This is a genomic window from Alteromonas sp. ABH4_456 (assembly GCF_056160645.1).
In genome coordinates this window covers 230686-288356 of sequence record NZ_JBSWXO010000004.1, presented here as the reverse complement: position 1 = coordinate 288356, position 57671 = coordinate 230686, and the positions used below count along the sequence as shown (strand labels likewise).

Below are 57671 nucleotides of genomic sequence, written 5' to 3'. Positions count from 1 at the left end.
CTCTGTACCCAAAAATCTTGAACAGGCAATCGGCCGGAATCTCGGGCTCGGCAATATCCGGAATCTTGCCGTAATTTTCGCGGCGCAGCAGTTGCTAACCTCTCAATGCCGGTTTGATAAAGTTAACCTGCTCACTGATGCGATGCTGCTGAGCCTGACTATCTTTCAGCGCCTGTTCGGTTTTAACCGCTTAAACGAGGACCAAACTGAGCAGGTCAAACAACTTTTACTGTTTGGCACGTTATCCCTGTTTCTAATTTTTCACGACGAATGTCTGTTTTCCGACGGCGCAGTCACTCACTGGGACGAAAGCCCTTCATTTGACGTTTTCCTTAACCGTATCAATGATGAATACGGCGTTTGCCTGTATGGCACCACATCGTTAATGTTACTGAGATGGGGTTTTAACAGTGCAGTGAATCAGCAATTGTGGAAACTGTGCAGCAACGACGAAAATGGAAACTCTGACAACCTGACGGGTCAGATCACACTGTGTCATACCATCGCATTCAATCTGCTGAATTCACAGGAAACACCTGAATACAGTCAGGATACGCTGACTAAGGTGCAAAGTGAGATGCTGGAAGAGATCGTGACGAGCTGGCGGGTTTCAGCGGCCTGATATCAATGATCAGTGCCGCTTACCCGCATCAAAGCATATGAGCAGGTTGTTTTAACAGCTTATTCTGCATTTAGGTTCAGGCTGCGGATTTCAGCCTCTGTTTGTGCTTTCAATATCTCCATCGTTTTACCATGGGGCGTCGGAGTACGGGAATCCGGATCGAGAGTTACAAAAACAATATCATCAGCGAGACATATGGTTTTCTTGGTCGCTTTATTTCTCACCAGACATGTTACCGTAATCGACGTACGCCCCACCGATTTAGTTTCCAGACCAAACTCAACGATATCGCCCTGTAACGCCGGGGATTCAAACGTAATTTCACCAATATGCTTTGTGACCAGACAATTTGTTTCCAGCTGACAAATAGCGAAAATTGCCGCTTCCTCATCAATCCATTCCATCGCCCGGCCACCAAATAAAGCATTGGCGTAGTTAAGATCATTGGGCATGACAAGCCGGCGGGATAAAAAGCGCATTCGAATTCCTCGTAAACAATAGATAAAATAGCGGCTGGATTATACGTGAAATGATATCAAATGGCTCAGACAACTGTGACTGACTGGCTTACAGTCCCCTTGTTTTGTAATACCAGCGATTATCACCGGCAAAGACTGGTGATCCATGGCGATAAGCATCACCTTGCCACCACAGTAGAAGGCATACTCTCATCACTGACTGAAGGTATTTCTGTTTGCATTGCCGGCGAACTTAATGTCAGGCCTGTTGATACAGCAAAATCCACGATAACGAAGATCACGCCACTCAATTTATACCGGCAGTGTTTAGGCAGTGAGTATGACATAGTCATCATCGACTTCTCGGAGCAATTCAGGCCATCTGTACTGACGGCTTTGGCCGGCACAGTAAAAGTATCCGGAGCACTAATACTCCTGACACCGCCATCAGATACCTGGCACAATCATCCGTCGGTTACCCGCCCCTATTTTTTAAGCTACGGAGAAACACTGGATAGCAGTGTGTATATCGATAAGATTCTGCGCCCTTTAACAGACACTCCGGAGACGGGCGTGATCAGCCGTGACAGCGTGTACTTACCCTCCCCGCAGCCTGTGGAAGTTTCCCGCATTTCAGAGTCTGACAGACTGACAGTTGCCCAGCAGAAGGTGTTTGACGAGATCACGCAGAATGACTGCAGCACTTACAAGTGTGTTTGTATTGAGGCAGCCAGAGGCAGAGGGAAGTCTTTTTTATCCGGTAAAATTATCGCCCACTTTCTGAAATTGGGGTTAAATGTAGCTGTTACAGCGTATTCGCAAGCCTCTGTCTCAGGATTACTCGCGTCCTTAGAATGCGAAAGCGGAAACAGAGCGCAGTGGATGGCTACGGACAACCCGCTGTTATCCGAAGATAACATTGATGTTCTCGTCATAGACGAAGCAGCAGCGCTGCCACTGCCGCTGCTACAGCGCTTATTATCAACACCTGCGTTTGTTATCTTAAGCTCTACCATAGACGGTTATGAAGGCAGTGGACAAGGATTCAGAACCAAGTTTCTCCAGCCTCAAAATATTCCGGTGAGAAAGCTGACAGAGCCTGTACGATGGCGCGGTGGCGACCAGCTGGAAACTCTGGTATCGAACCTGACATTCAGACAACCGCTGAGCCGTGAAGAACCGGGCGAGCCGCGGGAACCTGTTTCACCGGAGCACCTTGTCCTGCCGGCAAGAGAAATGGAACCATCAACACTCCGTCAGGTTCTGGAAATGCTTACTGCTGCGCATTACCAGAGTAGTCCCGATGACATGTTAAGACTGACAGACTCTCCTCAAAACAACTTCCACCTTCTTACTGTGAAAGGCAAGATTATTGCTGCCGCAGTAGTAGAGCATGAAGGCAGCATTGCGCCGGTAGCCCTCACGGAGCATATTGCAGAAGGAAAACGTCGTGTAAAGGGTCATCTGACGGCACAGAGTCTGGCTTTAATGAGCACTGATGTTAATTTTGCATCCATGAAAATAAGGCGGATTAACCGCATTGCGGTGAGTCCTGGCTGGCAGTCAAAAGGTCTCGGGTCAAAGTTACTCAAGCAAATTATTTTCACCTGCCAGACTGAAGGTGCTGATTTGATCACCTCATCGTTTGGCGCTGAAGACCAGTTACTGAGATTCTGGGTAACTAATGGTTTTACCATTGTAAAACGGGGCAATAAACCGGACAAAGCATCAGGATTGATCAGTGCTCTGGTCGTCAATCCGGTCTCTAAGAGGGCAGAAGAAGCCATTGACCAGCTTTTGGCACTGGAAGAAAACGATGAGATCCCCCCGCTACTGCGTAGTCGCCATTTATTAAGGATCCGCCAGTTCGTTGAAGGCAGCCGGAGTATCGACCATTTATATTCCTCGCTGAATTATTTAACCCAAATGGCTGATAAAGCCCATTCCGGCACTGATATCGAATTAGCTGCAATACTTCGCAGATTATCTGCAGGTGACTCTTTGAAACAGTTAGCGGACCGCACGGGCCTGCAAGGTAAGAAAGAGATGGTTAATGATCTGAGACGCCGGTGTGAACAACTTCTGTCGTCGGTGCAAGACGGTGGTCAGGTGTGAAATCAGGTTCCGGGCCGGATACAAAAAATAAAATTAGAAGTACTGAAACAAAAAACCCTGCTGATGCAGGGTTTTTTAATTCTAATTAAGCATTAAATCTTAATGCCGCGGTTTTTAGCCTTATCTTTAATATAAGGTTCCCACGCCATCGCATTTCTGCGTAAAGACTTATCTTTCTTAGCAATCTGAATGTGATCGTAAGCTGCTTTGTAGTTACCGATATAGAAGTTCGCTTCCATTAATGAGAAGTGAATCTTAGCGGGATCTTCAGCACCACGTTCCAGAGCATTGTTCAGAGCTTTGATAGCACCTTTATAATCTTCAGCTACGAGTAACAAAGTACCCTGCTTACGATAATATTCAGGATCGCTATCTGCTTCTGCAGCTTTACCGTAATAACTGGCCGCATCTTTATAGTCCTTCGCCTGATGATAAGAGTTAGCGATGTTTGCATACATCTCCGCATCTTTCTTCAGCAGGCCGCTCTTAACATACTTAGACAGTAGTTCAGCAGACTTATGTGGATTACCCGCATTTGCATACAGGGAAGCAAGCTGTTTGATTTGACTGTCTTTCTCAAGATAACCCGCCGTGTAAGCGATATCCAGAGTTTGTACAGCTTTATCAAAACGCTCAACCATCATATAGAAGCTACCCAGTTGAACCCAGTAAGTTGGATTCTCAGGGAACATGTTAACAAGCACTTCAGCCACGCTTACTGTTTCAGGATACTTCTTGCTCTCGAAGAAAGCAGAAAGCTTCAACAGATAAGGGTTTTTGTCTGGCTTGCCAGCTTCAGAATTCAGTTTGATAGCTTTGTCAGCAGTTGCTGCAACCTGGCTAAACTTCTTCTGCTCATACAATGCTTGTGCTTTACGTGTGTAAACCTGTGCATCTTCTTTACAGGTAAAGTCCATCCACTTGTCATAATACGTGACAGCGTCGTTGAACTTCTGCTCCTGCATGCTTAAGTCACCAAGTAACTTCAACGTGCCTGCGTGCTCAAGGTCATTCAGTACTTTAGTTTGTACCGCTGACTGAAGGTAACCGAATGCTTCTGCACCCTTACCTTCCTGAGACGCAATCAGGTTACCCAGGAAGCGGTTTACGTATGCCTTATCGAAGTCGTCACTTGGATCTACTTCTTTAAGGATATCGATAGCTTCCTGAACACGGTCTTCATTGTAGGCTTCAAAAGCAGCCTGAACTTTCTTACCGGTACGCTCGCCAACAAGAGTAGTTTTACCCTTGACATAGCCAGGACACAGTACAGGGCCAGAAGGTTTAGCCGCTGCAGGCGCTGTTTGCGCTGCGGCCATTGGCGCTGCAATCGCAGCACCAATACCCATGACCAAAGCAACGGCGGACATTTTAAATGTACGTAGTTTCATGATCATTGCTCCAGTTTAAAGTCCAGTTGAACGAACATGCCTTCTTGCTTAACCGCTTTACCGTCAACAATTTTTGGCTTGTACTTCCACTTGCTCAGCGCGCGACGCGCTTCACGGTCGAAGATACGCTTGGGATCTGCATCGATAACACTGATGTCATCAACACCACCCTGTTCATTAATAGTGAACTGCAGTTTTACCCAACCTTCGCGACCATCACGGGCAGCATCAGGTGGGTACTTAGGATCGATACGCACGATTGGTGTAGCATCACCATCGCGTTGCATCGCACCAACACCGCCAATATCTACACCAACACCACCGGTATCAATAGCTGGAATAGCCAAGCTAAAGCCTGAGTTATCCGGCTCAGCAGCTTCAGGTTCAACAGGTTGAACTTTTGGTGGCTGCTGGGGTGGCGGCGGAGGCGGAGGCGGTTTACGATTACGTGTTTGTGTATCGTCGTTCGGCTTCTGCATTACAATATCGATAATAGGTGCAGGAGCAACCTCATCCGCTGGTCTGCCAGAGTTCTGGATGAGCTTTGCCATCACAACAAACAGACCAAAGGCAACTAACGCACCTAATAATATAGAGACAATTATCCTTACCATCTTAACCCCTCGCCGCAACCGATATACGATCGATGCCCGCAGCTTTAACCTGGTCCATAACCTTGACTACGACACCATGTTTGGCTTTGATGTCAGCCTGGATAAATACATAATCCGTAGGCTGTTCCGTAAGCAATCGTTCTAACGTAGCTCTGACCGAGTCCACAGCGACTTCACTTTTATTCATCCAAACAGTTCCATCCTCTGTAACAGCGATGAAAATATTTGCATTTTTGTGAAGAAACGCCTGGCTCGCCTCAGGCTTATTTACTTCTATGCCTGCTTCTTTAACGAAAACAGTAGTAACAATGAAGAAGATAAGCATGATAAACACGATGTCGAGCATCGGCGTCATGTCAATCGCAGCTTCTTCCTCTTCTGTTCTGACTTTTCGAGCCATAATCGTTCTCTCTAGTGATGTGGCAGGCTATCAACTAAGCCTTCTTTTGCCAACTTCGCTTTTGCTTCGAGACGAGAACTGATGAATAGTCCGGACAATGCCGCAACCATACCCGCCATTGTCGGGATTGTTGCCATTGAGATACCAGATGCCATCAAACGTGCATTACTGGTTCCCTGCGTTGCCATAGTCTCGAATACGCTAATCATACCTGTCACTGTTCCCAGCAGACCAATTAATGGACACATTGCCACTAATGTACGGATAATTAGCATCCTCGCGTTCAGATCATCTGACGCTTGAGAAATCCATGCCTCACGGATTCTATGCGCATACCAGGAGGTAGTATCACTACGAGCATCCCATTTTGCGATGATGTCTTTCTTCACCGTCGGAAATACTGAAGTGATATACCAGTAGCGCTCAATCATAAGTACCCACATGAGAAAGAGCGCGAGGGCGACGAAATAAAGTACGTCACCACCGGTAGCGATAAAATCCCTGACTGATTCCCATAATCCAATCAGGTATAACATATTACGCCTTCTCCGACTCTGAGTGAGCAGCGATGATACCCGCTGTTTGCTCGTCCAGGATGTGAACAATTGACTTGCTGCGTGAAGCTACAATGCTGTGAGTAAGGATCAGAGGCAGAGCCGCGATAATACCCTGAGCAGTAGTTACAAGTGCCATTGAAATACTTCCCGCCATCATTTTCGGGTCACCTGTACCAAACAGAGTAATTGTTTGGAAGGTTTCGATCATACCGATAACTGTACCTAACAGACCCAACAGAGGTGCGATTGCAGCGAAAATCTTGATAACGTTAATACCGCTTTCGATAGTCGGTAATTCTTTCAGGATGGCTTCATCCAGTTTCAGTTCAAGGCTTTCTGCATCAACAGTTTTGTTTTCTTTGTAAACTGTCAGGATACGGCCCAGTGGGTTGCTGGTAGAAGGATTACTTGGATTCTTCTGTTGCGACTTAATTTTCGCACCAACTGCACCCAACTGAATCATTTTGAATACGCCGATTAACAGACCAATCGCCAGCATACCAGTGATTACATAACCTACTACACCACCTGCATGGTAACGCTCAGCCATGGTCGCCTTTTGCTTAAGCAAACCAAGGATTGCGCCTTGAGACGGGTCAGCATAGAAAGATACCAAACCTGAATTTGCATCTGTCAGGTCCTGAGCAGACGCAACATAGTGACTGTCTGGTTGACGGCCCAGAGGTTGTACAACTTTATTTTCAACGTCATACGTTAAGTAACCTTGATCACCGATCAAGTTAAAGGTACCGACACGAACAACTTCCTGTTCAGATGAACCACCTTCAAGGCTAACAACTTCAGTGTTAAAACGAACAACTTCGCCAGACTGAGTCATTTCAGTTTGCAGTGCAAACCACAGGTCTTCCAATTCGTTAATGCTAGGCAGACCGCTTGCTTCTTCAGACATTTTAGCCAGGAAAGCATCGCGGCCAGGATACTGTGCACTTACGATTGAAGTAGAAACACGGCCATAAGCTTCAGAGGATGCCTGACGAACAACACCGAACATTTCACCCAGCGTACCAGTTGCCTGGTCCAGCTCAGCAGCCTTTTCGTTCAACGTTGTTTCGTTGTCAGAGAATTGCTTTGCTAAACGATCGCCACGATTCTGCTCGGCAGTCAGGTCAGATTGGGCTTTTTTCAGCAATGCTTGCTTGTCAGCACGTGCAGATTGGAACTCTGCTTCACGCTGCTGGTTAATACGAGCTTCAGAGACACGGTTTTGCTTAACCTGCTCCAGTAGGTCCTGCAGACTCACTGCTTCTTGTGCCTGCGCACCGGAAGCTACCACTGCTAATGTTGCAGCGGCTACAAGAGATTTGAATACTGGTTTCATTAATGCTTACTCCGCTGCTTTAATTGGTAACTTGATCAGGGCTGGTGGGATTACACCGTTAGCCATCTTCACAGCATCAATGGTCGATGACATAAATTCATCACCCAATACTTCCCAAGCACGTGCGTCGTTGTTCCATACCCAGGCGTGAGTCTGGTCAAGAGACAGTGCTAAGAACGCTGTACGACCTAAGTTGAAGAAATCAACAGTCTGTTCTGAGCCATCAGCTTCAATTGTGCCCTGATAAGAAGACATTTTTGAGCCGTACTCAACTTCTACCAGATAGGCTTCGATTACCTGACGGAACTGCTCAGAAACCGTTACATTAGAGTTAGCCATCAGATCACGAAGACGTTGAACACGCTCACGACGTTCTTCAATATGAATTGGTTTATCCAATTCTATGAATTTTTCCAAGCTATCGATCATGCGGAACATTAATGGAACGATGCCTTGCTTAGTCGCTTCGATACCATCGATTTGACGTTGCAATGAATCGATACCACGTTGCTGATCAGCAACCAGGCTAGCGATGTAGTCATTATAGATTTTCAGGTTTTCTGTTTGATCTACAACTTGACGGTATTCAACAAGTAGTTCTTGAGACTGTTCGAACAGCGTGTTGATTTTTTCTTGAGATTTCGCTGCAGCAGCCTGAATCTTCGCGTCTTCTTTTTGAAGATCGGATAGCTCCACTGCAGAGACAGCTGCACTACCAGTTAGTGCGAAAGCACCGATCACAGTAGAAGCAATAAGAGTTCTCTTGCTCATCTTGGACATAGTTCCCAACCAAATTTCTTATTTGAATCCTCGCGCGATACATAAAATTATGTTCGAGCCAGGGGCGTAAAAACTTTATCAATGTTTTTAAGGAAGGTAGTGATTGTCGTAAAACGCCAACACTACGAACTCTAATACTCACACGGATTAATAGAATGAGTCAAGTAACACAGTCTTAACACCGCATTTTAAAATGACTGAACGATTACTGAATAACCAATTTTGCAATGGTCTTACCAGAATAACTTGTGAAAACCGGCATATTTTGCCCTACTTTATAGATAAAAAGGCGTAAAATTGCGATAAATGTTGTCGGATATCGCTTTTTCCTTAATGCAGCACCCCCGATCAAAATACCCGTGTTTAAGGCGTTTCAGGATTTGACGTTAATAAAACGTTATTCAGTTATTGTAACTTTGCTCTGTTTTCCTACTTTTCTGGAGAAAGAGGCCGTTTAGAGCAGTTTTTTTGCTTTAACTCCGGCATTTTTTCTCAAGTGTTACAAATAAGCTACAAGCAAACTTCGGTTATTCATGGCCAATTATCAACCACTCACCGCACATAAATAGCAGGTTTACCAATTCGGATTCCCGTGGAAAAATGTTACCCTGCTTAATGCATTTACCCGCATTCATTGAGAGTGCGCTTCAGTAAAAGAGAACCCGATGAATATAGCTGTACTTCTTTCCAGTTTCCGTCAATTGCTTGATAAGCAACAATTTGATGAAGCACGGCGTATGGTAGATGAGCAGCACTCTCTTGCAGAACGTGAAAAGCTTCCCTTTTATTTTGAACTGGCAAAAGCACAACCGGGCTCCGTTTTTTCAATACGTTTCTATGAACAACAATCTGAGCGTGAAAATGACAATCCTCTGTGGAGCGAAAAACTGGCTGAAACCTATGCTTCCAATAACGAGATTTTTAAGGCCGTTGAACTGCTGGAAACTTTCAATCAACGCCATCCCGATAACCATAATATTTTGTTTAATATTGCGTGGTATGCAGAAGGCTGCGGGGATTACGGGAAAGCCATTCGCTTCTACAAACTGTGTCTTGAAAAAAATATTGAGCAACCGGAAGAAGTGCATCTTAAGCTCGCGGTTATCTATACAGACCATTACCTTGATAAACTCACGGCACTCAAACATTACCGTAAGGCGCTGTCTTTATCCCCCGGTTACAAAGCGGGGTTATTTGACTACGGTGGATATTTACAGAAAACCGGAGACTATCCTGCAGCAAAACGTGCGTTTGAGTCGTTGCTTTCAACTCAGGAATATAAAAAGCGTGCTCTTGCCAGATTAGTTGAATTTCCGGGCGATCATCAGTCTGCGGATATTACCCGGCTCGCAAGTCAGGTATCTTCGCATTTTGTGTCTCCGGGCGCATTTAAAGATAACGATGACGTTGATCTTGTTTATGCAGTTGCCCGCTGGTTTGACAGCAGACATGATTTCGACACAGCATCCCAGTTAATAGTACAAGCCAACAATGCCGACCTCGTTCAGTTACATTTGAATATTCAGTCTATAAAAGATTGTCACCGGAAACGGTTGTCTGACATACGGGCCTGGCACAAAATCTATTGCAAGATTCCGCAGAACCCTGTCTCAGAATCAGATGATGTGTCGCCTGTGTTTATTTGCGGCCCTTTCAGGAGTGGCTCAACACTCCTCGAAAAACAACTGTCAGCTCACCCTTTTCTCTGTTCAGGTGGAGAGATTGATCATTTCTTCAAATTCGCTCCCCTGATATGCGGAGGATTTCCACCTGCTGCTGAAATAACATCTGAATCTATTGACCGGATCAGACGAACCTACCTTGAGCGGCTCGATGCTTTACGAACAACCGGTGATGCTACCGTGCTTGATAAACGACCGGACAATTTTGAAAAAATCGGATTTATTAAAACCCTCTTTCCCCGCGCGCGGTTTATATGTACCGGGCGCAATCATAAAGACATTGCGACATCTTTATTGTTTAACCGTTTTGGTCCCGCAATGTCTTATTCATTGACTACAGAAACTGCGCTGGACTACCTCGACCGTCAACAGTCATTACTGTCTTACTGGCAAACACACTATGAAGAGGACATATTGACTGTGTCTTACGAAGACCTGGTTGCAAATCAGGCGGACACCGTTGATACCGTGCTCAAATGGCTTGGTCTTGACCCCGCTGCCCGCAACAGCGGGTCAGATGATAACGGGATTATTACCACGGCTTCTATGGAACAAGTCCGTCAGCCCCTTCATAACCGGTCCGTCGGACGCTGGAACCATTACAGCGAACTATTCGGCAACTAACCGTAAACCGGCTCTATATCAAAAATCACGGTTAACCGTGAAGCCCCCTGCTCTGCTTCTTCCACCTTAAACGGATTAGTGCCGTGCCAGAAATACGCAGGGAACAACATCAGATGGCCCGGCACCGGCGGGTACATGGCATCAGGCGCAACATCCGGCACAATGTCTGAGACACCGAATTTGATCCAGCCCGCTTTTTCTTCCATAACATGGCTATTTAATAATGACGATGGCACATCGACATACAGGCAACCTGAAAGCCAGCCTACCGGATGGACATGGTTGGTATGAAAGCCTTCACCCCGTAATCTTACTGACCAGCTTCCCGAACAACAAAAGCCGGAGCCTTTTCGTTTTAAAAACGGATGATTGGGATCATTTGGCAAGGATTTGAGATACTGATCAACAGCCCTTTCGAGAACCTGTCTGAGGTTGAGGACGAGTGGATCAGTTAACGAGAACAAATTGCCGGTTGTTTGTGACCCGCCATTAACACTCTGATCCAGAGGGTCATACTGATTGCTGTGTAACTGTTTGAGAAACCCGGTGAGTTGATGCCAGGCATCCTCTGATTGTACAAGCTGTTCGAAATCGCTTTTAACCGGTATGCACTTCACAAACTCGTGCTGATTGACCAGCCAGTTGCGGTGTTGTGCTTTATTCTGCTGCCAGCAAACACTGAGGTACCCCAATACTTCCTGATCAAATGGCGCAATATTGGCTGCCTTCATCAAAAACGACTCTGCAGCGGGAAAATCCCCTCTTCGCATGAGATAAAAAGACTTATCAATAAAGAGTCGCTTGTCAGGACCGCTGCCATTGATACAAATATCCAGTAATTGCTCGGCTTCAGCATACTTCTCCAGCCGGCAAGCAACCACAGATTTCAAATAACTCAGCCTGAGTTGCGAGGGATAGCGCTGGCTCAGAGATGCCAGGTATTTACCGGCTTCACTGAATGATTTGATGGTAATGAGTATTTCTGCTTTAAGAAAAGCCAGCGGTAGTACCTGCACACTATTTTGATTGAGACGGGCAATGTGCTCATCCAGTACCTCAAAAATATTCCCGTCAGGGTCGATGGTGCGTAATGTCTCTGCCAGCATCTTGTGCAAGGCAATACTTTGAGGATGACATTTCAATCCCTGATGCAGAACCTCTGTTGCTTTTGCGTTCTGTTGTTGATGGAGGTAACCGTGTGCGAGCTCCAGAAAGTAATGCTCTGAAGTCCCTGATTTTGCTTCTAACGCTTCGAAAGAGGGGGACGGGTGATTAGCCAGACGATGATAGAAAGCACTGGTAATCAAAAACAGTTCATCATGTTGAAATTTAACTGTAGCCGTTTTCAGATGCTTCAAAAGGTGCTCAGCCATGCCTGCTTCATGAAGCAACTGGCAATACAGTAATGCCAGGTTCAGAGACATGACCGCGAGATTATACTGCTGATACTGACTGATAGCTGTGTGTATTTTTTTTAGCTTTTTCAGAACAAAAAGAAAGTTATAGATCTCATTACATTTAATGAGCGCCGGGACCCCGATTATAAGGTAGCTTTTCTCTGCGTCAGCATACCTGTGGGTGTATAAACATATTCTGGCGCGAAACAATGTTGTATCAGTTGATGGCCCGAATGCCCGCTCGAGTTCATTTATAGCATGAAGCGCTTTGTCGTAGTGCTGCTGCTGCATCAGCAACTGAATTTCCTTCAGACCGCGATTGAGTGTTTCCACGTAACTACCTGCTTATATTTATTATTTTATTTTCCGGATTCTTCAACCTCTCTATTTTTGTAACAGCGGGACACACAAATCAAGTACTTTAAGCAAGTCAATTGCGACCAATAACACTTTTTTAACGATATAAAAACAAAAAAGCCCCGACTAAGTCGGGGCTTATACAAAGATAAACTTTATCTTAGTAGCGAACAGTTACGCTAGCGTGCAGGAAACGACCCAGTGTGTCGTAGAAACCAGCAACTGCGTTACCGTTGGAAGAGATTGTTCCGCCTACGAGAGGTGGCTCTTTATCCAGAACGTTGTTCACACCAATCAGTACACCAACGTGGTCATTCACATCAAAAGTACCTTTCAGATCAAGGTAGCTTTGTGCAGAGATACCATCAGCAAGCAGTGTATCGGTTGTTCCGTCGTAGTCGACTTCACCGTAGTAACGCCATTTTGCCTGTACAGACCAGAAATCACCTGTGGTATAGGTCATGGTTAGCGTATGACGCCATTCAGGTTGCGCAAAACACTGTGTGCTGATTACACCGGCACAGTCATACGGGTCAGTCAGACCAGGAAGAGTATCAGTCTCTTTTGTCAGGAAGTATGAACCAACAAGGCGAGTAGTAATAGTACCTTCTCCCACTTCCAGCTCATAATTACCGTCGATATCAATACCTTCCCAGGTACGGCCTGCAAGGTTGTAACTAGCGTTCAGAACATATCCAGCTTCACCCAACCACAGAGAACCTGCACCTGAACGAACCACATTGTCACAGAATTGAGCTGAACCAGTTTCAGCACACTGACGAACAGTTAACTCTGAGCCATATTCATCGATAACGTCTTCCATTTCGATTAACCAATAATCGATTGAGAAGTTAAGATTTTCAATTGGGTTAGCAACTACGCCTAAACCATAAGTATCAGCAATCTCAGGCTTTAATTCAATGTTACCACCAGTCAAGCTGTTATATTGGCTTGCCGGGCTAGCTACGATGTTTCCATATTGCTCTGCACTTACACCAGTATTCGCACACTGCTCAGCAGTATACTCAGGAGTCGCGCCGGAACATGGATCTTCACCGGACCATAGTCCAAGACCTAGAGGAGTGAAAAGATCACCCACGTTAGGTGCGCGAACCGCACGGTTGTAGTTAGCACGAATCATCCAGTCTTCGGCCACCTGGAACTCACCGGCAATTTTGTAAGTACTAGTGCTACCCTGTATGTCGTAGTCAGAATAGCGATAGCCTAAGTCAAGAGTAAGGGACTCAAGAACCGGAACACTTAACTCGGTGAACACCTCTTTCACGCTGTAAGAACCGGTAATACTAGGCGTTGGACCACCCTGACCAGCTAACGCACCAGTCGCAAATACTTCATCAGCAATACGAACGAACTCTTCTTTACGATATTCACCACCGAATACAGCCGCAATAGGCGCATCAGCACTTGGTAAAGTGTAATCAAATTCACCACTAATATAACCGTTTACGATTGTTTCAGCAGTTTCACCGTTTAATACACCAGTACCAACCATTGCATCCGCCGCTTCAGCTGTTACGCCTTGGTAGGTGAATACGTTGTAAGGTGTACAGTCTTCGTTAGTGGCACAATCTGAACCAATCAGACCATCATCAGTTAACTCTAAAGCGTTGATAGCTTCACCGATTCTCGCAGTCACAAAATCGTTTAAATATGCTGCAGATGAAGAAGTAGTTCCGTACTGTACTGAGAAATCGTATTCCCACATATCGTTTACAGCACCACGGGTACCGACAACCATGCGTAACGAATTATGCTCAAGATTTGAAGAACGGGGACTACCTTCAGTATTACGCTTACCAATGTAAGTTGCAAACTGGTCACCACTGGTTAAGCCCAGCTCAGACGTCAGGAAAGCGCGCTGAGAATCATTAATGTACTCACTGTCATAATCCAGCAGATAAGTTTCAGCGAAGAAAGTACCGGATTCTGCGATTTGCGCACGTGTTACGTCACGCATGAACATGGTTTCCATGTACGGATTGAAGTGCTCGTTAACTTCATAGTTTACGAACGCACCGATGCTGTAACGCTCATCCGGACGCATAAAGTGGTTAGGTGGCGCGTAGTTATATACGTTTCCTACTGAGTCAATGAAATTACTATCAGTGTCTAATGTGTAATAACCATAATTGCTCCAGTCAAACGAATCATTTAAAACTGGGTCTACAAACCAATCCGGATTAATTGATGAGATGTAGAAGTTTGGATTTACAGCGTTTCCGGAACCACCACAAGCAGTACCAGAGTTGTTCAGCGCACATGACGAATAATCACGAGCTGATTGACGAAGCTGGTTGTCACGACGGTATGTTGCATAAGCAACAGCGTGGCCTTTACCACCGTCGAAACTACCACCAATTGCGAGGTCGTAGTTGAAAGACGTGCCGTCAATACCAGAACTTCCTGTAGGATACTCGAAATCGCGCTGATCCATCAGTCCCTGGATGTAGGCGTTGTCGTTGTCGTGCTGATAACCTTGCGCACCGGCAGTGAATTCAAAACCTTCGAAATCAGTGTCCATCACGAAGTTAACAACACCCGCTACCGCGTCAGCACCGTAAGTGGTTGAAGCACCGCCGGTCAGTACTTCAACGCGCTTAACCAGACCAGCAGGAATCTGGTTGATGTCAGCAGACTGTGAGTAAACACCGCCCGGCTGCAAACGGCGACCGTTTACCAGTACCAGTGTACGTTCTGGACCAAGACCTCGAAGGTCAACTGACGCGGTACCTGAAGCGCCGTTCGCACGGAACGAAGTTTGACCAGCTTCGATTTGTGGCAAGCTGTTCAGAAGATCTTCAACACGGGTAAAACCAGACAGTTTAATTTCAACGTCTGATGTAATTTGCACCGGGCTGGAAGATTCGATGTCTGTACGACGAATACGAGAACCAGTTACCTGGATTTTCTCAACTTTTTCACCATCTGCCGTGGCTTCCTCTTGCGCGAATGCGCCATTGCTGGTCATTGAGGCAGCAGTTACTGCGCCGAAGGCACAAGCAAGCTTCACTGACTTCGCCAGTCTTGTATTTTCAAACATGTATTGTCTCCCTGGACCACTAAATAATTAGTGTGTGTGTTATTAAATCGTTTTTTCACGACTTATTATTAAAAGGTATAACACCTCAGCGATGATAATAACCACATACTTATCAGACGGTCAACTTACTTTGCGGGGGTCAGTTCCAAAAGTTCAAATTTTTTTTGAATTTTTACATTATTAGGAAATCAATCATCTTTAAGGACAGTAAAGCCGCTCTTAATGAAATAAAAACACTAAAAAATACAACTACGTAAAACATTCATCCTTGTAAAAGCAAAATTTGGAAATATTCTTCATTTCAGCGTTAAACAGAAGTCACGATCAAGTAACATTTTGATAACTTAATGCGACATATTTGATCATACCGTAAATTTATCTATACAAAAAAAGCAGCAAGCGCGCAGTTAATACGAATCAATGCTATTCGCTTAAATAAAAGCCACAGTACTTACGGATATTTTCCGGCAATGGAGGGAGCACTGCCTTAGGTAATAAAAAAGACGCCATGTTGAAAAAATCAGTAAAAATGCGATTCGACTCCGTAGTCCGCTTGAGATAATGGTGTCCGGACGAACCTCCGGTTCCTATTTTGCTGCCAATCATACGCTGAACCATCATTGCATGGCGGTATCGCCATATCGTCAGCTTCTCATCAATTTCCGTTAATGCGGTAATCACCTGGAACGGAAGATTAAATATAGGTTCCTGAGAATATTGCTTGATGAACAAGGCAGCCAGCATGCCGTCATGGCTAAGTCTGAATGTCCCCTTCTCTCTTAGTGCATTATATTTTTTATTGTCGAACAGCGCGGCGAAATTATCTCTTGTTGTTTGCCAGTCATGTAATTCCTGACGCCGTGATGCTTCATCGGGTGCTGTCGATTCAATGGTGGCTTTGTCTTGCAGTAACAGCGCTTCTGCAGTTTCCTGATAATGCTGCCAGAAGGTGAATTCATCTTTTTTGAGCAGCGGTAGCCTGCTTAGCCAGCGGTCAATCAGCTCAAACAGACTGTCCTTTGACTCCAGCGCTTCAAGCAACGCACGATCCTGATCTGTCAGACGGTTATAAAAGCTCTGTTTATCGAAGTCGATTCTGAACTCTCTCTTTAATCCAAGAGATATTTCCAGACGTTTGAACTGAATACTCTGAAAACCTGACGCAGGCACGAGGTAATCACGGAAAGACATGAAATCCTGTGGCGTCATGGTCTCCATTACTGAGATCTGATCATTCATCAGTTGCTGAATTTGAATTATACGGTGCAGACGGTGAACCACTTCGATAAGTTGTTCATCTTTTACCTTGTCCTGAGAGAAGGTATCTATGACCGCATTTAATTCATGCAGTACCTGTTTAAACCACAGTTCATAAACCTGATGGACAATGATGAATAGCATTTCATCGTGGGCCGCAGCATCATACTTTTCACTTTGCAGGCCCTGTGCGCCTAAAATTTTATCCAGTTGCAAATAATCGCCGTAATAAACCGGCGTGGTATTCCTTTTCATATTCCTGCCTTATTGGTAATGAGATTTCGACTGTCGTGAACATCAAACTGATAGCTGCACCACTAAACATGCTGATGTGGCGGATAATTCTCGACATTTAGACGAAACAAACTATAAACAGTAGAGGGAACTGTGCGCCAGACTCAGGGCATTTTTGTGCTGGCAGAACAGGTTTACACCCTGTTAAGGTAAGCATGGCAACATGGGTAAGTTTAGTAATTACCGGTAAAAAGGAAAAATTATGAAGTTAGATGATGATATCCATAACTATTATGAGCACCTTGTTTTGCAGCGGCTTAGCGAACTGGAGCTTGATAAAACTAAATCATCAGACTATCTGGCAGATATTTGCTGCCTTGCGCTGAATCAGGTACCGCCACGGTATATCCGCTTTGAAGTTGATATGGCGTTTTATCTTCCTCAGAGTGAAAGACAACAAATGGAAATGAATGTGGAACACGCCGTGGACAAGGCGATAAAATATCTGGACCAGGCAAAATCGAAACGAACAGATGAGTGAGGAGATTGGGTGGCGGGCCCCAGCCACATCCCGGCACATGAGTCGTCTGCTGCGGCTGCTCCCTTCCGGGCCTGACCGGGTTCACAGAGTATCATTGCGAGAGGACCAGGGCCCACCATTGAACTTTGCGTGCTCCTGAAAACGGATATTATGCCGTAACGGCGGTCCTCAGGAGCGGCGCATTATGACGATTTGAAGACGAAGTTTCAAGCCTTGTGATTAAATCGTTCTTCAGCGATAACATTTGCCACAATATTGGTGGCTTTTTCATCAGAATCAGCACGTTGATAGATTTCTTTCAGCGTCAGGCCAATCTGCTCAATATGCTCACGCATAGCTTCACTGGATGACTCCATACGCTGGTGATAAATATCAATCACACCACCGGCATTGATCACATAGTCAGGCGCATAAACAATGCCCTTTTGACGCAGAACTTCCCCCATAGATTCTCTGGCAAGCTGATTGTTCGCAGCACCGGCAATCACCTTGGCCTTTATCTCAGGCACCGTTTCATCATTAATGGATGCGCCGAGCGCACAGGGTGCAATCACATCCACGTCCAGTCCGTATAGTTCTTCCGGCTTCACCGCCGTCGCACCTAATTCAGAGACAGCCCGTTCTATGCCTTCCGGGAAAATATCGGTGACAAACAATTCAGCGCCGTGGGCATGAAGATGTTGCGCCAAACGATAACCCACGTGGCCAACACCCTGAATGGCCACCCGCACCCCTTTCAAATCTGATTTCAGCGCATATTCGACTGTTGCTTTCAAGCCGGTGAAGACACCATAGGCTGTTGAAGGAGCAGGATTGCCGTCAGGCTGCTCATTATTGTAATGATACTTAGCACTTACACCGGTGATGTATTCCGACTGCGTTGCCATGGTTTTCAAATCAGTCACTGCAATGCCGGAATCTTCAGCAGTGAAATACTTGCCGCCCAGAGAATCTACAAATCTTCCCATAGCCAGCATCATTTCTTCAGACTTGTGCTTACGGGGATCGCCGATAATCACTGACTTCCCGCCCCCCAGCTTCAGGTTGGCCATGGCAGACTTGTAGGTCATGCCTTTTGAAAGCCGGAGAACATCTGTCAGCGCTTCATGACTGTTGATATACGGCCACATTCTGCAACCGCCTAATGCCGGACCGAGATTCGTATTATGCACTGCAATAATCGCTTTTAAGCCCGAAGCTTCATCGTGGAAAAATGCCACATGTTCGTGACTGTCAAACTCTGGATGTTCAAAAACTGACATGGATTTTCTTCTTCTGATCGTGACTGATAACCCGGCTATCTTATCCGAACATCACGAGGACAGATTTTGCATTAATTTCAAGCTATGTTTACAAGAGGAAATATGGTTATTCACAAGAACTATAGACTAGGATATATATCCTAGTATTATGTGAGTGTTATAATAATTATCATACACCTGACGAGATGCCTGATTAATGAAATTAGATAAATTTGACCGCGAAATTCTTCGCGTGCTTCAACAGGATGCCACTGTCTCCATGGCCGACTTGAGTCAAAAGGTCGGATTGTCACATACGCCGTGCTGGCGCCGTGTTAAACGCATGGAATCAGAAGGAATTATTCTTCGTAAAGTGACGCTGCTGAACAGCAAAAAGCTGAATCTCGGCGTATCGGTTTTCATTTTCGTGACGTTGAAAAACCACGACGGAGATTCACTCACCGATTTCGAAGCGGCGGTACAGTCAATCGATGAAATCGTAGAATGTCATACCACCAGCGGAGAGAAGGATTATCTTCTTAAAGTGGTTGTTGAAAGTATTGAAGAGTATGAATATCTTTTGAAAACCAAGCTGACCCATCTGCCACTGGTCGATCACTTAAGCTCCACTTTTGCATTGAAGCAGGTGAAGAACACCACAGAGTTACCAATAAAAAGTCAGTAAGCGGTTATCAGAAACGAAAAAGCCCGTTGATACATGGCAGTATCAACGGGCTTTTTGTTTTTTATGTCATGGTTATTCAGGACAGTCCGGCTGATTCTCCGGTCTCGCTTTTTCAAACGCATCCAGCGCCAGACAGTTATCAACAATTTTGGAAATGAGCGGAAACGGTGTCATGTCCAGTTTAAACCGCTTAGCAATGTATACCTGCGGCACCAGGCAAACGTCAGCCATGGTGACATTAAAATCAAAGCAGTACTTTCCGGCTTGTGTCTGCAAACGACGTTCAATCGCCTGGAATCCTTTTTCTGACCACTTGCGCACCCATGCGGCAATGTCTTCATCATCCGCATTGAAATCATTCCGCAATGCATTGAGCACCCGTAAGTTTCCTAACGGCTGCATCTCCATGGCGATATCGTGGGCCAGTCCGCGAACCCGAGCTCTTTCAAGCGCGTGCTCGGGGATCAGACGGCATGTTTCTGGATACTTTTCATCCAGATATTCGATGATACTGAGAGACTGATTGAGTACGAAATCTTCGTCGTCATCCACCAGTGCAGGTACCAGTTGCGCCGGATTCAGACGCTTAAACACCTCATGAGTTTGTTCACCGCCTTCTTTTACCAGGTGAACCGGTACATATTCGTAATCCAACCCCTTCAGGTTCATTGCAATGCGCACCCGGTAGGTTGCCGAAGAACGCCAGTAACCATAAAGTTTCAGACTCATGTTTCGCCCTTTTTTGCTTGCCACTTCTTGTTAGCTGAGTGGTTTAATCTGTTGTTCGATCGCGCCGAAGATACTGTGTCCCTGCTCATCCAGCATCTCTATGCGGATCCTGTCGCCAAACTGCATAAAGGGAGTGGATGGCTTGCCGTCACGGATGGTTTCAATCATCCTGATTTCGGCAATACAGGAATAACCCACACCACCTTCTTTCACAGCGCTGCCATGGTCCGTACCCTGTTTATTCGATACGGTACCTGAGCCAATAATAGCTCCTGCTCCCAGATTACGCGATTTCGCGGCATGCGCAACCAGTTGCGCGAAGTTAAATGTCATGTCGGTGCCCGCATGGGGCATGCCGAATAACTCTCCGTTATAGGTTGAGCGTAATGGCAGGCAAACCTGTGCCTGGTTCCATGCACTACCCAGTTCGTCAGGTGTTACCGCCACCGGTGAAAAACTGCTGGCAGGCTTAGACTGAAAGAATCCGAATCCCTTAGCCAGTTCGCCGGGAATAAGCCCCCTGAGTGACACATCATTCACCAGCATAATCAACCTGATGCGTTCAGCCGCGACAGTTTCACAACATGCCATTGGCACATCGTCGGTGACAACCGCCACCTCCCCTTCAAAATCTATACCCCAGTCATCACTGGGTAGAATAACGTCATCCCGGGGGCCGGTGAAGTCATCAGACCCGCCCTGATACATCAGCGGATCTGTCCAGAAGCTCTCTGGCATCTCTGCACCGCGGGCTTTACGCACCAGTTCCACATGATTCACATAGGCACTGCCGTCAGCCCACTGATAAGCACGTGGCAGAGGCGACTTACAGCGCTCTTCTTTGAACGCCTCACTTTCAATTAATCCATCATTTAATTGCTCATATCGTGACTGCAATGCGCCGGCAACCTGCGCCCAGTTGTCCAGAGCGTGTTGCAACGTCAGTGCAATATCCGGTACCGCAACAGTACGGGTCAAATCCCGTGAAACCAGCATTAGTTGCCCGTCACGGCTGCCGTTTTTATAGGTCGCAAATTTCATTGTTCATTCTCCTTCACCGGTGTCTTCCAGCTATTCACATACTCCGGATTTTCTGTCGCCAGCGCGGCATCCCCCATCTCAAGCGCGTCACGGGTATCCAGCATCACGGCGACTTCATCAGTAAATGTCTTCTTATGGGCACGACCGGCTGCAAAGGCTTTTGGATGGGGGCCGTGAGTGAACCCCGCCGGATGAAAAGTCACCATGCCTTTTTCAATGTTGTCACGGCTGAAAAAGTCACCTTCGTGGTAGAACAGTACTTCATCATAATCGTCGTTATTGTGATAAAACGGCACCTTTAAAGCGCCGGGGTCACTTTCTATTGGCCGTGGTACAAACGTACAGACAACAAAACGCGGAGCTACAAAAGTGGTATGGGCTGACGGTGGTAAATGATAACGGTGACTCATTAAAGGTCTTATATCCCGCCAGTTCAGCTTAACCACACACACTTCACCATGCCAGCCAATGGCATCGAGAGGATTAAACGGATAAGTGATCACCGACACCTTGTTGCCCCGTTTCACCTCTACCTGCCAGTTATTCTCGTCTTGCTGGCCGATAAACCTGTCATTGATTTGCGGTATTTCCAGCACGGCGGGGTCGAAAATCGCCTGACCTCCCAGCATGCCTTTGTCCGGCAACTGATACGCTTCGTTAGTCGCTTCAATCATTAACATGGTCATGGGCTTTGCCGGCTCCAGCCGCCATAGCGAGGAGCGGGGAATAAGCACGTAATCACCGGCGGTTACCGGCAGATGTCCGTAATCACAAAACAGTTCACCTTCACCTTCATGAATGAACAATAAGTCGTCACCGTCAGCATTACGGGCCAGGCGCGGCATGGCAGTATGGCAATGCCATAAGCGGTATTTACAGTGAGCATTGCCGAGGATCATAGGAGCGGAAAAGGGCCCGAGCTCTGCATCACGGGGCAACTTATTCAGGTCGAAGGCGCGGGGTCGTAAATCCCCCTCCCAGTCAATCCAACCGGTCGGCGCATGTTTATGATGTAAATGACTCGCAGGGCCAAAAAAGCCACTGCGACCAATTTCACGTTCATAAATGCCCTCTTCCGGAAAATCGGCGTGTGCCTGCTTCGAGTGCGTCCCCTGCGCAGCCGGAAACCGGATCCAGTTACGCATTTTCTTTCTCGTCCTGCGCCTGGCCATCTAAAACGCCACGGCGGATCTGGTCGAGTTCTATGGACTCAAATAACGCTTTGAAATTCCCCTCACCGAAACCTTCGTTACCTTTGCGCTGGATAATTTCAAAAAATACAGGGCCAATGACTGTATCGGTAAAGATTTGCAGCAGGATGCCATCTTTCATTGGTGCACCATCGATTAAAATGCGCAATGCTTTGAGCATATTCAAATCTTCACCATGCCCCTGCACACGGGCATCCACGCCTTCATAGTAGGTATCCGGCGTGTCCATAAAGCGCATACCTCTGGCTTTCAAATCTCTGACGGTCTGATAGATATCGTCAGTGGCTAATGCGATATGCTGAATACCTTCTCCGTTATATTCACGGATAAACTCTTCAATCTGTGATTTATCGTCGGACGATTCATTAATAGGAATACGAATTTTACCGCAGGGAGACGTCATCGCTTTGCTCACCAGGCCGGTGAGTTTGCCTTCTATATCAAAGTAACGGATCTCGCGGAAGTTGCCGATGTTCTCGTAGAAATTGGCCCACAACGCCATGTTACCCCGGCGGACATTGTGAGTGAGATGATCGACAAAACTGAGGCCGGCTCCGGCTTTTTCCATTCTTGCCTGCCAATCGTCATAAAAGGTGAAATCTACGTCGTAAATGCTGTCATCACCGTAGCGGTCAACAAAGTAAAGCGTGCTCTCGCCGATACCATAAACGGCAGGAATATTCAGTTCCATGGGTCCCAGATTGCCCACAAATTGCTTCGCGCCGTTTGCCAGTGCGTGCTTCATTGCAATTCCTGCATCTTTAACACGGAACGCCATGCCGCAAACACTGGGGCCACGCAATTTGGCAAATTCTTCTGCCTGTGATGCCGGTTCAGCATTCACAATGAAATTGATATCCCCCTGACGATACAACCACACACGCTTGGAACGGTGGCTGGCTACCTCAGCAAAACCCAGCGATGAAAAAAGGTCTTTAAGGGCCGCAATACCTTTCTCATCAGCAGCGGTATATTCAACGAATTCGAAACCGTCTGAGCCCAGCGGGTTATAAGAGTAATCGACTTGTGACATGGTGTTTCCTCACACTTATAAAAGTTATGTGATCAATAAACACCAAATTTAACAATCAGAAAAGACAGGGCCTGCGGATAGCATTGGCGGTCTGACGGAGGAAAGCCGTAAATAAAACTGAACAACAGGCGGACACCATTAAAATGCCCGCCTGTGAAGCCCCCTGCCCCGGGATTTTTGTAAAGCGGGCAGTACAGAGCGTATCTATAACTTTACAGTACCTTTATTAATGCCATATTCACGCAACTTGTTGGCAATGGCTGTATGGCTCAGGCCTAATTTTTTCGCCAGCTGACGGGTACTCGGGTAGGACGGATACAAACGTTTCAGCAGATCCCGCTCAAATTTCTTCACCTCTTCATCCAGCGTGCCGTCAAAGTTTTCATCGATGTACGTGACACTGGGTGCACAGGAAGGCAACTGGATATCTTCTTTAGAGATTTCATTGCCATCAAGCAACGACAGTGCACGGAATAAGGCGTTCTGTAACTGCCTGACATTTCCGGGCCAGGGGTACTGCTGCAGGAAATCCACACTGGACTTGCTCAGCTTGGCCGGACGGCGTCCCAGTTTACTGCTGTGTTGCAAAATGAATGCTTCGGCCAGTGGCAATATGTCCGGTCTGCGTTCTTTTAATGACGGCATGACCAGGCTCAGTACATTCAGGCGATAGTATAAATCCTTTCGGAACACGCCCTCTTCCACCATCTGCCCGAAATCCCGACCGGTAGTGCAAATGAAACGTACGTTTACCGCTACGGGTTTATCATCACCAACGCGTCTGAATTCGTTGTGCTCCAGTACGCGAAGCAATTTAGCCTGCAATTGCGGAGACATATCAGCGATTTCATCCAGCAAAATTGTACCGCCTTCTGCCAGCTCTAGTAAGCCTGCTTTACCCTCCAGTTGATTATATGCACCGGCTGCATAACCGAATAACTCAGATTCTGCGACACTGTCGGGTAACGAAGCGCAATTCAGTACAAGGAACTCACCTTTGTTTCTCCGGCTTGCCTGGTGACAGGCTTTGGCAATCATTTCCTTTCCCGTACCGGTTTCGCCGAAGATAAGTACCGGCGCATCGAGATCGGCAATTTGTTTGGCATCGTTAACAACCTTTGCCATAGCCGGTGACCGGATGATGAAGTGGTCGAAAGAATCCGTTTCAGTTTGATGGAAAGCCGTAAATTGCTGACCCAGACGCATTTCTGATTTCAGGATCACCACCGCACCGGCAAAGATGGCACTGTTCTGACCATCCGGCACTATTACCGGCAAAATATCCGCCAGATAATCCTGCTGGATAAACTTCACCTTCACTGAAGTGGCCGCATTATCCTTGCTCTCCATCCAGCGGTTAAAGTTAAACCCTTTAACCAGCTCACTGATTTCTGTGGACTCAATATCGGAAAACGGCAATTCAAGACCACTGATCACCGCTTCATTGCACATAAGTACACGACAGCGGTTGTCGATGGAAAATACCGGGTCAGGTAAAGTACGCAAAATGGCCGAAAGCTGATTCCGCTCCCGCTCGCCGGGCATATACGGCGTGGTTTTCACGTCATCAATACCATTGATCCTCCGGATTTTTGGCATGAGATGCTGAAAATCTTCGAATTCAAGATTAGGGAAATTGAGGAAAATTTTGCCCGCTTCATCGATTTCGATGCCCCGCAAATCGATTTCATGAGCCACCAGGATATCCAGGATGTCCTGAGTGATCCCAAGACGGTCCTGACAACTGATTTCTAAGCGCATAGTATTCTGTCATTTTTTATTGTAAATATATATTTACAGGATATCACAAAATACTAACATTGGAACGCTTAAATTTGTTTAACTCACCCGTCTGGGCGCAGGTTCAAACAGGGGGTCATAGAGGCCAAGCCGCATGGCCTGACGCACTAAATGCATGATGTCGCTTTCTGCCAGAGTAAAAAGATCATCGAAATCAGACAGCTCATAATACAGCGGCTGCATAATATCGATGCGGTAAGGTGTACGCAGGGCATCCAGCGCATTCATAGGCACTTTCACAGGGACATCGCTTTCAAGCGCATAAAGGGTTTCACCCGGCGATGACAAAATACCGCCGCCATAAATACGCTGCCCTCCGGGCGTTTTAACCAGACCAAATTCAACGGTAAACCAGTACAGGCGGGCCAGATAGATACGTTCTTCTTTCGACGCATCCAGACCCAGCTTCCCGTAGGTATGGGTAAAATGCGCAAAAGAAGGATTGGTTAACAGCGGGCAATGGCCGAAGACTTCGTGAAAAATGTCCGGTTCCTGCAGATAATCAAATTCTTCCCGGCTTCTGATAAATGTTGCCACCGGAAATTGCTTATTTGCCAGCAGCGAGAAAAAGGATGAGAAGTTTATGAGTGCCGGTACCGGCGCGGTTTGCCAACCTGTTGTTGCTTGCAGGATCCGGTCAATCTCACCTAATTGTGGTATGCGGTGCGCTGGCAGGTCCAGTAGTGCCAGCCCGTCCATATACTGTTTACAGGCTCTGCCCTGTAATAACGAATCCTGACGTTGATAAAGCTCAGACCAAATCTTGTTTTCTTCTCCGGACCAGGAGATCACACCGTTTTCGTCCGGTTGCCCGGACTGATAAGCAGATGACTTCGCCATAAAAAACCTTAATTGCTGTTACTCATTTTAGTCTAAGGAATTTATGACACTGTGGAAGTCTCAGGCTGATTCAGCCTGAGATCTCCGATGTAACATTAATTTTACAATTCAATATAAGCCTCTGAATTATTGAAAGTAAATAAAAAGGCCGGTGACACTGATGTGTCACCGGCCCTCATTTGAGTTCTTTGACTAACGGTCTGCTTCACCCGTCATTTTATTCAGAGCTGGCTGATTTCACGGTTTAACTGAAACTCTCTGGAGGTTACATATTTTTCCATCTTGCGCAGACGCAATTCTGATTCCTTGAACCTCGAGGCGATATCGTGCACTGCCTGTTTTGGTGGCTCACCGGCCTGCCAGACTTTCGTCTTTACCGACACCTTGCCGGATGATTCATGCTGCTGTGCGCCGGTATTGCTGTTCGTCCAGCTTTTACCTTGGTGCCCTTTAAACTGGCTTAGCGGATCATCCTGCTGAGCAGAAATATTGGCAGGTTTCGGTTCCAGAATAAACCAGCAGGCGATGTAGCCGATGAACACGAAGGTACCGGCCAGCAAGAAAAAAGCAGACACAACCAGAATTCTGACCAGCCATCTTTCCAACCCGAAATAGTCTGCTATACCACTGCATACCCCTGCAATTCTGGCATTTTCGGTGTCACGATAGAATTGACGGTTCATGCTCTGTCTCTCCACTGAGGCGCTTCACTATCAAGAATGGCTTCCAATGTTTTGATGCGGTCAGACATTTTTTCAGCCTTTTCCGCGAGTTCATTAATCGTTGCGAACTCTTCTGCGCTTAATCCCTGACTGACTTGCTTCTTACTGCGATAGTGCAGAATAAGCCAGATGGGTGCGACAAATATCAAAAACAAAAATAAGGGTACCAATAGCAGTGCCAGTATTCCCTCGTCCATAACCATAACCTCCGATTTCTAGTGAGAACTGCCCACAAAGCCGATTGTCCGGCTTCCTGTGAGCAAGGAAACCGGCACCGGGCGCGCATTATTCTGCGCTTTTATTTTCTTTTATTTTAGCTTTTAACGCCGCTAATTCTTCGTCAATTTTATCGCCGGCTTCCAGCTCGGCAAATTCATCATTCAGCGTTTTCTTACCTAAGTCGTACGCTTCTACCTGAGACTCCAGGTCGTCGATTTTACGCTCATATTGCTCAAACCGGCCCATAGCAGCATCTACTTTACTGCTATCCAAAGTACGTTTCACTTCTAAACGTGAACTCGCCGTTTTCTGGCGCATGATAATCGCTTTCTGACGGGCTTTTGCATCGGCCAGCTTGTCCTGTAACTGCCCAACCTCGTCCTGCAGTTTCGAAATCTGCTCTTCCACTACTGCAAGCTCTTTACCCAGAGCAACGGCAGCTTCTGCAGCTTTCTTACGTTCCTGTAACGCTGCACGTGCCAGATCTTCTCTGTCCTTACTTAAAGCCAGTTCCGCTTTGGCCTGCCAGTCCTGTGCATCGGCTTCGTATTTACTGATTTGTGCAGTAATTTCCTTTTTACTGGCGATGGTTTTCGCAGATGCTGAACGCACCTCAACCAGTGTGTCTTCCATTTCCTGAATAATCAGACGAACCATTTTTTCCGGATCTTCAGCTTTATCCAGTAATGCATTAATATTTGAGTTCACTATGTCGGTGAAACGCGAGAAGATACCCATATTCATTACCTCCAGCTCGTATGGAATCATGCAAAAGTGCATGGATTTTAATGCTCGTAGTTAATACGCATCTCTGTCACAAGCTATTCAATATGCTTGCCAACTAGCTAAGACTTTTTAATTCACTGAATTTATTCATTTTTTCTGAATTAAATTAATGTTCGATTCTGTGAAGTTTTTCATCTACACTAATTATTGGTCTAAATGACTAACAATTGAGGGACTAAATGAGTAGATTTCGCCAACAGGATAACTTGCTGGGTCAGGCCAACAGCTTTCTGGAAACACTGGAACAAATTTCCCAAATCGCACCACTTAATAAGCCGGTGCTGGTTATCGGAGAACGGGGGACGGGTAAAGAGCTTATTGCCGCCCGTTTGCACTTTCTGTCTCAGCGCTGGGATCAAAATTACATCAAGCTGAATTGTGCCGCGCTGAATGAAAATCTGCTCGAAAGTGAACTCTTCGGTTATGAAGCGGGAGCATTTACCGGTGCAGCCAAACGCCGTGAGGGCCGCTTTGAAGTCGCCAACAACGGCACCCTGTTTCTGGATGAGTTAGCGAACACCTCAGGTCTGATTCAGGAGAAATTACTCCGGGTCATTGAATACGGTGAATTTGAACGTGTGGGCGGTACGAAAACACTGAAAACAGATGTTCGTCTGATAGCAGCAACCAACGAAGATTTGCCTGCACTGGCGGAAAGCGGCGAATTCCGCGCCGATTTACTCGACAGACTGGCATTTGACGTTATTACCATTCCACCGCTGAGAGAACGGAAAGAAGATATTCTGTTACTGGCCGAAAACTTTGCCATTAATATGGCGAGGGAACTGGATATGGAATTATTCAGTGGCTTTACAGAGAAGGCCCGCCGCACCTTACTCGATTATCACTGGCCGGGTAACATCCGTGAGCTCAAAAACGTGGTGGAAAGAGCCGTGTACCGCTGCAATAACCCTCACCTGCCTGTCCACGAAATCATTCTTGACCCGTTTGAATCCCCCTTCAGACCAAAAGGTCGCATTAAGACTCAGGACAGAATTACCGCTCCCCAGCCGGCATCTGAAATCAACGGCATTCAGCCTGATTTCCCCCCGCCTCCCAACGACGCTGTATTTACGCCGGTGCCCGAGGCTCCGCAAGCTCCGGTTTATCCGTTGGATCTGAAGGAGCGCTCCCAGCAATTTGAAATTGATATGATCAGGCAAGCACTTGAAGACAGTCAGTTTAATCAGAAAAAGACTGCAGAAAAGTTGAGTCTGACTTATCATCAGCTCAGAGGCTATTTAAAGAAATACAATTTACTGGATTCTTCAGCGGAATCTGTGGAGGCATAACGGTGCGACGGGGTTTTCGGTGGGCAACTATACTGGTCGCACTAACAGGGCTTCAGGCCTGCGATAAATCAGAGCAGGTTGCTTTTTACCAGTCAGGTATCATCTACTGTTCTGAAAGTAATCCGGTGAATTTTAACCCGCAAACCGATACATCAAGCACCACCGCAGACGCCACCGCCCACCAGGTTTACGACCGGCTGATGGATTTCGATCCTGAAACCGGTCAGATTGTGCCAAACCTGGCCAGCAGCTGGCTGGTATCGGATGACGGGCTTACCTATACATTTCAGTTAAATAAAGATGTGGAATTTCACACCACGCCTTACTTTACCCCGACCCGGAGCTTTAACGCCGACGACGTCATTTTCAGCATTAACCGCTGGCGGCTGGAGGCCAATCCTTATCACCGCGTGTCCGGTGGACGCTACCCTTATTTCGAAAGTCTCGGCATCGCTGCCAATATTGAAGATGTGAAGCGCATCAATGGCTACCGGATTGAGATCACCTTAAAACAGCGTGACAGCTCTTTCCTGGCGAACCTGGCGACAGACTTTTCCGTTATTTTATCAGCCGAATATGCTGATTTTCTGTTGAGCCGTGGCACGCCGGAGAGAATTGACTATTACCCTGTTGGTACAGGCCCGTTTAAATTTGAAAGCTACCGCAAAGACCACTATATCCGTTTTCTGCGCAACGAACATTACTGGGGTGAACAGTCGCTGCCGGAGGGCCAGACAAACACGGAACACCTGATTTACGACATCACGCCGAAGAGCTCAATCAGGCTTGCCAAACTGATCACCGGAGAGTGTGATGCTATCGCCTTCCCTGCCCAGACAGAATTGGAGGTAATCCGTAACCGTGAAGAGCTTGAGTTATCTGAAAAACCCGGTCTGAACATCGGTTTCTGGGCGTTCAATACCAACCGGCCTCCATTCGACAATCCGGACGTGCGTAAAGCGCTGGCACTGGCTATCGACAAAAACACCCTCCTTGAAGCTGTGTACTTTGACAGTGCCACACGGGCAAAAACCCTGCTTCCTACAGCCAGCTGGGCTTTCCAGAGTGATGCCGAAGACACCGCTTACAATCCGGTACTGGCGAAAAAATTACTCACTGAAGCCGGTATTGAACCGGGCTTTACCATGACAATTTGGGCAATGCCGGTGGAGCGCGCTTACAACCCGAATGCCACCAAAATGGCTGAGCTGATCCAGCGATATTTGTCAGCGGTGGATATTCAGGTGAATATTGTCACTTATGACTGGACCACGTTTCGCCGCCATCTGCGGGAAGGCTTACACGATAGCGTGCTGATTGGCTGGTCCGCAGACAACGGTGATCCGGACAACTTTTACCGGCCTTTGCTCAGTTGCGGCGCGATCCCGTCCGGCACCAATCGCGCAATGTGGTGTAACGAACGATACGATTCACTGATTAATGAAGCCCTGCAAACGCAAAATATGGAGCGGCGCAAAGCAATCTATGAAGAAGTGAACCGCTTGCTGTATGATGAATTACCCATCGTGCCTATTGCTCATGCATACCGGTATCAGGCTTACCGTAAAAATCTGAAGGGCATGAGTATTAATCCGTACGGTGGTGTACGTTTTGCCGGAGTGACGAAATCCCTGTGATACAAATTCTGATCCGCTATGCGACCCTGTTTATAACCACTATGCTCGTGCTGGCGGCATTGTCCTTCGCCCTTGCTTATTTGTTTCCCGGCGACGTACTGGTGAATCTGACAGGAATCACGCCGCAAAATGAGGCGCAGCGTGCTGCACTCATCCGCCAGTTTCAGCTCGATAAACCCTATCTGTTTCAATTTATCTATTATGTTCAGCAACTGCTTCAGGGGAACTGGGGGTACAGTTTTATATCCGGTCTGCCGTTAAGGCAGGAAATCGGTATCGCCATGCCCGCCACAATAGAGCTCAGTGCCTATGCGCTTTTTATCGCCATTTTTGTAGGTGTGCCTCTTGGCTGTTACGCGGGGTTACGCAGTTACACCAAACGGGATTACCTGATTAACTCAGCCAGTATGGTCAGTTACTCATTTCCGGTATTCTGGATAGCACTGGTTTTCATCTTGTTTTTCAGTCTGAATCTTGGTGTGGTACCGTTATCAGGGCGTGTGAGCCTGCTATTTGATGTGCCTCCGCAGACCGGCTTTATCCTCATCGACATCATCATTGCTGACAGTGTGGACAGCGGCCTGGCACTCAGCGATGCACTCATCCACCTACTCCTGCCCACGGTATCTATCGCGCTGGTTTCCACCGCCTCCATGGTCCGGCTGACAAGGCGTTCAGTGATCGACGTGCTGAAAAGCCCGTACATTGCAGCGGCAGAATCCCGCGGACTTTCCAAGCGGCAAATCTTTTTCCGCCATATACTGAGAAACGCTTTACTCCCCATTCTGCCACTGATGGCGATCCAGATTACGACGCTCATCACCAATGCCATGATTGTTGAAACCTTGTTTTCCTGGCCGGGTATTGGCAACTGGCTGATCCAAGCCATTTACCAGCGCGATTATCCGGCACTGCGTGTTGGTATGCTGGCAGTAGCTACAGTGGTGATCAGTTTTACAATTATGATTGATTTGTTTAACCGCTTTATCGATCCAAGCAGGGAAAAGTACGAACGTGGCACGGTTTAGTTTATATCAGGAAGAATCGCAGCCCTCTCCCTGGCAGCGCACCTGGGAAGAGTTCCGCAGCAGTCATGTGGCCTTTGCCGGCTTCATCGTGCTCGGACTGTTTTTTTTCGTGTCTCTGTTTGCGCCGCTGGTAGCGCCTTACGACCCGTTACAACAAAACATCGATGCCCTGCTGGTGCCGCCGAGCTGGGAACCGAACGGTACCATCTCTCACCTGTTCGGTACTGATGCACTGGGCAGAGATGTATTTTCACGCATTATGTACGGCTGCCGTGTTACCTTCGGTTCCAGCCTGATGCTGGTGCTTATCGCTATGCTGGCAGGTGTAACAATCGGCACCATCGCCGGCATGACCAGCGGTGTTCGCTCCAGTGTGATAAATCATACTCTGGATGCACTGATGGCCATCCCTACTCTGCTGATAGCCATTATTATCGTGGCCATTCTGGGTACTGGTCTCGTTAACAGTATGTGGGCAATTACGCTGGCACTTATCCCTCAGTTTATCCATCACACCCGCTCTTATGTGCGCAGTGAAATGAAAAAAGAATACATTCTGGCGTCCAGGCTGGATGGCGCCCGGCCTTTGCAGTTATTTTTTCACTCGGTGCTGCCGAATATGATTGAAATGCTGGTGGTACAGGGTTCACTCGCCTTATCCATTGCTGTCATCGACATTTCCGCACTGGGTTTTCTGAATCTCGGTGCACAGCCGCCCCTTCCCGAGCTGGGCGTAATTCTGGCAGACGGACTGGATGTGGCTTATATCGCGCCCTGGAATGTGGGCCTTCCCGGCCTGACGATATTTTTGATGGTACTGGCGGTGAACATTGTCGGTGACGGACTGCGCTCTGCACTTCGACGGAGGCTGACACACTAATGCCCATGCTCGATATAAAGAATATGACGCTTGAGATAGACAACGGGAATACCCGTGTTAAAGCGTTAGATAAAGTGAACCTGACCGTTAACAGCGGAGAAATCCGCGCGCTGGTTGGCGAATCCGGTTCAGGCAAGAGTTTGATGGTTCAGGCAATTTCCGGTTCACTTCCCCAGCAGTGGCGTATCACCGCTGACAGAATGAGCTGGAACGGCAAAAATATGCTGTCCATGTCAGCAAAAGAGCGGCGTGAACTGATGCGCCGGGATATCGGCGTGGTATTTCAGGATCCGGTATCAGCCATGGATCCCTCCACCACATTAGGTGAGCAGTTAGAGGAAGCCATCCCGGATGAACTGGTAAACGGTAAATGGTTCTGGCAACGTAAGCAGGACCGCCGGAAAACTGCTATCAGTACTGTGCACAAAGTCGGGATTAAAAATCATAAGCACTATCTGAATGCGTATCCCCACCAGGTGCCTACCGACATTGGTCAGAAGTTCATGATTGCTATGGCGCTGATTTCACAGCCCAGACTGCTAATTGCTGACGATCCCACCCGTGGCATGGAAACGACCACGAAGACCAAAGTACTGAAGTTACTGACACGTCTGAATCAAACAAAATCACTATCCATATTGTTTGTCAGCCACGACTTGCTGGCCATCGCCAGTATGTCTCACACCATGACGGTACTGTACTGCGGACAAACTGTTGAATCCGGCAAGATGAAGCATATCCGTAAACGGCCGCTGCACCCGTACACCAAAGCACTGCTGGACAGTGCGCCTAGTTTCAGGAATGACTTACCGCCTAAGTCAGTGCTGCCGGCACTGGACGGCACCATTCCTTCATTGCAGCACGTTCCCATTGGCTGCCGGCTGGGCCCGCGCTGCCCCCGCGCCCAGCGCGCTTGTGTCAGTACGCCCGGCGTGCGTCGTATCCATGACCACACTTACAGTTGTCACTTCCCTCTGCACATGGAGAAGTTATGAGTGAGATCATGCATGTCAGCGGCCTGACATTCCGCCACAGTGATAAGAAACGCTGGTTGAAAAAGCCGGAAGTATTCGCCTTAGGGCCTATAGAACTGAGTGTGAAGCGCGGCGAGACCATTGCCATCATAGGTGAAAACCGCGCCGGAAAATCCCTGCTTGCCAAGCTGCTGGTGGGTGCAGTGCCTGCCGATGAAGGCGAGATATTCCTCAGCAACGTGATGTATAACGCGGCCAAAAAGAAGTCGACTAAGAGCTATAACGCCAGCAATGATATCCGCATGATTTTTCAGCACAGCAGCGAAGCCATGAACCCCGGCATTCCTGTAGGGCGTATTCTTGATGAGCCGTTATCGCTGAATACTGAACTGGATGAAACAGAACGCAAGAAAGTCATCGAAGATATTCTGGTTAAAGTGGGATTACTGCGTGATCACTACTACTTTTACCGCCACATGTTGTCTGACGGTCAGCAGCAGCGTGTAGCCATCGCCAGAGCCATGGTATTACAGCCAAAGATTCTGGTCGCAGACGAACCCTTTGCCGCACTGGACCCTTCAGTACGCTCGCAAACGGTAAACCTGATCCTGAACCTGCAAAAAGAGCTGGGGTTGTCGTTTATTTTTATCTCCCACAACTTAGGCATTGTAAGACACATTGCCGACAGGATCATCGTGATGGAAAACGGACAGATTGTTGAAACCGGCAAAACGGAAACAATCTTCCGCTGGCCGCAACATGATATGACTAAAAAGCTGATCCTTGCATATCAGTCACTGGTGCCCCAGCAAACGTTGACCTGAGTGGTCAACGTTGCCCGGAAAGACAGTTACCCCACCAACGCCAGCAGAATACCCGCTGCGACGGCAGACCCCAGTACACCGGCCACATTGGGCCCCATGGCATGCATTAACAGGAAATTGTGCGGGTTACTCTGCAAACCCACTTTATTGACCACTCTCGCCGCCATGGGTACAGCACTCACCCCGGCAGCGCCGATAAGCGGATTAATTCCGCCACCGCTCATTTTATTCATGAGTTTTGCCATCAATACGCCGGCGGCAGTACCGATAGCGAAAGCTATCGCACCTAAGCCGAGGATCCCTAACGTTTCCACCGTTAAAAATTTATCGGCAGATAATTTAGACCCCACAGCCAGGCCGAGAAAAATGGTCACAATATTGATAAGTTCATTCTGCGCCGTTTTTGACAGCCGGTCTACCACGCCGCATTCCCGCATGAGGTTACCGAAACAGAACATGCCCACCAGTGGTGTTGCAGAAGGCAGGAATAAAATGGTCAGAACGAGTACCGCCAGAGGAAATATGATTTTCTCTTTTTGCGACACATGGCGTAACTGCGCCATTTCGATTTTCCGCTCATCTTCACTGGTCAGTGCCTTCATAATAGGAGGCTGGATAATAGGAACCAGTGCCATGTAAGAATAGGCGGCGACAGCAATTGCCCCCAGCAAATCAGGGGCAAGACGGGAAGCCAGAAAGATTGCCGTGGGTCCGTCAGCACCACCGATGATGGCAATAGCACTGGCATCTTTTAACGTAAAGTCAAAACCGGGAATAAAATTTAGGGCAATAGCACCGAACAATGTGGCAAAAATACCAAATTGAGCCGCCGCGCCCAGCAGCAACATTCTGGGGTTTGCGATCAGTGCGCCAAAGTCCGTCATCGCTCCCACACCCATGAAAATTAATAACGGAAACACGCCGGAATGAATACCCACTTCATAGATGTAATATAAAAGGCCACCCGGTTCACTGAAGCCAGCCAGCGGAATATTGGTTAACAGCGCGCCGAAACCGATGGGTAACAGCAATAACGGCTCGAATTTTTTCACGATGGCCAGATATAAAAGCAGTAACCCCACAGCCATCATCACCAGTTGCCCGCCCTGAAAATGCGCCAGCGCAGTGCTGTCCCATAAAATTGATAATTTTTCCATCAGTTTAACTCTATCAGCGCCTGACCACTGGCAACACTGTCACCCTCTTTCACCAGAATACGGCCAGCTGTTCCGTCAAAAGCGGAACGAATTTCGGTTTCCATTTTCATCGCTTCAAGAATAATAACCACATCCCCGTTGGACACAGCATCACCTTCAGATACTAAAACTTTGAACACATTGCCGGATAACGGAGCATTGATTGCCTGTCCGCCAGCCGGTGCGGCTGTGCTGCTTTGAGCCGGTGCGCGCGCTGTTTCGGCCGGTGTAACACTGGTCAGCGTGCCGGATTCAGCCACTTCCACGTGATACACTTTGCCGTCTACTTTCACATCGTAACTTGAGGGCTGTCCCGCGGCGTTTGGAGCAGCAACAGGTGCTGTAGCCACTTCCGGCTCCTTGCCCGGCGCAGGTTCAAAGGCATCCGGGTTGCCGCGGTTTTGCAGGAACTTCAGACCGATTTGCGGGAACAAGGCGTAAGTGAGTACGTCGTCAACTTGCTCTTCCGCCAACAGGAAGCCTTTTTCTTTGGCCAATGATGCGAGGTCGTCAGTCAGGCTTTCCATTTCCGGCTTGATCAAATCAGCCGGACGGCAGGTAACCGGCTCACCACCATCAAGCACACGGGCCTGCAATTCAGCATTCACCGGCGCAGCAGTTGCGCCATATTCGCCTTTCAGTACACCCGCCGTTTCTTTGGAAATACTTTTATAGCGCTCACCGGTAAGCACATTCAGCACCGCCTGTGTGCCCACAATCTGCGAGGTGGGTGTGACCAGAGGAATGAACCCCAAATCTTCACGCACACGGGGAATTTCTTTCAATACTTCGTCAAACTTATCTTCTGCGCCTTGCTCTTTCAGTTGGCTTTCCATATTCGTCAACATGCCGCCGGGTACTTGCGCCAGCAATATACGGGCATCCACACCTTTGAGGCTGCCTTCAAAACTGGCGTATTTCTTTCTCACGTCGCGGAAGTAAGCGGCAATGTCTTCTAACCCCTCAAGCGACAAGCCAGTGTCTCTTTCTGTGCCTTCCAGGGCCGACACGATAGTCTCTGTGGCGCTGTGACCGTATGTCATACTCATTGAAGATATAGCGGTATCCAGCATATCAATGCCGGCATCGATGGCCTTCTGATACGTTGCAGTACTCAGGCCGGTTGTGGCGTGACACTGCATGGTGATAGGTACCTGCACGGTTTCTTTAAGGCGGGTAACCAGCGTTTCACACTCGTAAGGTTTAAGTAAACCGGCCATGTCTTTGATACAAATGGAGTGCACACCCATGTCTTCTAATTTTTTAGCCATATCCAGCCAGCCGTCGATGGTGTGCATAGGGCTGATGGTATAGGACATGGTACCCTGAGCATGCGCGCCACAATCAATAGCAGCCTTAACTGCCGTTTGCAGATTACGAACATCGTTCATCGCATCAAATATGCGAAAAACATCTACACCGTTTTCATGGGCACGTTCAACAAACCGGGTAACCACATCATCAGCATAGTGGCGGTATCCTAATAAGTTCTGCCCACGCAGCAACATTTGTTGCCGCGTTTTCGGCATGGCTTTTTTCAGCGCCCGGATACGCTCCCACGGATCCTCCCCCAGATAACGGATACAGGCATCAAACGTTGCCCCTCCCCAGGATTCAACAGACCAGAAACCTGCATTATCGAGCTCGCCTGCAATGGGTAACATGTCTTCCAGGCGCATGCGGGTAGCCAGTAAAGACTGGTGTGCATCACGCAATACAAGTTCTGTCAGTGCCAGTGGCTTAGACATAAAAAATCCTCTTTAATGCTATTTTTGATTGTTTCTGTGCTGATGAATGGCTGCTGTGATGGCAGCTATGGTTTGCCCGCTTACGGCTGACTGAGCAGGTGCTGATGGCGTTCTTACCGGTGCAGCGACGTCTTCATTGCCTGGATAACGCCGGCAGTACCAGGCAATGGCTTTAACACCTGCGATGAGCAGTGCCAGAAAAGCGAACACAAATACCATGCCGGTTAACATTAATGTGGCAGCTTCACCAAGCAAACTAACTAACGAATCCGATGCCATGTCAGAACCTGTTTATATTGTGATGTGAGTATTAAGAATAAGTAACATGTTAAACATGCAGAAACAATGCGACTTCGGCCTTATATTCACCAACAAAAGCAACATTTTGCGATGAAAATCAGACAGAACACCGGACAAACCTGCACATGTGCTATGCATTCAGTGTGGGCGATATTTAAGCAATCGCAAGGTAGAAAAGTCAAAGAGGAAGGTTAAAACGAAAAAAGCCCACCTGATGGTGGGCTTTCCGGTATGGCGCGTGTGGAAGGATTCGAACCTCCGACCGCCTGGTTCGTAGCCAGGTACTCTATCCAGCTGAGCTACACACGCTTTAACTGTACTTTTACGTTTTACCGTAAAAGGTGGTGCTTTTATAAGATGGCGCGTGTGGAAGGATTCGAACCTCCGACCGCCTGGTTCGTAGCCAGGTACTCTATCCAGCTGAGCTACACACGCGCATTAAAACTTATTGTTGGCCACCACGTCCAACCTTGAACAATGGCGGAGAGGGAGGGATTCGAACCCTCGATACCAGTAATAGGTATGGTTCCTTAGCAGGGAACTGGTTTCAGCCACTCACCCACCTCTCCGTAACAGTGGTGCGCATTTTACTGATACTCGTGAGGGAGTCAAACCCTTTTTTCAATAAAATGAATCGTATGCTGCCATTTTAAACAAATCGGATAAAAAGCCCGCTCTGTCATACCTCAGAGTCAAAAAAGGCCGGTTCAACCGGCCTTTTTCTATCGGGATTATTCGGTAACACTGTTACCCGGCTGCCCGCCTTTCTCAGCCTGTATACGCATGTAAATCTCTTCACGATGCACTGATACTTCTTTCGGCGCATTCACACCAATTCGTACCTGATTTCCTTTAACGCCTAATACGGTAACCGTTACATCATCACCGACCATCAGGGTTTCACCTACACGACGAGTCAAAATAAGCATTCGCTTGCTCCTGATCCTTTACAAATGAAAATATCCTTTAACCTTATGTCACTCGCCGGCACGACCCGACGGTAACGACAGTGATTCCGTGTTTTTGTGTCACTCCAAAAACTCACTGATTACCTTACAATCTGGATTATAGCTTATCTGACAAATATGCGTTAACCGAAGCCAATGCACTTGCCAAATTTTCTGGCTGACTACCACCGGCTTGCGCCATGTCTGGTCTGCCACCACCTTTTCCGCCAACCTGTGAGGCAATAAAGTTTACTAATTCGCCTGCTTTCACTTTGCCGGTAAGCTGTTTGGTCACACCAACTATCAAACTGACTTTCGCACCATCAGCCATACCTAGTACTACGATCCCTTCGCCGATTCGGTTTTTAAGATCGTCCATCATTCCACGCAACGCTTTCGACTCAACGCCTTCCAGTTCAGAAATTAACACTTTCACACCGCTAATTTCGATAGCCTGACCCAGCATGTCAGCGCCTTGTTGAGAAGCCAGTTTTTGCTTCGCCGCTGATAATGCCTTCTCAAGCTCTTTCGTTTGCGTTTGCAGTACACCGATACGGTCAACCAGTCCTGATACGTCAGTTTTCAGCAATCCGGCTGCGGTCTGTAATTGAATTTGTTGTTGTTGAACAAACTCAACTGCAGTTGCGCCGGTTATCGCCTCTATGCGACGAACGCCTGATGCGATACCACTTTCTGACACAATCTTAAATAAACCAATATCACCTGTACGTTTGACGTGAGTACCACCGCAAAGTTCAACAGAGAACGGACCCATTGTGACAACGCGTACTTTCTCGTCGTACTTCTCACCGAACAATGCCATCGCACCAGAGGCTTTGGCTTCATCCAGTTCCATTAATTCAGTTTGCAGCGCATGGTTAGCGCGAATTTCTTCATTTACCCGGTTTTCAATTGTCAGCAACTGCTCTGCCGTCACGCCTTCAAAATGGGAGAAGTCAAAACGCAGGCGTTGTGCTTCTACCAAAGAGCCTTTCTGAGTGACATGCTCACCTAAGATTTCTCTCAGCGCAGCATGCAGCAAGTGCGTCGCACTGTGATTTTGCTTCACGGCTTCACGATTGCTGTTGTCGATAGCCGCAGCCGCTTTTTCGCCTTTACGAATTTCACCGACAACCTTACCTTTATGCGCGAATGCATTACCCATTTTCTGGGTATCAGTAACAATAAATTCACCGTTAGCCACTTTAAGCACACCACGGTCGCCGGCCTGACCACCGGATTCGGCATAAAAGGGCGTCTGGTCTAATACCACAACACCTTCCTGTCCGTCGGTGAGCGATTCACAAAACTGATTGTCATAAATAAGTTCGACAACGTTTGCCTCGCCTTCCACATCGGTATAACCGGTGAATGCTGTTTCATGTTCAACTTTCAGCAGGTCATTATAATTGGCACCGAAGTTACTGGCTTTCTGAGCACGGGCACGCTGAGCTTCCATGGCCTTTTCAAAACCGGCTTCGTCAATTTTCACATCGTGTTCGCGGGCAACATCGTTGGTTAGATCAACCGGGAATCCGTAAGTGTCATACAGTTTGAACACCACTTCACCGGGAATCGTATCGCCTTCCAGTGAAGATAACGTGTCATTGAGCATGTTCATGCCCCGTTCAAGAGTCTTACTGAATTGCTCTTCTTCAACCCGCAATACTTTCTCAATAACAGGTTGCTGGTCAGCCAGTTCAGGGTAGAACTCACCCATTTCCTTCACCAGGGCCGCTACCAGTTTGTAGAAGAAAATGTCTTTCGCGCCAAGTTGATAGCCGTGACGTACAGCACGACGAATGATACGGCGCAGAACATAGCCGCGACCTTCGTTGCCCGGCATTACGCCGTCACATACCAGGAAACCGCACGAACGGATGTGGTCAGCCACAACACGTAAAGACTTGTCTTCCAGGTCTTTAGCGCCGGTAATGTCAGCAGTCGCTTTGATCAGGTTCTGGAACAGGTCAATTTCATAGTTGCTGTGCACATTCTGAAGAATGGCAGAAATACGCTCCAGGCCCATACCGGTATCGATAGAAGGCTTAGGCAGCGGCTCCATGGTACCGTCTGCCTGCTTATTGAACTGCATGAAAACCAGGTTCCAGATCTCAATAAACCGGTCACCGTCTTCTTCAGGCGTTCCCGGAGGACCACCCCAGATGTGCTCGCCGTGATCATAGAAAATTTCAGAGCAGGGACCGCAGGGTCCGGTATCACCCATCGACCAGAAGTTATCAGACGTGTTAATCCGGATGATTTTTTCTGCCGGTACGCCAATGTGGTTCTCCCACAAATCAAAGGCTTCATCGTCTTCGGAATAAACGGTTACCAGCAGTTTATCTTTTGGTAATCCAAGCTCAACAGTCAGGAAATTCCAGGCAAAGGAAATGGCGTCTTTTTTGAAGTAATCGCCAAAACTGAAGTTACCCAGCATTTCGAAAAAGGTGTGATGACGGGCGGTATAGCCAACGTTCTCCAGGTCATTGTGCTTACCACCGGCACGGACACAACGTTGTGAAGACACTGCACGGGAGTAGCTGCGCTTTTCTGCGCCAAGGAAAACGTCTTTGAACTGGTTCATCCCCGCGTTGGTGAACAGGAGCGTAGGATCATCTGCAGGTACCAATGAGGAACTCGCCACTGCCTGGTGGCCGTGACTTTTAAAGTAATCGATAAACTTTTGGCGTATGTCAGCAGTTGATAATGTCATTGAAATCCTAACTTCCTACTCTTGTTAACGGTGAACATCGGGAGCACACATTTACTCTGATAAAATGGCTCGTCAGATGCCTGGAATTGTGGTGCACAAGTCACTAAATCGGGCATACGGCCCGCAGGGCGCAAACATATCATGGAACACGCGCCGTTGTTAAGGCATTCGAGGTTAATTTAGTCACCATTTACGGCGTACTGGATGTGTTCCTGAGTAAAGCCCCGGTAATTAAGAAACTGCATTTGCTTTTGTCTGGCTTTGAAGTCCCGCTCCTGCCCTTCGCCAAATTTCTTCTCTTTTACCTTCAGAGCTAATTCAAACCAGTCAATATCGGCTTCGCTCATCGCAGAGGCGATGGTAGTGTCATCGAGTTTATGCTGCGCCAGCTCTCGCTTTATTCTGGCCGGCCCCTGACCTTTCGATACACAGGCGCGGACACGCATTTCGGCGTATCTGGCATTACTTTGAATATCAGCGTCGGCGAATTCCTGCAAAATAGCCGACGACAAACCGGCGTCGAGACCTTTCTGTGTCAGTTTTGTCAGTACCTCCACATGGCTGTGCTCTCGTCGTGCCAGCATGCGCGTAATCGCGTCGATAATGATTTTGCGGTCAGGGTCTGTCATGTTGAAGAATGTTTAATTTAGCTCTAATGTAAACGTACCGGCATTCATGGAAGAGTTCGTCGCAGTACAATGCAGTGACTAACCACGATAAAGCAGTGAATTAAAAACGTGTTTACTGCGAAAGTAAAAATGAAATATACCACATCCTTTATCTCATCGATTAAAGATATTGATTCATCACAGTGGCAGGCACTTGCACGGGATGCAGGTCCTTTTCTGCAATATCCGTTTCTTGCTGCCATGGAAGCATGCCACTGCGTGGGTTCTGATACTGGCTGGCAACCTTATCATTTGAGTGTCCGCGACGGTGATAAACTCGTTGCGGTGATGCCGGGTTACCTGAAAGAAGACAGTTACGGGGAATATGTTTTTGATCACGGCTGGGCACATGCTTACGATCAGCACGGGCTGAATTATTATCCCAAGTGGATAAGTGCAGTGCCTTTTACACCGGTCACCGGCAACAGACTTCTGATATCCCCTGAGTATGAAGAAAGGGACATTCTCCAAGTAGCGGTGCCTGCTCTGAAGGCATTATCAGAACAAGGATGCTCTTCTTCCCATATTCTTTTTTCGCCATACCACGACAGCAAAAGCTGGTATGAACAGGGCTTTGCCCGCCGTTATTCCGTGCAGTTCCAGTGGTACAACTATGGCTATCAGACGTTCAGCGATTTTACCGCTGCACTGACATCAAGAAAGCGTAAAGCCCTGCGTAAGTCACGGGAGAAACTTGAACAGGCCGGTGTTTCGCTGACAAGAATTACCGGTGATGTCCTCACCTCAGAACACATTGAATTTTTCATCCGCTGCTATCAGCAAACTTATTTAAAACGCTCCGGCCATACGGGATATCTGACTCCGGCTTTTTTCCGCCAGATTTTCAGCACCATGGCATCAAATGTTGTGCTGGTCATTGCAGCACAAGAACAGGAACCTGTAGCCAGTGCACTGTTTTTCTATGAAGATAACGGGCTTTACGGGCGCTACTGGGGTGCGATGAAAGAGGTCGACGGCCTGCATTTCGAAACTTGTTACAATCAGGGCATTGCTTTTGCTGTTGAGCGTGGCATACCTTTATTCAACCCCGGCACACAGGGCGAACACAAGATTTTACGGGGCTTTGAGCCCACCTGGTGTGTATCTCTTCACAAATTGTATGATGCAGATTTCCAGCATGCTGTAGAACAATTTTTACAGCAGGAGACGCCACAGATTGCCCGTTACTTTCAACAGGCAGCCACTGTGTTACCTTTCAATGAAGCGATGCAAACAACACTAAAAACAACAAGTACAGCAGTGGTCACTCCGGACGCTGCAACAACAAAAAAGAGAAACGACAATGAAGTATAAATTACTCGCTGCCACCATTGCAGCGGCCTTAAGTTTAACCGGCTGCAGCAAGCCGGAACAAAACACCACAGCCCCATCATCAGAGTCACAGTCTGCCGTACAAAAAGGCAGTGCAGAACTGGGCAGCTTCGGCATCGACCTGACAGCAATGGACAAAGCCGTAAAACCCGGCGACGATTTCTTTTCCTACGCCAGCGGCACCTGGTATAAAAATTATGAACTTCCGGCAGATAAAACCCGCTTCGGTGCATTTAATGCCCTGCGTGACCGCAGCGAAGAACAGGTTAAAGCCATCATAGACGACCTGATGACCAGGAAAGATCTGAAAGCTGAAGAACAGATGGTAAAAGATTTCTACACCGCTTATATGGATGTGGAAGGCATAAATGCGAAAGGTATTGAGCCTGTTTCAGATGTATTGTCTAAAATTCAGGCCATTGATAACCGTCAGGCACTGACAGAGGTGTTCGGGAATGCCTGGTTGTACGGCACAGCAACGCCTCTGCTGGGCAGCATGTGGTACAATCGTCTTGATCCCAACGAGTATCAGGTCAGTGTCAGTGTTGGCGGCCTGGGTCTGCCTGACCGGGACTATTACTTAAGTGATCAGGAACGCTTTGTTGATATTCGTGAAGCATACCTGTCTCATATCGAAAAAATGCTATCGTTTGCCGGTGTTCAGGACGCTGCACAGCAGGCACAACAAATTATGGACCTGGAAACCCGTATTGCTCATGCTCAATGGCCGCGGGAAAAACGCCGGGACCGTGATTTGACATTAAACCAGATTGAAAGAGCGTCTCTTTCCGATGCGTATCCGGGTTTCAACTGGGATACCTTTTTCGCACAAAGTGGCTTAAAAGTACCTGAGCTGAACATCACTACCCCGCAACCCGTTAAAGATGTCATTACCATCATCAACGAAACGGATCTTGCTGTGTGGAAGGCGTATCTGACTTTCCATACTCTGAGTGAAAATGCCTCTCTGCTGCCGGAAGAGATTTATCAGACATCTTTTGAATTCTATAACAAAAAGCTGAATGGTCAGGAAGAACCGGAAGCCCGCTGGAAACGCGCTGTTGCACAAATGTCCGGTACGCAGTCTCTGGGTTTCGCGCTGGGCAAGATTTATGTCGACCGTTACTTCCCCCAGTCTTCGAAAGAGCAAATGTCTGAACTGGTTGAAAACCTTCGCGCAGCGCTGGGCAAGCGCATTGACAACCTGGACTGGATGGGTGAAGAAACGAAAAAAGAAGCGAAAGAAAAACTGGCAGCTTTCCATCCTAAAATCGGCTATCCGGACGAATGGGTAGATTTAAGTGGTCTGGAGATATCTTCAGATAAGCTGGTGCAAAACATTCGTAACCTGCGCAAATTCTTTAACGCTAAAGATGTGGAAGCAGAACTTAAGCCGACTGACCGCGAACGCTGGGGCATGACACCTCAAACGGTGAACGCATATTACAATCCGTCATTTAATGAGATTGTATTCCCTGCTGCAATTCTTCAGCCTCCTTTCTTCGATCCGAATGCAGACCCTGCTGTGAACTATGGTGCTATCGGCGCTGTTATCGGACACGAAATGGGACACGGTTTCGACGATCAGGGCGCCAAGTCAGACGCCAAAGGTATTCAGCGCAACTGGTGGACTGAAGAAGATCTGGCTTCTTTTACTGCCAAAGTTGACCAGTTGGGTGCTCAGTATGATCAGTATGAGCCAATCCCCGGCAACCATGTAAATGGTCGTCTGACCATGGGTGAGAACATTGGTGATGTGGGTGGTTTGTCAATGGCCTATGAAGCCTACAAGCTGAGCCTGAATGGCAAAGAAGCCCCTGTCATCGACGGCTTCACCGGCGATCAACGCTTCTTCCTCGCCTGGGCACAGGTATGGCGTGAGAAACGCACTGAGCAAAGCCTGATTAACCAGCTCCGCTCTGATCCGCACTCTCCGGCCCGATACCGTACACAGGCGCCACGTAATCTGGATATCTGGTATAAAGCTTTCGACGTCCAGCCCGGCGATGCCTTGTATCTTGCACCGGAAGACCGCGTTCAAATCTGGTAACACGCTGACAAACATGCTCCTCCGCACGGGGGAGCAAAATAATCTCCTAATGCGCTCCAAAAAACTATTTTCATTACTCCTTCCTCACACCTGAGAAACCAATTTTTATTAAATACTTTGACACCAAATGCCACCGGTAGCATTATTAACTTATTGTAAATATTGTAAATCAATTAACTTCCCGCAGTCGTAACACGACTCTTTCGGGAATACCGGAGCTTTCATGATATTCCGCCTTACCCTGATCCTGTGTTTTCTGATCCCGCTATCAACCCGCGCTTCTACTGAGCAAGACTGGCGAATTGCGACCGGAATTTTGCAGCAAATACGCTTACCGGACATTCCGGATAAACAGTTTGTTGTGGAAGACTCACCTTCAATCAGAAAGGCCGCCAGACAAACCATTCAGCAAGCTATCGACAAAGCAGCGGCTGCCGGTGGTGGTATTGTTCATATTCCGGAGGGTATCTGGCATGTTGACGGGCCTTTGCACCTGAAAAGTAAAATCAATCTGCATCTCGGGAAAAACGCCACACTACTCTTTTCAGCTACGCCCTCTGAATTTCTCCCGGTTGTGAAAACACGCTGGGAAGGAACGGAAGTATTTACTTACTCACCAATGATTTACGCTGCCAATGTGGAAGATGTGGCTATCACGGGTGAAGGCACAATAGATGGCAATGCAAACTCTGCTTTTATCAACTGGTACGAAAAGCAAAATACTGACATGCATGCGCTGAGAAGAATGGGTTTTGACAGTGTTCCTGTGCAACAAAGGCAATTCGGTGAAGGGCATTTTCTTCGCCCCCCGCTTATCCAGTTTTTCCATGCCAAACGTGTTCTGCTGGAAGACTACACGGCCAAAAACTCCCCCTTCTGGGTTAATCATCTGGTATACACCTCTCATGCAACGGTTCGCAGGGTGAAAGTAGACAGCCACCTGTACAATAACGACGGACTGGACATTGAATCCAGCCAGTTTGTACTGGCAGAAAACAATCATTTCCGCACTGGTGATGACGGCATTGTAATCAAGTCCGGCCGCGATGCGGATGGCCGTAACATAGGTATTCCAAGTACTGATATTGTAGTAAGAAATAATGATCTTGGTGGCGAAGACGGCATTGGTCTGGGGTCGGAAATGTCCGGTGGTATCAAACGGGTATTCTTTGAGAATAATACCCTCCACGAAGGAGATTCGGCTTACCGTTTCAAAAGCAACTTATATCGAGGCGGACGTGTTGAAATGATACGGATCCGCGGGAGTAAAGTCGCCTCGTTTAAACATCTTTTCTGGTTCCAGCTCAATTACCCGAGCAATCTGCACGGTAATTTTCCGGCAACTTACACTGACATCATCATTGAAGATATGACCGTAGAGAATGTGGGCACCGTACTTGAAATCCATGCTCCGGATGCAGCCCCTGTTCACGACGTGACCTTCCGGAATATCCGTATCAAAAAGGCTGACATCCCTCTGATCCTGGAAAACGCAGAAAATATTCACTTTGAGAATGTGCAGATTGGCAACCAGTTCTGGAACGGTAAATTCTCTGCGTTGAAGGATGCGGAAGCGGTGAAAGATTAGTTAACTATTTTGTAATCGCGATCACATTTTTATTGACAATATCATTAACAAGTCTGTAACGTTATGCCCAGTTTGCCACCGGTGGCAAATTTAACACTGTCCAGTTCACACATGCACTTTCATTTATAAATATGTGTGAACATGGCTGTCATACCCTACGACACCCATTGTTGATTTCGTGCCGCTGTTAAGCACCCTACAACAATGCAGGACGAACTGAGCAGAGGAACACCATGAATAAAAACCGTTTCCGTAAAAACCCTGTATTCAGCGCGATGATTGTTGCGCTGAGCTGTTCTACTTCTTCCCTGGCATTTGCACAGGAAGTACAAACTGAAGATACCACAGCAGAAGATTATGAAATTATTGAAGTCAGCGGCTTTCGTGGCGCGCTGAACCGTGCGTTGTTTGAAAAACGCAGTGCTGTGACTTCAAAAGAAACCATACTCAGTGAAGACATTGGTAAATTTCCGGACCTGAATATTGCAGAGTCATTGCAACGGGTACCGGGTGTGGCAATTTCCCGCGAAGGGGGTGAAGGTCGCCAGATTACACTGCGCGGCTTAGGTCCTGACTTCACCCGTACCACGTTAAATGGAATGGAAGTCCCGTCGAGTACCGACGGAACCGATTCCGGTGGTGGTGTAAACGGTGGCCGTGCTTTTGACTTCAACGTCTTTGCCTCTGAATTATTTAACCGGGTAGACATTCAGAAAACCTCGTCTGCATCTACGGAAGAAGGCGGTATTGCTGGTACTGTCGACCTGTATTCCGCGAAACCTTTCTCTAATCCGGGCTTTCACGTAGCTGCGTCAGGTCAGGCCGGCTATAACGATGTTACGGAAGAAGTCGATCCGCGTATGGTCTTTATGATCAGCAACACCTTTGCTGACGACACCATCGGCGCACTGTTTTCCGTTGCCAAATCACAGCGTACCGTCCGCCAGGAAGGTTTCGGCACCGTCCGTTGGACCACGCCGGTAAGGGACGGTGGTGGTATTTATACCGACACCGGGAATACAACCATCAACGGTACAATCAATACCGGTCCCTGTGAGGCTGACGGCGAAGCTGTCGATCCGGTAAACTGTTTATGGACACCCCGCCTGCCCCGCTATGATTTCTTCGGTAACAATCAGGACCGTCTGGGCATAACCGGGTCATTACAATTTGCTGTCGGAGATGCAGGTACAATCACTTTCGACACCTTGCACTCCACGCTGGAGAACCAGCGTACCATGTACAACAACTTTGAAATGTTCCGCAGCACATTCAGTGATATCACACCGGTGTCACTGACAGTTGATGAAAGCGGTAAGCAGGTTGTTGCCGGTACCTTTGACAATATGACATCACGGGTAGAGAGTCGTCAGCAATTGTCAGAAACCGACTTCAGCCAGTATGTACTGAGTGGTGAATTCTATTTATCTGATGAACTGAAAATGAATGCTATGGCCGGTACCGCTAAATCAGACGCCCGTTCTGAACAGTACCGCTATAACATGACGAACCTGACACCCCATACGTTCAGTTTTGATTTCAGTGGCAATGCCAATGTACCGGTAATGGATTACGGTTACGATATCACCGACGCCAGCCTGTACGATTTATCTGATGGCCGGTTACGGGCCACTGACGTTGAACGCAAGAACGACACCGCGAAAGTCGACTTTATCTATACCAATGACAGTGTAGAAATCAAAATGGGTATGGCCTGGAACGACCGCACCGTCGCCTACAGTGAGGAGCAAATTAACGGCTTCCCTGATCAGGACTCGGCGGTCGGATTTGCAGAACTCATCCCTTACGACGACTTTGGTAACGGATTTGACGGAGAATTGAATCGCTTTATTGTAGCTGACTTTGGTGCCATCGAGTCTCAGCTGCTGGATAAAACCTGGACTCCCCGCACAGAGCAAAGCTGGGAAGTTGGCGAAGAAACACTGGGTGGTTACCTAGAGTTTAATTCTGAGTACGATATCGCTGACATGAGCTTACGCACTAACTTCGGTATGCGTTATGTGAAAACCACGTCCACGGCCTCGGGCTACATTCAGCTGGATGAAGTCACGGTTGAGAACGACTATGACAATTTCCTGCCGTCGATGAACCTGTCTTTGTCGGTGACTGAAGATGTCATTGCCCGTCTGGGTTTATCACGCACTATGACCCGTCCGAGCCTCAGTTCGCTGAACCCGGGTAATCCTTCATTTTCTTACGTAAACGGTACTGTCAGTTCCGGTAACCCGTATCTGGATCCATTCACGTCTAACAACGTTGATTTGGGGCTTGAATGGTACTTTGCGGAAGAGTCTTTACTGGCAGCTAACTATTTCTATAAAGATATAGAAACGTTTATTACCTCAGCAACGGAAGAGCGTCTGGTTGATGCGGTATATCTGCCGTTTATTGATTCTGATCCGCAGTACGATCCAGCACTGGCCCTCGACCCGCGTACTGTGCCGTATACACATACCTCACCAGTGAACGGTGAAGGCACTACAGTGAATGGTTTTGAGATTATTTATCAGCAGCCTTTCCGTTTTCTGCCGGCTCCGTTTGACGGTTTAGGCACGGTGATGAACTATACCCGTGTGTCAGCAGGTGAAATTACCGGACTGTCAAAAAATACCTATAATGCAACTCTCTACTATGAGCGCGAAGATTACGGTATCCGGCTGTCGCTGAACAAACGTGATGACTACATTACGGATTACAGCGGCAGTAACGGTAACGCGGAAGAAGCCACTACCGGCCCGACATACGTTGATTTATCTGCTTATTACAATTACAACGAGAACCTCACATTTACCATCGAAGGCATTAATCTCACTGATGAATATGAGCGTTTGTTTACCACCGGTGACGGTTCACAAAACCTTATCCGTGAATACAACCATACAGGTACTCAGATTTTCCTGGGGGCCAGATACACCATGTAATTGCAGCTGTGCCGGATAAATATCCGGCTCGGTCTGACTACGACTAAAACTAAAAAAGGCTTCCCCCCGGGAAGCCTTTTTCAGTATTACTGAACGTTAGTTAATTCAGTTACACGCTTGCAAGATGTTGGGTAGCTGAACCGCTACCCTCAGCCTTTCCCGGCTGATTCACCATTTCAACAGCTTTCGCCAGTGCCTCTTTACGTGTTGCACATACTGTCACACCACTTTGGTGCGCATTAATATTATTCAGTACCGTGTTAACCGCTTCAACAGCACCGCACATCAGTACCTGACGGCCAGCTGCCTTTGCATCAGAAGTAATGGTCTCAACGGCCATGGCAGCGGAAACATCCATGGCAGGTACACGACTGAAATCGAGGATCAGAGCACTCGAACCGCCTTTAACTTTTTCGCGGACATGATGCCCTAAGTCTGCGGCAGCGCCAAAGCTCAGAGGACCGCCGAAACTGAAGATCTGCACCTTGCCATTCGTCTGCTTGAGCAGCGCATCTTCTTCCGGATCCTGAAGTGTGTCAGGGATTTTCTTCACTTCATCTAACTGCAGTTGTGCAACCTGCTTAACATAGGCCAGTGCAGCCAGAACAACACCCACACCCACTGCCGTAATCAAATCGACAAATACAGTCAGGCCCAGTACCAGCAGCATCAGCGCGAAGTCCCAGCGAGGGCCGGTATGGGCACGCTTCAGGTAACTCCAGTCAATAATATCAAGACCTACCTTCACCAGAATGCCAGCCAGAACAGCATGAGGGATCTTAGCCGCAAGAGGGCTCAGACCCAGCACAATAGCCAGTAACACAAGTGCGTGAACCATGCCTGATAAACGGTCTTTACCACCGCTGCGGATATTCACCACAGTACGCATGGTTGCACCGGCACCGGCAATACCACCAATCAAACCGGCAATCGTGTTACCCACACCCTGCCCGATCAGTTCTTTATTACTGTCGTGACGGGTACGGGTCATGTTATCAGCGACCAGCGAAGTCAATAATGAGTCGATAGCACCCAGAATGGCCAGAATGAAGGCAGCCTCGAACACCAGCAGCGCCTTAGACTGGTCGAATACCGGCATGTGCAACTCAGGCAATCCTGTAGGAATGTCACCTAATACCGGGGTTTCCAGAGACAAACTCACCAGTGTGCCGATGATAAGGGCAGCCAGCGCGCCGGGTACAATTTTGCCAAGTTTGGCAGGCCACTTATAGGCAATAATAAGCGTGCCCAATCCCAAACCCAGGGTCACAAAATCGATATCAGCAAGAGCGGTAGGCAGATAGATTAATGCGCCCATTGTACCGCCCGGAGGCTCATGGCCCATTAACCGTCCCAGTTGCAGGATGATGATGATCGCACCGATGCCTGACATAAAACCGGAAATGACCGGGTAAGGCACAAGCCGGATATACTGACCAACCCCGGTGAAGCCCATTATGATTTGCAACAAACCGGCAAGCATAACAGCGGTAAATATGAGGCCTAAGTCTCCCGACAGAGATGCAAACAGACCAGCCAGAACCACAACCATCGGACCTGTCGGACCGGAAATTTGCGAAGGTGTACCACCCAGCAAAGCTGCAAAGAAGCCAACGGCAATCGCACCGTATAAACCCGCCATCGGACCTACGCCCGACGCAACACCTAGCGCCAGCGCGAGAGGTAGAGCAACAATACCTGCCGTTAACCCGCCGGTAAGATCACCACGTACATTATTAAATAAGCCTTTCATGGGTTATTCTCCCTTGCTGTCTTTCTTACCGAAAGGCTTACCGCCGTAAACCTCTTGTAACAGTCTGAATTCTTCAGCTTTTTCGTCATAGCAAAGTACATTGCCTGACTCTATGTCGTACACCCAGCCATGCAATTGCACCTGCTTAGTGGCAATTTTAGCTGCAACGGCAGGATGGGTTCTGATGTGCTGTATTTGTTGTAACACGTTTTCTTTAGTGACTTCATCAAGGTAATCAGCTGTCAGCTTTCCGTGTTTTTCTTTCACCACTTCTGTGGCACAGCGACAGTGACTCAACCAGTCTTTTACATGCGGCAGGGCGTCTAACTTTTCAGGTGCCAGTGCGCCTTTCATTGCACCGCAGTCTGAGTGCCCGCAAATGATGATATGGCTTACGCCCAGAGCCGCCACGGCAAACTCGATCGACGCTGTCATACCACCAGTATGATTTGAATGCGGCGGCACAATGTTGCCCGCGTTACGGCAGATAAAGAGGTCACCCGGGCCGGTTTGAGTCACGAGGTTGGGATCGATTCTCGAATCAGCGCAGGTGATGAACAGGACTTCAGGATTTTGGCCGTTTGCCAGTTTCTGAAAAACTTCTTTGTTTTTCGGAAAGACTTCTTTTTGAAACTTGGCAACGCCGGAAATGACATGATCCATGATAATTACCTCATATTAACATATTGTTATCATTGTTTTCTAAAGAAAGTTTTAACTGATAGCTTCATAGAAAAACACCGCATCTCGCGATAGATAAAAACTATCAGTATGAGATAAGTATCAATTATGCAGTCAGATGAACGATATCGCATTTAGCGGAGGTAAAGCAAAGGGGCCAAATTGCCGCCCCTTTTTAAAAGGCCGGTACGGAAGTACCGGCAGGTTGGGAAAGGTAAGTTACCTAGTGTTGAAACTGAATCGTTTCAACTGTGATATTTTTACTGTCAGCCTGATTAAGATAGTCTTTCACCAGCTCTTTTACGTCAAAGGCTACAGATTTACTCTTGGAGAAATCCAGTACAACTTTTGAGTTACCGGGAATAGAGTTCAGCTTTTTCAGAATGCTTGGTTTGTTGAAGAAAGACACTTCTTCGGCCATAACAATGTGGTGCGTTTTGCTGCCACCTTCGTCTTCGTTCACTGTTTCAGTGAACTGGTACGAGTTGCGGTAGCTGTGTTTAAGCGTAAAGAAAACACTCACACCCAGACCAACAACAACACCGGTCAGCAAATCTGTGAACAACATTACGCCAATGGTAATGATAAACGGCAGGAACTGCTCCCAACCCGTTTTGTACATGACTTTGAACATAGCAGGCTTAGCCAGCTTGTAACCCACAGTAATCAGAATGGCTGCCAGAGAAGCCAGCGGGATCTGATTCAGCATAGACGCAGCGGCAAATACAGCAATCAACAGAAACACACCGTGCAGAATGGCTGAAACTTTCGTTTTACCACCAAACGCAATGTTCGCAGAACTGCGTACAATTACCTGAGTGATTGGCAGACCACCAACCAGACCAGACACGATGTTACCGATACCCTGCGCTTTCAGTTCGCGGTTTGTGGGTGTGGTATTTTTCTGCGGGTCCAGTTTATCAGTCGCTTCAACACAAAGCAGTGTCTCGATACTGGCAACCGCCGCCATAACCAGCGCAATGGTGAAAACATCAATGTTCAGCATCTCTGAAAAGGCCGGAAACGCCATTTCTGCCTTGAACGCCTCGAAGCTGTCGATAACCGGTAAACTTACCAGTTGATCAGCCTGCAGAGGCATACCAGCCTGAGCCAGCATGATTGAAGCTACGATACCCAGTAACACAACGACAATCGGTCCCTGAATCAGCTGGAAAATTTTATGTGCCTTTGTAAGGTACTTATCCCAAATCACCAGCAGCGCAAGAGACACTGCCGAAATGGCAATAGCAGCCGGAGACATCATAGAAACCGCGTGCTCAATAGCAGAGAACGTATTCTCACCGTTAACCTGATTAAAAGCTTCTTCGCCCAGAAAATCAGAGTGCCAGCCGAACAGGTATGGCAATTGTTTAAGCACGATAAGCAAACCGATACCGGCAAGCATACCTGTGATAACTGACGTCGGGAAAAAGTACGCGACAAATCCGGCACGCATGAAGCCCAGAATTAACTGGAACACACCCGCCAGAACCACAGCACAAAGGAATAACTCCCAGCTTCCCAGGGTACCGATGGCATCAAAAACGATAACAGCAAGACCCGCCGCCGGACCACTCACACCAAGGCGAGAACCACTGGCCAGACCTACGATAATACCACCGATGATTCCGGCGATTACGCCGGAAAATAACGGTGCGCCGGATGCCAGGGCGATACCCAGGCACAACGGCAGAGCTACAAAGAAAACGACAATACTGGCAGGTAAGTCGCTTTTAATTTCTTTGAACGATAAATCAAGTTTCATAGGCTATCCTTATGCGCCTGCTACCAGAGTGCGCTCAGCATAGGCCTGTTCCATTTCCTTAAACGTTTCCGTTTTCGGGTCATAACAATGGATCATGCCGGTTTCAATGTCGTAAACCCAACCGTGAAGCTGAACGGCTTTCGTAGCCAGCTTCGCAGCAACAGCAGGGTGAGTACGTAAGTGTTGTAACTGCTGTAACACGTTTTCTTTGGTTACTTCGCCAAGCTGATCGGCAGTCAGTTCGCCGTGCTTTTCTTTCACAACTTCAGTGGCACAACGGCAGTGACCCAGCCATTCTTTAACATGTGGCAGGCTGTCCAGTTTCTCAGGCGCCAGTGCACCTTTCATTGCGCCACAGTCTGTGTGACCGCATACAACAATGTGCGTTACGCCCAGGGCAGCAACAGCAAATTCGATAGAAGCAGTCATGCCACCGGTTTGATTGCTGTGTGGAGGTACAATGTTGCCGGCATTACGGCAGATAAACAGTTCACCCGGGTCTGTTTGGGTAACCAGGTTAGGATCGATACGGGAATCGGCACAAGTGATGAACAACACTTCCGGATTCTGACCGTTAGCTAATTTTTGGAAAGTTTCCTTTTTCTCAGGATAAACATCACGCTGGAATTTAGCTACGCCAGAGATTACGTGGTCCATTTAATACTCCTAAATTAAATTGAATAAAATACTGCTACATTCAGATACTATTAAGATTGACTGATAGCTTTATAGAATTATAGAGTAAATGGAGATAGACATGAGCTATCAGAGACAGCGGATTTTAATCGAGTTAGCAGGACTACACCATGTTATTCAACGGCAAAACCCCATCGTTGAACCAGATCAGGTACTTCGTCACCGTCGCAAAACACCTCAATTTTCGCAGGGCGGCAAATATTTTAGGGATCAGTCAGCCCACTTTAACCAGCCAGATCAGTGCGCTGGAAAACACATTGGGTCTGATTTTATTCGAACGTTCCCGATCAGGCACGCTGTTATCAGCACAGGGGAAGTCGTTACTTGAATACGCAGAAGCTGTGCTTCAGTCGACGATGCAGTTCGGTGAGATGGCACGATCACTTGCCCAGGGCGAATCCACAACCTACCGGTTGGGGATCCCGCCGACGCTGGGCCCTTACCTGCTGCCCCATATTTTGCCGGACATTCATCGTCTGCGTCCCGGGCTGAAATTCTATGTCCGCGAAGCAGCACCCAAACAGTTGCTGCAAGGCCTGCTGACCGGCGAATTTGACATCACTTTGTCTCCCATGTCGAACCGTGACTCTCAAATTCAGGTTCAGCCTTTGTTTATAGAACCGCTGAAATTTGTATTGCCTGCGGACCACCCGATGTCCGGCAGGCAATTTATTGAACCGGAAGAAATTAGGGGCCAGAAAATTATGGCACTGGAAGACCGGCATCACTTTCACTATCAGGTACAGGAAATTTGTACTCAACTGGGCGCGAATGTGGACCGCGACTATGAGGGGACGAGCCTTGATACCTTGCGGCAGATGGTGGTTATGGGCATGGGAATGGCTTTTATGCCCGGACTCTATGTTCATTCTGAGTTGCATAACCCGGAAGCCCTTCATGTGTGTGAACTCGCTGATATGCCGGTAGTACGTCAGCACATGCTGGCATGGCGGAACACCTCCCCTGCCCGCGCTACGTTCAGAGAACTGGCGAGTCTGATGCGAAGTGTGATCAGCGACCGGCTGGCCACAGCGGTGTCTGTCACTGATATTTCCCCGTCCTGAGCAAGGTAAACCATTAGCCGGATATTGTGGCAGCTTCACCGCTGCCTTTCACAATCTATGAATTTAAGTGATACATTTAGCAAAACCAGTGAAATTTGCTCATTCCCGCTATGTTAGATCGTCAACACCTCAAAATTATTGCTGCCATTCATGACTACGGCACGCTCACAGAAGCCGCCGGACATCTGCATCTGACCCAGTCTGCACTGAGTCATAGTATGAAAAAGCTGGAACAGCACAGCGGTGCGCCGCTATGGGAAAAAGATGGCAGACGACTGCGACTGACAGATGCGGGCAATGCAGTACTTAATCTTGCCCACCGGCTGTTACCCCAGTTTGAGCACACAGAAGAGCAGCTGCGTCAGATCGCCTCGGGTAAACAAGGCGTGCTGCGCATCGGAATGGAATGCCATCCCTGCTATCAATGGCTCCTGAAGGTCGTCAAACCGTTTCTGGCGGATTACCCGGGGGTAGATGTAGACGTACGTCAAAAGTTTACGTTCGGCGGCCTGCAGGCGCTGCACGGCTATGATATTGATCTGCTTTTAACACCTGACCCTCTTCACCTGCCCTCTCTGCAATACGAGCCGGTATTCGGCTATGAGCAGGTGCTGGTAATGAGCCGCGACCACAGACTGGCAGCCAGTGAATGGGTACCGCCACAAGCGCTGGCAGAAGAAACCTTACTGACCTATCCGGTAGAGCCTTCCAGACTGGACATCTTTTCACACTTTCTGACGCCTGCGGGCTGTACAGTGAAAAAGCACAAAACCATTGAAACCACTGAAATCATGTTGCAAATGATCAGTGCCGGCCGGGGCATCGGTGCACTGCCTAAATGGCTGATTGAAGAGCAGGACGGCAGCTTAAACCTTACAACTGTCAGGCCGGGAAAAAACGGTATCGCCAAGTCACTGCACATGGGGTTCAGAAAGAGTGATGCTGATGCACCGTTTATCAGAGCCTTTATCGGACTCGCCAGAGCGTTAGGTACGCCCTGAGCAGGGGCAGCATGCCAATTAAAAAGAAACTGACAGATACGCTTTAAACGGCTGGCAGTTGCGGCGTTTCACCCGGGCGGCACAGCAATACCTGACAATGATGTTGGGTCAACGCCGTTCCCATATCTGAAAGCCAACTGTGATAATCATCTTCGCAGGCACAAAACACGGCTTTTATATCGTGTTTTTTCACCAGAGAAAGCAGCTCACTGGCGTAACGCAGTTCAACACCCAGTATAAAGGTGCGGTGATGCCAGGGCTCTTCATTCATAAAATAAGCCAGATGAAACGCAGGATTTTGCTGAATTCTGGTCGCCAGCTGGTATGACGGATAGTCAGTTCCTGCCACCACCACCGCCGCTACGGGTTGCGCTCTGAAACGGCTGAAAATACGTCGGATGTTAATCATTCATCGATAAAGCTTAACCGGTAGCACTTTACCCTCCGGCTTTGCTGGTTTAAGGTTATACAGTAGAAATATAATAAATTAATTCTTTTGCAGAACCAAAGCAGTTTGCCACTGACAACGGGTTCATGCTTTGCATTTTCAGGCTCAGGACCGGCGCACATACGCCTTTATTACTTAATCAGAGCCCTCACTATGAACAAAAAAATTTACTGTCTGACAGCCATTCTCAGCTTAATGGCGGCCGATGCGATAAGCTGTCAGTTCCATGAGCCGACGGAAAATAATATTCCTCAGTTTCCGCCGCTGAAGCCTGCGTTGCATCCGGTCATGTTGCAGCATTTCAGTCCGCCGGTACAGGCCCCTATCCAGGTTTCGCTGTCAGTGTCTAATGATGCCTTTAACCGCGCCAACCTGTTACTGAGCTATGAAGTCCACCCTGATTAT

At 47.8% G+C, this 57671-nt stretch carries 49 protein-coding genes, 3 tRNA genes and 1 other RNA gene (2 of these 53 only partly in view); 18 read left to right on the top strand and 35 right to left on the bottom strand.

What is annotated here, in order from left to right; translation table 11 throughout:
• Positions 1-622, top strand: partial view of a helix-turn-helix domain-containing protein gene (locus tag ACXAG2_RS08775; protein WP_474866058.1) — the 3' end only. Its footprint begins 1163 nt before the window's first position; 622 of the gene's 1785 nt are visible here — the last part of the coding sequence; the start codon falls outside the window, past its left edge; the stop codon is at positions 620-622.
• 59 nt (positions 623-681) lie between these two features.
• On the opposite strand, the gene ACXAG2_RS08770 is transcribed toward ACXAG2_RS08775, so the two are convergent.
• Complete coding sequence (locus ACXAG2_RS08770; RefSeq protein ID WP_119500645.1) at positions 682-1101, bottom strand: acyl-CoA thioesterase; 420 nt, start codon at positions 1099-1101, stop codon at positions 682-684.
• A 60-nt stretch (positions 1102-1161) separates the two neighbouring features.
• Between ACXAG2_RS08770 and ACXAG2_RS08765 the strand changes: the two genes are divergently transcribed.
• Positions 1162-3195, top strand: a complete 2034-nt coding sequence (locus ACXAG2_RS08765) for a GNAT family N-acetyltransferase (protein WP_474866056.1) — start codon at positions 1162-1164, stop codon at positions 3193-3195.
• Positions 3196-3287: 92 nt separating this feature from the next.
• On the opposite strand, the gene ACXAG2_RS08760 is transcribed toward ACXAG2_RS08765, so the two are convergent.
• Genes ACXAG2_RS08760 through ACXAG2_RS08735 form a run of 6 tightly spaced genes read right to left on the bottom strand, consistent with a single transcriptional unit; the run spans position 3288 to position 8267 of the window.
• Complete coding sequence (locus ACXAG2_RS08760; protein WP_474866054.1) at positions 3288-4586, bottom strand: tetratricopeptide repeat protein; 1299 nt, start codon at positions 4584-4586, stop codon at positions 3288-3290.
• A gap of 2 nt (positions 4587-4588) precedes the next feature.
• On the bottom strand, positions 4589-5200 hold the full coding sequence (locus ACXAG2_RS08755) for an energy transducer TonB (RefSeq protein ID WP_474866052.1): 612 nt from the start codon (positions 5198-5200) through the stop codon (positions 4589-4591).
• 1 nt (position 5201) lies between these two features.
• On the bottom strand, positions 5202-5600 hold the full coding sequence (locus ACXAG2_RS08750; protein ID WP_474866049.1) for an ExbD/TolR family protein: 399 nt from the start codon (positions 5598-5600) through the stop codon (positions 5202-5204).
• Between the two features lie 11 nt (positions 5601-5611).
• A complete protein-coding gene (locus ACXAG2_RS08745; RefSeq protein WP_474866047.1) occupies positions 5612-6136 on the bottom strand; it encodes a MotA/TolQ/ExbB proton channel family protein in 525 nt (174 codons plus the stop codon).
• A gap of 1 nt (position 6137) precedes the next feature.
• Complete coding sequence (locus tag ACXAG2_RS08740) at positions 6138-7496, bottom strand: MotA/TolQ/ExbB proton channel family protein (protein ID WP_474866045.1); 1359 nt, start codon at positions 7494-7496, stop codon at positions 6138-6140.
• Positions 7497-7502: 6 nt separating this feature from the next.
• Positions 7503-8267, bottom strand: a complete 765-nt coding sequence (locus tag ACXAG2_RS08735) for a DUF3450 domain-containing protein (RefSeq protein WP_474866043.1) — start codon at positions 8265-8267, stop codon at positions 7503-7505.
• 674 nt (positions 8268-8941) lie between these two features.
• On the opposite strand from ACXAG2_RS08735, the gene ACXAG2_RS08730 reads away from it, so the two are divergent.
• A complete protein-coding gene (locus ACXAG2_RS08730) occupies positions 8942-10582 on the top strand; it encodes a tetratricopeptide repeat-containing sulfotransferase family protein (protein ID WP_474866040.1) in 1641 nt (546 codons plus the stop codon).
• On the opposite strand, the gene ACXAG2_RS08725 is transcribed toward ACXAG2_RS08730, so the two are convergent.
• The 3 genes from ACXAG2_RS08725 to ACXAG2_RS08715 form a co-directional block, all read right to left on the bottom strand.
• Positions 10579-12312 carry a putative 2OG-Fe(II) oxygenase gene (locus ACXAG2_RS08725; protein ID WP_474866038.1) on the bottom strand — a complete coding sequence of 578 codons (1734 nt, stop codon included), beginning with the start codon at positions 12310-12312 and terminating at the stop codon, positions 10579-10581. The genes ACXAG2_RS08730 and ACXAG2_RS08725 overlap by 4 nt on opposite strands.
• Positions 12313-12496: 184 nt before the next feature.
• The gene (locus ACXAG2_RS08720) at positions 12497-15397 is read right to left on the bottom strand and encodes a TonB-dependent receptor domain-containing protein (RefSeq protein ID WP_474866036.1); all 2901 of its coding nucleotides are present in this window, start codon (positions 15395-15397) and stop codon (positions 12497-12499) included.
• A 423-nt stretch (positions 15398-15820) separates the two neighbouring features.
• On the bottom strand, positions 15821-16909 hold the full coding sequence (locus tag ACXAG2_RS08715) for a tryptophan 2,3-dioxygenase family protein (RefSeq protein WP_474866033.1): 1089 nt from the start codon (positions 16907-16909) through the stop codon (positions 15821-15823).
• A gap of 241 nt (positions 16910-17150) precedes the next feature.
• Between ACXAG2_RS08715 and ACXAG2_RS08710 the strand changes: the two genes are divergently transcribed.
• Positions 17151-17429 (top strand): late competence development ComFB family protein, encoded by a 279-nt coding sequence (locus ACXAG2_RS08710; RefSeq protein ID WP_119500635.1) that lies wholly within the window; start codon positions 17151-17153, stop codon positions 17427-17429.
• Positions 17430-17443: 14 nt separating this feature from the next.
• Here the strand turns inward: ACXAG2_RS08710 and ffs are convergent.
• Together ffs and ACXAG2_RS08700 are read right to left on the bottom strand one after the other, a co-directional pair.
• An RNA gene (ffs, locus tag ACXAG2_RS08705) (signal recognition particle sRNA small type) lies at positions 17444-17540 on the bottom strand.
• A 95-nt stretch (positions 17541-17635) separates the two neighbouring features.
• Positions 17636-18691 carry a Glu/Leu/Phe/Val dehydrogenase dimerization domain-containing protein gene (locus ACXAG2_RS08700; RefSeq protein WP_474866032.1) on the bottom strand — a complete coding sequence of 352 codons (1056 nt, stop codon included), beginning with the start codon at positions 18689-18691 and terminating at the stop codon, positions 17636-17638.
• Positions 18692-18887: 196 nt separating this feature from the next.
• Between ACXAG2_RS08700 and ACXAG2_RS08695 the strand changes: the two genes are divergently transcribed.
• Positions 18888-19355 (top strand): Lrp/AsnC family transcriptional regulator, encoded by a 468-nt coding sequence (locus ACXAG2_RS08695; protein WP_119500633.1) that lies wholly within the window; start codon positions 18888-18890, stop codon positions 19353-19355.
• Between the two features lie 72 nt (positions 19356-19427).
• Here ACXAG2_RS08695 and maiA read toward each other — a convergent pair whose 3' ends face one another.
• The 9 genes from maiA to pspA form a co-directional block, all read right to left on the bottom strand.
• Positions 19428-20084 (bottom strand): maleylacetoacetate isomerase, encoded by a 657-nt coding sequence (gene maiA, locus ACXAG2_RS08690; RefSeq protein WP_474866030.1) that lies wholly within the window; start codon positions 20082-20084, stop codon positions 19428-19430.
• A gap of 30 nt (positions 20085-20114) precedes the next feature.
• On the bottom strand, positions 20115-21125 hold the full coding sequence (locus tag ACXAG2_RS08685; protein ID WP_474866028.1) for a fumarylacetoacetate hydrolase family protein: 1011 nt from the start codon (positions 21123-21125) through the stop codon (positions 20115-20117).
• Positions 21122-22270: a homogentisate 1,2-dioxygenase gene (locus tag ACXAG2_RS08680; protein ID WP_474866026.1), complete on the bottom strand. Its 1149-nt coding sequence runs from the start codon at positions 22268-22270 to the stop codon at positions 21122-21124. The genes ACXAG2_RS08685 and ACXAG2_RS08680 overlap by 4 nt, the downstream gene beginning before the upstream one ends.
• Positions 22263-23369 carry a 4-hydroxyphenylpyruvate dioxygenase gene (gene hppD / locus ACXAG2_RS08675; RefSeq protein WP_474851068.1) on the bottom strand — a complete coding sequence of 369 codons (1107 nt, stop codon included), beginning with the start codon at positions 23367-23369 and terminating at the stop codon, positions 22263-22265. The genes ACXAG2_RS08680 and hppD overlap by 8 nt, the downstream gene beginning before the upstream one ends.
• A gap of 204 nt (positions 23370-23573) precedes the next feature.
• Positions 23574-25130: a transcriptional regulator TyrR gene (gene tyrR, locus ACXAG2_RS08670; protein WP_474866024.1), complete on the bottom strand. Its 1557-nt coding sequence runs from the start codon at positions 25128-25130 to the stop codon at positions 23574-23576.
• 78 nt (positions 25131-25208) lie between these two features.
• A complete protein-coding gene (gene phhA, locus ACXAG2_RS08665; protein WP_474866022.1) occupies positions 25209-26009 on the bottom strand; it encodes a phenylalanine 4-monooxygenase in 801 nt (266 codons plus the stop codon).
• Positions 26010-26230: 221 nt separating this feature from the next.
• On the bottom strand, positions 26231-26692 hold the full coding sequence (gene pspC, locus ACXAG2_RS08660; RefSeq protein WP_474866020.1) for an envelope stress response membrane protein PspC: 462 nt from the start codon (positions 26690-26692) through the stop codon (positions 26231-26233).
• A complete protein-coding gene (pspB, locus tag ACXAG2_RS08655; protein ID WP_303575340.1) occupies positions 26689-26928 on the bottom strand; it encodes an envelope stress response membrane protein PspB in 240 nt (79 codons plus the stop codon). Before pspB ends, pspC begins: the two co-directional genes overlap by 4 nt.
• 88 nt (positions 26929-27016) lie before the next feature.
• On the bottom strand, positions 27017-27688 hold the full coding sequence (pspA, locus tag ACXAG2_RS08650; RefSeq protein ID WP_119500624.1) for a phage shock protein PspA: 672 nt from the start codon (positions 27686-27688) through the stop codon (positions 27017-27019).
• 227 nt (positions 27689-27915) lie between these two features.
• Between pspA and pspF the strand changes: the two genes are divergently transcribed.
• From pspF to ACXAG2_RS08620, 6 genes are read left to right on the top strand one after another with little or no spacing between them, the layout of a single operon-like run.
• Positions 27916-29028, top strand: a complete 1113-nt coding sequence (gene pspF, locus ACXAG2_RS08645) for a phage shock protein operon transcriptional activator (RefSeq protein ID WP_474866017.1) — start codon at positions 27916-27918, stop codon at positions 29026-29028.
• Positions 29029-29030: 2 nt separating this feature from the next.
• A complete protein-coding gene (locus tag ACXAG2_RS08640; protein ID WP_474866014.1) occupies positions 29031-30665 on the top strand; it encodes an ABC transporter substrate-binding protein in 1635 nt (544 codons plus the stop codon).
• Positions 30662-31693: an ABC transporter permease gene (locus ACXAG2_RS08635; RefSeq protein WP_119500621.1), complete on the top strand. Its 1032-nt coding sequence runs from the start codon at positions 30662-30664 to the stop codon at positions 31691-31693. Before ACXAG2_RS08640 ends, ACXAG2_RS08635 begins: the two co-directional genes overlap by 4 nt.
• Positions 31680-32573, top strand: coding sequence for an ABC transporter permease subunit (locus tag ACXAG2_RS08630; RefSeq protein WP_119500620.1), 894 nt, complete (start codon positions 31680-31682; stop codon positions 32571-32573). The genes ACXAG2_RS08635 and ACXAG2_RS08630 overlap by 14 nt, the downstream gene beginning before the upstream one ends.
• A complete protein-coding gene (locus ACXAG2_RS08625) occupies positions 32573-33568 on the top strand; it encodes a peptide ABC transporter ATP-binding protein (RefSeq protein WP_119500619.1) in 996 nt (331 codons plus the stop codon). The genes ACXAG2_RS08630 and ACXAG2_RS08625 overlap by 1 nt, the downstream gene beginning before the upstream one ends.
• The gene (locus ACXAG2_RS08620; RefSeq protein WP_119500618.1) at positions 33565-34371 is read left to right on the top strand and encodes an ATP-binding cassette domain-containing protein; all 807 of its coding nucleotides are present in this window, start codon (positions 33565-33567) and stop codon (positions 34369-34371) included. Before ACXAG2_RS08625 ends, ACXAG2_RS08620 begins: the two co-directional genes overlap by 4 nt.
• Positions 34372-34397: 26 nt before the next feature.
• On the opposite strand, the gene ACXAG2_RS08615 is transcribed toward ACXAG2_RS08620, so the two are convergent.
• The 9 genes from ACXAG2_RS08615 to ACXAG2_RS08575 all read right to left on the bottom strand — a co-directional run bounded on the left by ACXAG2_RS08615 (position 34398) and on the right by ACXAG2_RS08575 (position 41907).
• Positions 34398-35528, bottom strand: a complete 1131-nt coding sequence (locus ACXAG2_RS08615; protein ID WP_474866011.1) for a sodium ion-translocating decarboxylase subunit beta — start codon at positions 35526-35528, stop codon at positions 34398-34400.
• Complete coding sequence (gene oadA / locus ACXAG2_RS08610) at positions 35528-37315, bottom strand: sodium-extruding oxaloacetate decarboxylase subunit alpha (protein WP_474866008.1); 1788 nt, start codon at positions 37313-37315, stop codon at positions 35528-35530. The genes ACXAG2_RS08615 and oadA overlap by 1 nt, the downstream gene beginning before the upstream one ends.
• Positions 37316-37333: 18 nt before the next feature.
• On the bottom strand, positions 37334-37594 hold the full coding sequence (locus ACXAG2_RS08605) for an OadG family protein (RefSeq protein ID WP_474844690.1): 261 nt from the start codon (positions 37592-37594) through the stop codon (positions 37334-37336).
• Positions 37595-37847: 253 nt separating this feature from the next.
• A tRNA-Arg gene (locus ACXAG2_RS08600) sits at positions 37848-37924 on the bottom strand.
• A gap of 49 nt (positions 37925-37973) precedes the next feature.
• Positions 37974-38050, bottom strand: a tRNA-Arg gene (locus ACXAG2_RS08595).
• A gap of 43 nt (positions 38051-38093) precedes the next feature.
• Positions 38094-38184: transfer RNA gene (locus ACXAG2_RS08590), tRNA-Ser, on the bottom strand.
• 162 nt (positions 38185-38346) lie between these two features.
• Positions 38347-38544, bottom strand: coding sequence for a carbon storage regulator CsrA (csrA, locus tag ACXAG2_RS08585; RefSeq protein WP_119500605.1), 198 nt, complete (start codon positions 38542-38544; stop codon positions 38347-38349).
• 136 nt (positions 38545-38680) lie between these two features.
• Positions 38681-41278 (bottom strand): alanine--tRNA ligase, encoded by a 2598-nt coding sequence (alaS, locus tag ACXAG2_RS08580; RefSeq protein ID WP_474866006.1) that lies wholly within the window; start codon positions 41276-41278, stop codon positions 38681-38683.
• A gap of 179 nt (positions 41279-41457) precedes the next feature.
• A complete protein-coding gene (locus ACXAG2_RS08575; protein WP_474866004.1) occupies positions 41458-41907 on the bottom strand; it encodes a regulatory protein RecX in 450 nt (149 codons plus the stop codon).
• Positions 41908-42036: 129 nt separating this feature from the next.
• Here ACXAG2_RS08575 and ACXAG2_RS08570 point away from each other — a divergent pair, with 129 nt between their 5' ends.
• The 4 genes from ACXAG2_RS08570 (at position 42037) to ACXAG2_RS08555 (ending at position 49858) form a co-directional block, all read left to right on the top strand.
• The gene (locus tag ACXAG2_RS08570; RefSeq protein ID WP_474866002.1) at positions 42037-43260 is read left to right on the top strand and encodes a GNAT family N-acetyltransferase; all 1224 of its coding nucleotides are present in this window, start codon (positions 42037-42039) and stop codon (positions 43258-43260) included.
• Entirely contained in the window at positions 43250-45328 is a 2079-nt protein-coding gene (locus ACXAG2_RS08565; protein ID WP_474866000.1) for a M13 family metallopeptidase, read from the top strand. The genes ACXAG2_RS08570 and ACXAG2_RS08565 overlap by 11 nt, the downstream gene beginning before the upstream one ends.
• Positions 45329-45551: 223 nt before the next feature.
• Positions 45552-46916, top strand: a complete 1365-nt coding sequence (locus ACXAG2_RS08560) for a glycoside hydrolase family 28 protein (protein WP_474865998.1) — start codon at positions 45552-45554, stop codon at positions 46914-46916.
• Positions 46917-47149: 233 nt separating this feature from the next.
• Positions 47150-49858 carry a TonB-dependent receptor gene (locus ACXAG2_RS08555; RefSeq protein WP_474865996.1) on the top strand — a complete coding sequence of 903 codons (2709 nt, stop codon included), beginning with the start codon at positions 47150-47152 and terminating at the stop codon, positions 49856-49858.
• 109 nt (positions 49859-49967) lie between these two features.
• On the opposite strand, the gene ACXAG2_RS08550 is transcribed toward ACXAG2_RS08555, so the two are convergent.
• The 4 genes from ACXAG2_RS08550 to ACXAG2_RS08535 all read right to left on the bottom strand — a co-directional run bounded on the left by ACXAG2_RS08550 (position 49968) and on the right by ACXAG2_RS08535 (position 54714).
• The gene (locus ACXAG2_RS08550) at positions 49968-51611 is read right to left on the bottom strand and encodes a SulP family inorganic anion transporter (RefSeq protein ID WP_474865994.1); all 1644 of its coding nucleotides are present in this window, start codon (positions 51609-51611) and stop codon (positions 49968-49970) included.
• Positions 51612-51614: 3 nt separating this feature from the next.
• Positions 51615-52274 (bottom strand): carbonic anhydrase, encoded by a 660-nt coding sequence (locus ACXAG2_RS08545; RefSeq protein WP_474865991.1) that lies wholly within the window; start codon positions 52272-52274, stop codon positions 51615-51617.
• Between the two features lie 241 nt (positions 52275-52515).
• Positions 52516-54057 carry a SulP family inorganic anion transporter gene (locus ACXAG2_RS08540; RefSeq protein WP_474865988.1) on the bottom strand — a complete coding sequence of 514 codons (1542 nt, stop codon included), beginning with the start codon at positions 54055-54057 and terminating at the stop codon, positions 52516-52518.
• 9 nt (positions 54058-54066) lie between these two features.
• Positions 54067-54714, bottom strand: a complete 648-nt coding sequence (locus tag ACXAG2_RS08535; protein ID WP_303574352.1) for a carbonic anhydrase — start codon at positions 54712-54714, stop codon at positions 54067-54069.
• A gap of 149 nt (positions 54715-54863) precedes the next feature.
• Between ACXAG2_RS08535 and ACXAG2_RS08530 the strand changes: the two genes are divergently transcribed.
• Positions 54864-55817, top strand: coding sequence for a hydrogen peroxide-inducible genes activator (locus ACXAG2_RS08530; protein ID WP_119500596.1), 954 nt, complete (start codon positions 54864-54866; stop codon positions 55815-55817).
• Between the two features lie 110 nt (positions 55818-55927).
• Positions 55928-56818: a LysR family transcriptional regulator gene (locus ACXAG2_RS08525; RefSeq protein ID WP_474844681.1), complete on the top strand. Its 891-nt coding sequence runs from the start codon at positions 55928-55930 to the stop codon at positions 56816-56818.
• 43 nt (positions 56819-56861) lie between these two features.
• On the opposite strand, the gene ACXAG2_RS08520 is transcribed toward ACXAG2_RS08525, so the two are convergent.
• Complete coding sequence (locus tag ACXAG2_RS08520; protein ID WP_474844680.1) at positions 56862-57227, bottom strand: hypothetical protein; 366 nt, start codon at positions 57225-57227, stop codon at positions 56862-56864.
• Positions 57228-57419: 192 nt separating this feature from the next.
• Between ACXAG2_RS08520 and ACXAG2_RS08515 the strand changes: the two genes are divergently transcribed.
• Positions 57420-57671, top strand: partial view of a hypothetical protein gene (locus ACXAG2_RS08515; protein WP_303574355.1) — the 5' portion only. It continues 204 nt past the right edge of the window; only the first 252 of its 456 coding nucleotides appear in the window; it begins with the start codon at positions 57420-57422; its stop codon lies beyond the right edge, outside the window.

What these genes read in the sequence shown, in the direction of transcription:
- ACXAG2_RS08730 (WP_474866040.1), top strand. Translation starts at nt 8,942, where the DNA reads ATGAATATAGCTGTACTTCTTTCCAGTTTCCGTCAATTGCTTGATAAG.
- hppD (WP_474851068.1), bottom strand. Translation starts at nt 23,369, where the DNA reads ATGTCACAAGTCGATTACTCTTATAACCCGCTGGGCTCAGACGGTTTC.
- ACXAG2_RS08540 (WP_474865988.1), bottom strand. Translation starts at nt 54,057, where the DNA reads ATGAAACTTGATTTATCGTTCAAAGAAATTAAAAGCGACTTACCTGCC.
- ACXAG2_RS08700 (WP_474866032.1), bottom strand. Translation starts at nt 18,691, where the DNA reads ATGTCAGTTTTTGAACATCCAGAGTTTGACAGTCACGAACATGTGGCA.
- pspC (WP_474866020.1), bottom strand. Translation starts at nt 26,692, where the DNA reads ATGAACCGTCAATTCTATCGTGACACCGAAAATGCCAGAATTGCAGGG.
- ACXAG2_RS08560 (WP_474865998.1), top strand. Translation starts at nt 45,552, where the DNA reads ATGATATTCCGCCTTACCCTGATCCTGTGTTTTCTGATCCCGCTATCA.
- ACXAG2_RS08620 (WP_119500618.1), top strand. Translation starts at nt 33,565, where the DNA reads ATGAGTGAGATCATGCATGTCAGCGGCCTGACATTCCGCCACAGTGAT.
- ACXAG2_RS08530 (WP_119500596.1), top strand. Translation starts at nt 54,864, where the DNA reads ATGTTATTCAACGGCAAAACCCCATCGTTGAACCAGATCAGGTACTTC.
- ACXAG2_RS08605 (WP_474844690.1), bottom strand. Translation starts at nt 37,594, where the DNA reads ATGGCATCGGATTCGTTAGTTAGTTTGCTTGGTGAAGCTGCCACATTA.
- ACXAG2_RS08550 (WP_474865994.1), bottom strand. Translation starts at nt 51,611, where the DNA reads ATGAAAGGCTTATTTAATAATGTACGTGGTGATCTTACCGGCGGGTTA.
- ACXAG2_RS08680 (WP_474866026.1), bottom strand. Translation starts at nt 22,270, where the DNA reads ATGCGTAACTGGATCCGGTTTCCGGCTGCGCAGGGGACGCACTCGAAG.
- maiA (WP_474866030.1), bottom strand. Translation starts at nt 20,084, where the DNA reads ATGAGTCTGAAACTTTATGGTTACTGGCGTTCTTCGGCAACCTACCGG.
- ACXAG2_RS08710 (WP_119500635.1), top strand. Translation starts at nt 17,151, where the DNA reads ATGAAGTTAGATGATGATATCCATAACTATTATGAGCACCTTGTTTTG.
- phhA (WP_474866022.1), bottom strand. Translation starts at nt 26,009, where the DNA reads ATGGCGAAGTCATCTGCTTATCAGTCCGGGCAACCGGACGAAAACGGT.
- ACXAG2_RS08685 (WP_474866028.1), bottom strand. Translation starts at nt 21,125, where the DNA reads ATGAAATTTGCGACCTATAAAAACGGCAGCCGTGACGGGCAACTAATG.
- ACXAG2_RS08565 (WP_474866000.1), top strand. Translation starts at nt 43,250, where the DNA reads ATGAAGTATAAATTACTCGCTGCCACCATTGCAGCGGCCTTAAGTTTA.
- ACXAG2_RS08735 (WP_474866043.1), bottom strand. Translation starts at nt 8,267, where the DNA reads ATGAGCAAGAGAACTCTTATTGCTTCTACTGTGATCGGTGCTTTCGCA.
- ACXAG2_RS08535 (WP_303574352.1), bottom strand. Translation starts at nt 54,714, where the DNA reads ATGGACCACGTAATCTCTGGCGTAGCTAAATTCCAGCGTGATGTTTAT.
- ACXAG2_RS08770 (WP_119500645.1), bottom strand. Translation starts at nt 1,101, where the DNA reads ATGCGCTTTTTATCCCGCCGGCTTGTCATGCCCAATGATCTTAACTAC.
- ACXAG2_RS08625 (WP_119500619.1), top strand. Translation starts at nt 32,573, where the DNA reads ATGCCCATGCTCGATATAAAGAATATGACGCTTGAGATAGACAACGGG.
- ACXAG2_RS08575 (WP_474866004.1), bottom strand. Translation starts at nt 41,907, where the DNA reads ATGACAGACCCTGACCGCAAAATCATTATCGACGCGATTACGCGCATG.
- ACXAG2_RS08715 (WP_474866033.1), bottom strand. Translation starts at nt 16,909, where the DNA reads ATGAAAAGGAATACCACGCCGGTTTATTACGGCGATTATTTGCAACTG.
- csrA (WP_119500605.1), bottom strand. Translation starts at nt 38,544, where the DNA reads ATGCTTATTTTGACTCGTCGTGTAGGTGAAACCCTGATGGTCGGTGAT.
- ACXAG2_RS08765 (WP_474866056.1), top strand. Translation starts at nt 1,162, where the DNA reads ATGGCTCAGACAACTGTGACTGACTGGCTTACAGTCCCCTTGTTTTGT.
- ACXAG2_RS08555 (WP_474865996.1), top strand. Translation starts at nt 47,150, where the DNA reads ATGAATAAAAACCGTTTCCGTAAAAACCCTGTATTCAGCGCGATGATT.
- pspB (WP_303575340.1), bottom strand. Translation starts at nt 26,928, where the DNA reads ATGGACGAGGGAATACTGGCACTGCTATTGGTACCCTTATTTTTGTTT.
- ACXAG2_RS08745 (WP_474866047.1), bottom strand. Translation starts at nt 6,136, where the DNA reads ATGTTATACCTGATTGGATTATGGGAATCAGTCAGGGATTTTATCGCT.
- ACXAG2_RS08615 (WP_474866011.1), bottom strand. Translation starts at nt 35,528, where the DNA reads ATGGAAAAATTATCAATTTTATGGGACAGCACTGCGCTGGCGCATTTT.
- ACXAG2_RS08740 (WP_474866045.1), bottom strand. Translation starts at nt 7,496, where the DNA reads ATGAAACCAGTATTCAAATCTCTTGTAGCCGCTGCAACATTAGCAGTG.
- ACXAG2_RS08755 (WP_474866052.1), bottom strand. Translation starts at nt 5,200, where the DNA reads ATGGTAAGGATAATTGTCTCTATATTATTAGGTGCGTTAGTTGCCTTT.
- ACXAG2_RS08760 (WP_474866054.1), bottom strand. Translation starts at nt 4,586, where the DNA reads ATGAAACTACGTACATTTAAAATGTCCGCCGTTGCTTTGGTCATGGGT.
- ACXAG2_RS08545 (WP_474865991.1), bottom strand. Translation starts at nt 52,274, where the DNA reads ATGGATCATGTCATTTCCGGCGTTGCCAAGTTTCAAAAAGAAGTCTTT.
- alaS (WP_474866006.1), bottom strand. Translation starts at nt 41,278, where the DNA reads ATGACATTATCAACTGCTGACATACGCCAAAAGTTTATCGATTACTTT.
- tyrR (WP_474866024.1), bottom strand. Translation starts at nt 25,130, where the DNA reads ATGCGCTTAGAAATCAGTTGTCAGGACCGTCTTGGGATCACTCAGGAC.
- pspA (WP_119500624.1), bottom strand. Translation starts at nt 27,688, where the DNA reads ATGGGTATCTTCTCGCGTTTCACCGACATAGTGAACTCAAATATTAAT.
- ACXAG2_RS08720 (WP_474866036.1), bottom strand. Translation starts at nt 15,397, where the DNA reads ATGTTTGAAAATACAAGACTGGCGAAGTCAGTGAAGCTTGCTTGTGCC.
- ACXAG2_RS08750 (WP_474866049.1), bottom strand. Translation starts at nt 5,600, where the DNA reads ATGGCTCGAAAAGTCAGAACAGAAGAGGAAGAAGCTGCGATTGACATG.
- pspF (WP_474866017.1), top strand. Translation starts at nt 27,916, where the DNA reads ATGAGTAGATTTCGCCAACAGGATAACTTGCTGGGTCAGGCCAACAGC.
- oadA (WP_474866008.1), bottom strand. Translation starts at nt 37,315, where the DNA reads ATGTCTAAGCCACTGGCACTGACAGAACTTGTATTGCGTGATGCACAC.
- ACXAG2_RS08525 (WP_474844681.1), top strand. Translation starts at nt 55,928, where the DNA reads ATGTTAGATCGTCAACACCTCAAAATTATTGCTGCCATTCATGACTAC.
- ACXAG2_RS08695 (WP_119500633.1), top strand. Translation starts at nt 18,888, where the DNA reads ATGAAATTAGATAAATTTGACCGCGAAATTCTTCGCGTGCTTCAACAG.
- ACXAG2_RS08520 (WP_474844680.1), bottom strand. Translation starts at nt 57,227, where the DNA reads ATGATTAACATCCGACGTATTTTCAGCCGTTTCAGAGCGCAACCCGTA.
- ACXAG2_RS08570 (WP_474866002.1), top strand. Translation starts at nt 42,037, where the DNA reads ATGAAATATACCACATCCTTTATCTCATCGATTAAAGATATTGATTCA.